The following is a 56525-nucleotide window of genomic DNA, read 5'->3' as shown; positions in this document are numbered from 1 at the left end:
CACGCCGATGTCCGCGAGCTTCCCGGCCCACAGCCGCGCGGTGGCCTCCAGGTGGGCGGCCGCATCGGTGCTCGCCTGCACCGCGGAGGCAAGCGCCTCCAACGCGGAGGCGGCCGCGCCCAGGAGCACGTGGCGTTCGGCCAGGGTCTGGCCGTCCCTGCCCAGCTTGGCCAGCCGCGCCTCGAGCTTCAAGGCCCTGGCTTCCTCGGCGTCCCGCTTCGCGGCGGCGACTTCCAGCTCCGTGGCGGTCGTTGACTGGGCCGACACCAGGGATTCGAGCTCAGTCTCAGACCGGTGCAGCGCCTGCTGCGCGGCTGCGGCCTCGGTCCCCGACGCCACGGCCCTGGCGTGGGCCTCGGTTGCCGCCGTGAGTTCGGCGGCGGCTTCTTCGGCGCCCAATTCCCCGATCGCGCCACGCGACACGTCCAGGGCCTGGTCGGCTTTCTTCAGTGCGGCCCGCTGCTTCTCCTCGGCCTTTTCGGCCGTGGCCAGCAGCCCCTGGGCCGCCTCGATGTCCTCGGGGGCGACAAATTCCCCCGCGGGAAGGGTGGCCGGTTCCGGGTGGGTCGTGGATCCGCAGACCAGGCAGGCTTCCCCGTCGACGAGTTCCTTCGCCAGTGCCGCGGCCGATTGCTCCAGTCGCAGGGTGATCAGCGCCGCGACCTCTTCGCGGGCCTCCAGCGCGTGGGTGCGTGCGGCATTCCAGGTGGTGTGCGCACGTGCCTGCGCCGATTCGGCCCGGGTGCGGGCGAGCACCGCGTCGCGGCGCCCGGTGGCGGCGTGCACCGCGGCCCCGAGCGCGGAGCTGGATTCGGCCAGGGCCGCGAGTTCCCCGTGCCGGGTGCGCAGGGCGGGGAGCTGCTCCCCGATCTGCTGGATCCGGGAGGCTCGGTCCCGTTGCCGCGCCGTGCCCGCCTGGATGCCTGCCTCGAGCTTCTCGATGTCGTTGCGGACCTGCTCCAGTTCCGCTTCCTCCGGCAGCGCGGCCTCGATGAGGGCGGCGGCGGCGCGGGAGGACTTCGCGGCTCCGGCGGCGTGCGCGCCGAGCGCGGCAAGCCCCTGCGGATCGGGATCCGCGCCGCGTGCCTGTTCCAGCAGCGCGTCGATTCCCGGGTGCTGCGCCGCCAGGGACTCGCGGGCCTCGCCGGTGTCCGCCGCGGCTGCTGCCGCCGCGAGCCTGCGGTGTGCCGCCTCGGATTTGTCCCGGGCGTCGGAAAGTTGCTGGTGGTAGGGGCGCAGCCCCACGGCACGGGCATCGGCCTCCAGCAGCGCACCGAGCTCGGCGATCTGCTCGGCGCGCGAGTCGTGGGCGGCGCGCAGGGCTCCCAGTTCGGCCAGCTGCCGGTGCCGGGTGGCCCGCTCCTCCAGGGCAGTGCGGGTCTTCTGCGCACCGGCGAGCGCCGCGTCGGCACCCTTGCGGGATTCGGCCAGACCGGCCCGCAGCCCGGACACGCGGGCGCGCAGCACCTCGCCGAGTGCGGCGTCCTCCCCGGCGTCGAGGTGCCCGCGGGCATCGGGCGGCAATCCACCCTCCGCGCCATCGGCCCCGTCCCGCTCGGCGCCGGCATCCGCGTACAGCGTGGCGGCCGCGTCGGCGGCCAGCTGCTGCAGGGTCGCGGTGCGGGCGCGCTCGGCGTCCTCGGCCTCGGCGCGGGCGGCGTTCAGCCTCTCGCCCAGGATCCGCTCGGCCATCGCGTATTCGCTGGTGTCGAAGAGCGAGCGCAGCAGGTCCTCGCGGTCCTTGTCCTTGGCCCGCAGGAAGGCGGCGAAGGCGCCCTGGGGCAGCATCGCGACCTTGGTGAACTGCTCCTTGTCCAGGCCCAGGATCTCGGCCAGGACGTGCCCGACCTCGTCGTTGCGGGTGGACTTCTCCACCCAGGCACCGTCGATGCGCTCGCGCAGCCGGGACTGGGCCTGCGCGGTGGTGAAGCCGCTCTTGCTGCGCGCCGAGGGCCGTTCCCAGGCCGGGGAACGGGTGACCTCGAAGCGCCGGCCGCCGGTGGAGAATTCGCAGATGACCTCCGGGACCGCCGCGGGCGCGGCGTGGTCGCTGCGCAGCGACTTGCTGCCCGTGCGCACCCCGGGCAGCGAGCCGTAGAGCGCGTAGCAGATCCCGTCCAGCACGCTGGTCTTTCCCGCCCCGGTCTCCCCGTTGAGCAGGAAGATCCCCGCCTCGGAGAGCGCGTCGAAGTCGATGGAGGCGCGCTGGGCAAAGGGGCCGAAGGCCTCCAGCTGAAGCGAATGGACCCTCATGCCTGCACCTTCTCGCTCTTGACCTGCTCCAGCACCGAGGCCACCAGGACTTCCTCGGCGTCGTTCAGCGGCCGCAGCCTGACGTGGTCGACGAATCCGGCGCAGACCTCCACCGGGGAGGCGGCGGCCGCGAGCCGGTCGGCATAGGAGTGGTGCGGGTCCTCTGCGCGGTCCTCGGGCTCGAAGTTCAGCACCAGGGTGTCGGGGAAGCGGGCGCGCAGCCGCTCCATAGCGCCGGCGGGCCGGTGCGTGTCGGTCAGCGTGACCTGGCACCAGGCGTCCTGCGCGGAGGCGTGGGCCGGGTCGGTGAGCAGGTCATCGATCCTGCCCTTGAGGATGCGCAGCTCCTTGGCCGCGGGCCAGTCGATGCCGCGCACCTCCCCCAGCCCGTCGGGGCCGATGTCCAGCAGCCAGGCGCCCTTGCGGTGCCCGGCCTCGGAGAAGGAGTACGGGATCGGGGAGCCGGAGTACCTGATGTGTTCGGCCAGCTTTTGCCGGCCGTGCAGGTGGCCCAGGGCGGCATAGGTGAAGTCGGAGAAGTAGCTCGTGGGCACGATGTCCAGCCCGCCGATGCTCAGCTCGCGCTCGGAGTCGGAGGCGGCGCCGCCGGCGGCGAACACGTGCGCCAGCACGATCCCGTGCACCGGGGTCCCCGCGGCATCGCGCCGGGCGGCCAGGTCCCCGCGCACCTTCTGAAGCGCGGCCTCCACCACGGGAGGGTGCCCGGGCGCGGTGACGTCCAGGGCGTCGGCGACCATGCGCGGTTCCAGGTAGGGCAGCCCGTAGACGGCCACGGAGTAGCCGTCCCGGCCAAAGACCGCGGGCCGGTCGATGTCGGCGAGGGAGGTGCGCAGGTGCAGCCCCGCATGCTCGAGCAGCGCGGAGCCGAAGCCCAGGCGCAGCGCCGAGTCGTGGTTGCCGCTGGTGATGACCATCTGCACCCCCGTGGCCCGCAGCCGGACCAGCGACTCGTCGAAGAGTTGCACCGCGTCCACCCCGGGCAGGGCACGGTCATACACGTCCCCGGAGACCAGCAGCAGCTCCACCGCCTCGGTCTCGATGGTGTCGATGAGCCGGTCGACGAATTCGCGCTGGGCCGCCAGCAGCGAGGCCCCGTGGAAGGAACGGCCCAGGTGCCAGTCGGAGGTGTGCAGGATACGCATGGGATCAACATTAGCCAGCCCGGGCCACGGGTTGGAATCAGCACGGGCGCCGGCGCGAAACAACTAGACTGGCAGGGTGAGTGAATCAACTGATCAGTACGCGCTTCCCGCCGATTTTTCCGACCGTGTCTTCGGCGTGCTGCTGGCCGCCGCCGACGGTGCCGCCCACGCGCGCGACGGCGCCGATCCCGGCGAGACCGAGACCCTTGCCCTTTACCTGCTCGACGGTTTGCTCGAGGCCCTGGAATGGGCGAACGAGGGCGTGTCCTCCGACGAGGCCGCCTGCATGTGGCTGGCCGCGCTGCGCTGGTACAAGCTGGTGAACAAGTCCTTCCCGGCCGGCGCTCCGGAGCCGCAGCCGCGCTGGATCGACGAGGCCTTCGACGGGGCCCCGGACTTCGCCCCGGGCGACAGCCAGAACCTGCTGGCACTGGACAACGCCGACATGGCCTCGGTCGGCCGCCCGCTGTTCCCGAAGGCCGACACCACCGGGGTGCTCACCCGCGCCGCGTTCATGGCGCTGCTGCCCCGGGTCGACGAGGCCACCACGGCCAAGCTCGCCACCGATGCCGCGGCGCTGACCCACGGGTCCCCCTCCGCCCACCGCGCCGCCGCCGCGGCCGCGCTGGTGGTGCGCGCGGCCCTGGAATCCGGGACCGACTCCGTGGGCAGCTGGGCAGCCTTGGTCAACGAATTCGAACCCGAGGCGCCCGAGGCCGAGGATCCGGCGGACCAGGGGCACGAAGCGCCCGAGGCCGAGGCCCCCGAACTGGACATGACGGCCGGGGCGGGGTTGTTCCGGGCCACGACCTACGTGGCGAGCGCGCTGGCGAACACCGAACCGAAGGCGGCGTACGACGCGCTCTTCGAGTCGCTCGGCGAGGATCCTGACCCGGAGACCGCCGCGTACGCCACGGCGCTGCTGGCCGCGGTGCAGGGCACTGATGCGGTGGCCCACCGACCGGCCTCGGAAATCGACCCGATCCTGGACGCCATGCACGACCGCTGGGTCAAGCTCACCGTCGGGGAGTAGTTCCGCGGCGCCCTCTCGGCAGGGCGCCGCCCGGCACGCGGCCGCACCGCTTGCGCGGGCCGGGCCTTGGCTTGGCTAGGCGGCGTCGAAGCCGTCGATGAGCTGCAGGAATTCGCCCTCGGCCAGGATCGCGACGGGCTGCCCGGCCTCCTGGAGGCGCAGCACCCGCTTGGCCTTGCCGGTGAGCCGTCCGGTGGACAGGTCCTCGGGCACGAACCCGTCCCCGACCACCAGCACCGTGGTGGCGCGGGTGACGCGGCTGGCCGTGTTTGCCCCGCGCTCGGCGGCCCTGTCCTTGGCCACCTGGCGGGAGATGCGCAGGTTGCCGGTGAACACGACCATCTCGCCGTAGAGCGGGTGCGCCGGATCGGCCTGCGGGTCGCCGGTGCGGTCCTCGCCTTCCTGCGGCCAGGCGGCCCACTCGGGCTGCGCCGGCACCGGGTTGCCGCTGGCGGCCCAGCCCCGGGCGTCGCGGGTGGCCTTGGACAGCGCGTCGCCCGGCACGTAGGCAGGGGCGAAGCCCATCTTCACCTTCAGCAGCTCGGCGGCGGCGGCCACGTCCCCGGCGTCCTGGCGGCGGGCGATGTCGATCATGATGTTGGCGCAGGCCCGGGCATCGGCCAGCGCATCGTGGTGGTTTTCCATGGGCGAGCCGGCCTCCTCGGCCACGAACGGCAGCGAGTAGGAGGAGAGCTCGTAGGTGCGCCGGGACATCTTCACGGTGCAGGCGTAGTCGAAGGCCGGGCCGGCCAGCTCGGAGACCTCCAGGGCGGAGCGGATCACGCCAAGGTCGAAGGCGGCGTTGTGCGCCACCAGGGTGTCGGTGCCGATGAAGTTGGCCATCGGGGTGAATAGCTCCCCGAAGCGCGGGGCGTTGGCCACCATGTCTGCGGTGATGCGGTGGATCATCACGTTGCGTGCATCGAAGTGGTCAAACCCCTCCGGCGGGCGCATCAGCCAGGAGGCCTCCTCAACGATCTTGCCGTTGCGGACCCGGCTGAGTCCGACGCTGCAGGCGGAGCCACGGAATCCGTTGGCGGTTTCAAAGTCAATCGATGTAAAGTCCAGGGCCACGAACCAAAGGATACCGCCGATCCCCCGCGGCCGGGGCACCGCCGGGCCCGCATGTGGCGCGAATGACACCGCCCGCCACGCACGAAACCCCCGGCTTGCCGGCCCCGCGACGCACGTGGCCGGGCCGACCCGCCAGGGGTTTCGGATGGCCGTTTTGCCGCGCCGGCCCCGCGGTGGCTACGCGGTGGCTACGCGGTGGCCCGTCGCAGGGTCAGGTACGAGCCGCCGGCCAGGAGCACGCAGAGCATCCCCAGGACGATGCTCAGGCCCAGCACCTGCATCGCGGCGAACCAGGCGCCGACCTGCGGCCAGGCGTCGTTCAGCGTCGCGAGGGCAACCATGCCCAGCACCAGGACGGCGAAGCCGATGCCGGCGACCAGCAGGCCGGATGCCTTCCAGCGCATGTACACCGTTGCCGCCCAGAAGCCGATCATGAACAGCAGCACCATGGCCACGAAGTAGAACAGGATCTGGATCGCCGCGTTGTTCTGGGAAATCCATCCCAGGGCGAAGACCTGCCCGTTGAAGCCCCATCCGCCGGTGGCCTTCTCCACCAGCCCCAGCAGGTAGTACAGGATCGAGAAGCCCAGCGCGATGGCGGCGAACAGCCCAAGGGTTCCCAGGTAGAAGCTCCTTCTCGAGACGCTCATGGCCTGCGAGAACGGGAAGGTGTAGGTCAGGGACTGGATGCCCAGGGCCAGGAAATACCACATGACGGCCTGGCCCGAGCCCGAGTACAGCTCCCCCTCCCGGGCACTGGCCGGCAGCAGCGCCCAGATGCCGAAGGTCATGAGGGTGGAGGCCACCAGGATCACCATCGGGATCCCGAGGAATGGCCACTTGTTGATCAGCTGCATGCGGGCGACCTTGACGACGCGGTTCATTTGAGGGCCTCCTGGTAGTGATCCCCGTGGGGTTCGGCTTGGGCGGACATGGTGGTGCGCACGACCAGCTGCTGCAGCGGAACGGGCGAGAGCTCGAGCCCGATCTCGGCGGCCATGGCCCGCTGGGTCGCCCCGAGCCTGGCCTGGATGGTGACCGAGGCCAGGGAGCCGAGGGAATCGCGGTGCAGCACGCGATACCCGTCGATGAAGGACGCAACCTTGTCCTGGTTTCCCGTCACCGCCACGGCCGAGCCGCGCAGCGTGTCGGCATCCTCGTCGAGCAGGATCCTGCCCTTGTCGATGACCACGACATGTTCCAGGAGGTTGGCGATCTCGTCGATCAGGTGGGAGGAGAGCACGATGGTGCGCGGGTGCAGCGCATAGTCCTCGACCAGGCGGTCGTAGAAGATCTGCCGGGCCACCGCGTCCAGCCCCAGATAGGGTTCGTCGAAGACGGTGACCTCGGCCCGCGCCGCCATGCCGATGATGACCCCGACGGCCGAGAGCTGGCCGCGGGAGAGCTTCTTGATGCGCCGCCTGGTCGGCAGGTTGAAGTCCTCGATGAGCCGCTCGGCCAGCTCCTGGTCCCAGTTGGCGAAGAACAGCGCGGCCGCCTTGAAGGCCTGGTGCGGGCTGAAGTCATCGGGGTACCTCTGGGATTCGCGGATGAAGCAGATCCGGGCCAGGGTCGAGTCGTTCTCGTACGGGTTCCTGCCGTGGATCAGCACCTGGCCGCCGGTCGGGTAGCCCTGGCCGGCGAGGATGGACATCAGGGTGGTCTTGCCGGCGCCGTTGCGGCCCAGCAGCCCGTAGATCCGGTTTTCCTCCAGGGCCAGCGAAACCCCGTCCAGCGCGTTGGCGTCGCGGTAGGTCTTTGTCAGGTTCCGGACCTCGATGGCCGGCGCGGATGTCGGTGCCATCAGCGGACGCTCCCTTCGGCCGACTCGGCGGCCAGTGACTGGCGGACCATCGATGCCAGCGTCTCGGCGTCGATGCCGAGCTTCCGGGCCTCGCGGGCCAGCGGTTGGATGTATTGGGCCGCGAAGGCGCTGCGCCTTTTTCCCAGCAACTGGTCGCGGGCCCCGGTGGCGACGAACATGCCGATGCCTCTCTTCTTGTACAGGATTCCACTTTCAACCAAGAGGTTCACGCCCTTGGCCGCGGTGGCCGGGTTGATGCGGTAGTAGACGGCGAACTCGTTGGTCGAGGGCACCTGGGCCTCTTCGGCCATGGTGCCGGCGACGATCTCGGACTCGATCAGCTCCGCGATCTGGAGGAAGATCGGCCGTGAATCATCAATGGCGCTCACGACGGCCAACCTTTCTTGACATGCACCGAACCCGGATGCTTGGTTGGTTCAGTGGTTCATTACTCATGTAACTAACCTAGGAGCGCATGAAGCGGATGTCAAGAGGCAATGCGAGGCTCCGCGGGAACATCGCCGACGCGGCGCACGGGCCCCCTTGGGGACAGCAAAAAGCCCGGCAGCACTCCCCGTGCTCCGCGCGATGCGAAAAACAGTGAAGTGCGGCCGGGCCCCGGGGCTCGGTCCGGCGGCGCGCGCTACTTGGCGGCGTCCGCATCCTGCAGGGTCGCCAGCTTCTTCGCCCTGGACTTGCGGACCTTCAGCACGACCCACAGCACCAGCAGCAATGCCACCGCAACGATGACGATCTTCTGGAAGACATCGGCATAGGCCTCGACCACGTGCCAGTTCTCCCCCAGGTAGAACCCGGAGAGGACGAAGATGGAGTTCCAGATCAGCGATCCGGCGGCGGTCAGGCCCAGGAACTTGCCCTGGTTCATCTTGGTGATGCCTGCGGGGATGGAGATCAGCGAGCGGAAGATCGGGATCATCCGGCCGAAGAACACCGCCTTGGCGCCGTTGCGCTCGAACCAGCCCTCGACCTTGTCGACGTCCTCGATGTCAACCAGCGGAAGCCAGCCGACGATGGCCCGGGTGCGTTCGCGCCCCAGTGCCCGGCCGACCCAGTACAGCGCGTAGGCGCCGAAGATCGACCCGATCGTCGTCCACAGCAGCGCCTCCACGAGGGAAAACGACCCGCGGCTTGCGGTGAATCCCGCCAGCGGCAGGATGACCTCGGAGGGCAGCGGCGGGAAGAGGTTTTCCAGCGCGATGGCCAGCGCGGCACCGGGTGCCCCGATGACCTCCATCAGGTGCACCGCCCAGTCGGCAAATCTCGTGATCAGGCTTCCGCCGGAAGTGTCGGCGGTCGCGGCCTGTAGCGCAATCAAGGTAGTCATTGTCTTTCAGTGTCTCTTAAGCCGCCGCGTATCCACAGGAACGGAGACCACTATGTGTTCAATGCCTCACGCGTTGGGCGACGCGCCGGGGCCGCCCCGGCGCCGTCCGCGCCGGCGGTCGCCTGTCGGGCCGGCCGAGTTGTTAGGCTGGCCCGATGGCACTTCAACGCACGTCCCGTCCACCGGTGATTCGACTTTTTCCGGACCACGCCGACACCGTCCTGTGGCTCGGTCATCCCGTTGACTATTCGGACACGTCGCTCAGTGCGCAGCTCGTGGCGGCATTGCGCAGCTGGGAGCTCTCGTACTACGAGTCCCTCGACGAGGAGCACGCCTTCCGCAACAAGGCACTGGCGCGGGCCCACACCGCCGAAGGCAACCGGCTGGCCGGCCTCGTGGCCGCGGAAGTCGGCAGCGGTTTTGCCGTCGAATTCCGCAGTTACGAGAGATGGTCCAGGCGGCGCTATTTCAACAGCCCGCTTGCCGCCGCGAATCCGGCGTCGGCATCTTGCTTTGCCGTGCTGTGCGAAGCCGAGCAGGCAGAGGCCGCCGAACGTGCCGCCTTGGCCGAGGACGGAGGGTTGCGCGCCGTCGCGCCGCTTTCCGGCACGGAATTCGAGCCACGCGAAGGCCGGGGCAGGCAGCAAGAGCAACACGCCGGCGATCGGTGGAACCCGGAGCAATAGCCGCGGCGTCCCGGCTGCGCGTGTCCCCCGCACAGCCGGGAACATGGGGATCAGGACACACGGACCCTGGCGCTGCCGGCGGCGGCACTGGACTCGATCGCGGCCAGGACTCGCTGGACCTCGAGCCCGTCGGCAAAGGACGGCGAGGCAGGGGTTCGGCCCTCGATGGCCAGCAGCAGGTCGCGGACCTCGTGGATGAAGGTGTCTGCCCATCCCAGTACGTGGCCGGTCGGCCACCAGCCCTCGAGGTACGGGTGTTGAGGCTCGGTGACCAGGATGGTCCTGAACCCTTGCTCCCCGGCCGGGGCACCTGCTTCGCACAACTGCAGGTGGTTCAGCGATTCCAGGTCGAAGGCCAGGGACCCGCGCGACCCGTAGGCCTCGATCCGCAAGGAGTTCTTGCGCCCGGTGGCCATGCGCGTTGCCTCCACGGTTGCCACCGCCCCGTTGTCCAGCTCCAGCGTCGACCAGATCGCGTCGTCCACCGTGACGTCCTCGTCCCCCGCCGCGCCGGGGCGCCGGGTGACGAAGGTCCGGCTGGTTGCCGACAGCGAACTGACGCGAGCCCCGGTCAGGAAATGGACCTGGTCAACGGCATGGGATCCCAGGTCCCCCAGCGCACCTGAACCCGCCTCTTCCCGGCGCAGCCGCCAGCTCATGGGCGAGGCCTCATCGACCAGCCAGTCCTGGTAGTAGCGGATGTTCAGCTGCCGCAGCTCCCCCAGCCGGCCCGAGGCCACCAGCTCCCTGGCCAGCGCGAGCGCAGGAACCCTGCGGTAGTTGAACCCGAGCATCGAGACCACGCCCGAGGCGGCCGCGGTGGCGGCCGCCCCGGCCATCGCCTGCGCCTCGGCCAGGGTGTTGGCCAAGGGCTTTTCCACGAGCACGTGCTTGCCGTGCTCCAGGGCGAAGAGCGCGATCTGGGCGTGCAGCGCCCCCGGGGTGCAGATGTCGACGATGTCCACGTCGTCGCGCAGGATGCTCGCGCGCCAGTCGGTGCTTGATTTCTCCCATCCGTAGCGCCGCGCCGACTCGTCGACCGATGCGGCATTGCGCCCGACGAGCACGCGCAGGGCCACCTTCGGGGTGTCAAACACGGCGTTGACGTTGCGCCAGGCCTGGGAATGGGCCTTGCCCATGAACGAGTGGCCGATAACTGCTACGCCAAGGGCCGAGCCGGTTCTGGACATCTGTTACTCCTTGCGGTGGTGCTGCCGGTGGGCGGATCGCTGGTGCTGCGCGGGCTTAGGACTCGAAGGCCGTCGGCAGGTAGCGCTCGACGTTCTCCTTGGTCACCACTGCCGCGTAGAGCACGATCTGGCGCGGGATCTCGATGTCCATCAGGTCGCCCAGCGCCTTGTCCTGGGCCACGAGGCGGGCCACGCGCACACCATCGGCGGCCTGGTAGGCCGGGTAGACCGTGGTTGCCTTCACGACGGAATCGCCGGACTGGATCTCGCGCATCATGTTGGCCGACCCGCCGTTGCCGACCATGAAGAACTCGCTGCGGTCGGCGGCCTTGATGGCCGCCAGCACGCCGACGCCCTGGTCGTCGTCGTGGTTCCAGATGGCGTCGAGCTGCGGGGCGGCCTGGAGCAGGTTGGATGCGGCCTTCTCTCCGGACTCCACGGTGAACTCCGCCGGGACCCGGTTGGAGACCTCAAGCCCGCACTTTTCCAGCGCGTCCTTGAATCCGCGGCTGCGGTCCTGGGTCAGCGGCAGCGAGTCGATGCCGGGGATCTCGCCGATCTTTGCGTCCTTCTTGCCGTCGAGCTCGTTGCAGATGAAGTCGCCCGCGGAGACGCCCACGCCGTAGTTGTCGCCCAGCACTGTGACACGCGAGGACTGGGCGGTGCTGAATTCGCGGTCGACGTTGATCACCGGGATGCCGGCGTCCATGGCCTTCTGCGCCACCTGGGTCAGCGCGGCGCCGTCGAAGGGCAGCAGCACGATGGCGTCGACCTTGTCGTTGATCATGGTTTCGACCTGGCTGATCTGGACGCTGACGTCGTTGGTTCCCTCGGCGACCTTCAGCTCCACGTCCGGGTATTCCTTGGCGGTCTCCACGGCGAGATCGGTCATCGCGGCCATGAAACCATGGTCGGCCGCGGGCACGGAGAAGCCGATGGTGACCTTCTTGCCCTCTGCGGCGTTGGAGCCGGCGGCGGCTGCGGCGGCTGCGGCGGCCGGGGCACCGGAGGCGGGCGCGGGTTCCGCCGGGGCGTTGGAGACGCAGGCGGTGAGCATGAACGCCGAGGTGGCCAGCAGGGCTGCGGCGCCGAGCATCTTCTTCGGGCTTGCGGTGGGCTTGAACATTACTTCTCCTTTGAAACAGTTTTTGGTGCGTGTGTGTGGTGCGGGTCAGGTGCGGGACTGCCGGGCGGCCAGCTGGCGCTGGATCAGCACGGCGATCACGATGATCGCGCCCTTGGCGACAAGCTGGACCGAGAGCGAGAGGTTGTTCAGGGTGAAGATGTTGGTCAGCGTGGAGAAGATCAGCACGCCGAGAACGGTGCCGAAGATCGAGCCGCGCCCGCCGGTGAGCAGGGTCCCGCCGATGACCACCGCGGCGATCACGTCGAGTTCCAGGCCGGTGCCGTGGGTGGCGCTGCCGGTGGTGGTGCGGGCCATGAGCATGAACGCGCCGATGCCGGCACACAGCCCCGCCAGGGCATAGATGGCCATGGTGTGGCGCTCGACCTTGATTCCGGCCAGGCGGGCCGCCTCGGGGTTGCCGCCGATCGCGAAGGTTCGCCGGCCGAAGGTGGTGCGGTTGAGCAGGACCCAGCCCCCCACGGCCACGAAGACGAAGACCAGCACGATGACCGGGACGCCGAAGAGGTTTCCTCCCACCGTCTCGAGGAATCCGTCGACGGTGATGATTTGCGTCTTCTTGTCGGAGATGATCTCCGCCAGTCCGCGGGCAGCGGCCATCATGGCCAGCGTGGTGATGAAGGAGACGACCTTGCCGTAGGCGATCAGGATCCCGTTGACCAGCCCCGCGGCCGCACCGACCCCCATCGCGGTCAGCGCCATGAAGATCCAGGAGGTGGAATCGGCGAAGGCCTGCCCGGAGAGTGTCGTCGCCCAGACCGCGGAGAGCGCCAGGATCGCGCCGACGGACAGGTCGATGCCGGCGATCGTTATCACGAACGTCGCGCCGATGCTGACCACCCCGGTGACCGCGGCCAGGCGCACGATGGTCATCACGTTGTTGGAGTCGGCAAACCTGTCCCCCGCGGTGACGGTGCCCAGCACGGCAAGCAGGACCAGGGCCAGGATCAGCCCCATGTTCCGGCGGAGCCCGGCATCCAACAGCCATTTCATGGCGCTGCGCCGGCGAGGCGGGCTTGGCGCGGTTTTGAGCTCGGTTTCGGCCGAGGTGCTCATAGTGTGGTCCCTTCCATCACGAGGTCAAGAATCTGGTGTTCGCTCAATTCACCGGCCGGCGCCCGGTGCACGATCCGGTTTTCGGACACGACCAAGACCTCGTGGCACAGCCCGAGGACCTCCTCGAGTTCGCTGGAGACCACCACGATGGCGATGCCCGCCCGGGAAAGCCCGGCGATGAGGTTGTAGATTTCGCTGCGTGCCCCGACGTCCACCCCGCGGGAGGGTTCGTCGAGCAGCAGCACGCGGCAGCCGTGCGAGAGCCAGCGTCCCAGCACGACCTTTTGCTGGTTTCCGCCCGAGAGCGTGCGCGCCTCGCGTGCCGGGTCTGCGGGGCGCAGTTCCAGCTTCCGGACCTGCTCCATGCTGGCTTGGTATTCGCGCTTGCCGCTGGTAAACCCGGCTGTGGCATAGCGCCCGATGCTGGCCAGGGTGAAGTTGGCGACCAGGGTGTCATCGAGCAGCAGCGCCTGGCTCTTGCGTTCCTCCGGGCACAGTCCCATGCCGGCGTTCACCGCCGAGACCGTCGAGCCGGGGCGCAGCTTCCTGCCGTCGATGCCGACGGCTCCGGAGACCGGCTTGGTGGTGCCGTAGATGGCGCCGAGGATCTCCGACCGGCCCGAGCCCACCAGCCCCGCCAGCCCCAACACCTCCCCGGCGCGCACGGAGAAGGAGATCGGCTCGTGCCCCGGGGCCACGACCAGGTCGGTGACTGACAGGACCTCGGCCGCATCCGGTGCAACGGCCGCAACCGGCGGGAAGACGTTGGTGATCGAACGGCCGGTCATGAGCTTGATGAGCTCCACGTTGGGCGTTTCGGAGACCGGGAGGTTGGAGGCGACCGCCCGACCGTCCTTGAGGACGGTAATGCGGTCGCCGATCACCCGGATTTCTTCGAGCCGGTGCGAAATGTAGATGACCGCGACCCCGCCGGCGGTAAGCCTGCGCACGGTGTCAAAGAGGTTGCGCACCTCCTCGGAGTCCAGGACGGCCGAGGGCTCGTCCATGATGATCAGCCGCACCTCGCGGGACAGGGCCCTGGCCATGGAGACGATCTGCTGGCCGGCCGCGGAGAGCGAGCCGACCTCCATGTCCGGCGAGATCTCCGGGTGCCCCAGGCCGGCCAGCAGTCGCGCGGCCTCGAGCTGCTCGGCCCGACGGGAACTAAAGCCGCCCCGGGATTTCTCATGGCCCAGGAAGATGTTCTCCGCCACGGTGAGCGTCTCGACGAGGTCGAGCTCCTGGTACATGGTGCCGATGCCTGCCTTGATCGCATCATCCGGGCTGGAGAAACCGACTTCCTTGCCATCGAGCAGAATCTGGCCCTCGTTGGGCCTGTGGGCACCTGCAAGCACCTTGATCAGCGTGGACTTGCCCGCACCGTTTTGGCCCAGCAGGCAGTGGACCTCGCCGGCGGAGACCTCGAAGGAGACATCCTGCAGGGCGATGATGCCGGGAAATCGCTTTTCGATTCCTCGCATTTCAAGCAGGTGCGCCCTGCTCGGGGCGGCGCCTGTGGCTTCGTCGTCACTCATGGTGATGGACGTTACACCGACTTATGATTATTGTCGAGCAAAAGTCGCGCAACGAATGTCATTATCCTGTGACGACAGCTACACCTTCTGCCTAATATGCTTCACTAGTTCCATGGCATTGACGATGATTCCCCCCAAGTCACCCACCCCGGGCACGGGTGCCGGAGAACTGTTCCAGCTCCTGCGCAACGGGCGGCCCCGCACCCGCTCGGAGCTGGCGTCCGAGACCGGGCTTTCCCGTTCCACGATCGCCGCACGGATTGACGCCCTGCTGGACAGCGGGCTTATCGGCGCCGTCGGTCCCGCCCTTTCCTCCGGCGGCCGCCCGCCCTCCACCTTTGCCTTCGCCCCGGACTCGCGCACCGTGCTTGCGGCCGATCTCGGCGCAGCCCACGGGATCCTGGCGCTGACCGACCTGGCCGGGAACGTCGTCGACCACCTGCGCGCCGACCTGGACATCACCAGCGGCCCGGTGCCGGTGCTCGACTGGGTGGTGCGCAGCTTCGGCGAATTGCTGCGGCGCAACGGGCGCGACGCCTCGACGCTTTCGGGCATCGCCATCGGCGTTCCGGGGCCCGTGGAACATTCCACCGGACGGCCCACCAAGCCCCCGATCATGCCCGGATGGAACGACTTCGACATTCCCGGCACCATCCGGCGCACCTTCGACGTGCCGGTGCTGGTGGACAACGACGTGAACATCATGGCGCTGGGCGAGCAGTCCTTCAACTGGCCCGACACCGAGAACCTGATGTTCGTGAAGGTTGCCACCGGCATCGGCGTGGGCATCATCAGCGGTGGCGAGCTGCAGCGCGGAGCCCAGGGATCGGCCGGGGACCTCGGGCACGTCCAGGTCCCGGGCGGCGCGAACACGCCGTGTCGCTGCGGAAACAGCGGCTGCCTCGAGGCGCTGGCCGGCGGCCCGGCGGTCGCCCGCAACCTGGCCGACTTCGGCATCGAGGTGGCCACCGCATCCGAGGTCGGGAAGCTCGCCGAGGCCAACAACACCGCAGCGATCCAGGTGTTGCGCCAGGCCGGGCGGGACATCGGGTCAGTGTTGGCGATGTGTGTGAACCTGCTCAACCCCTCGGTGATCGTGCTCGGTGGGCGCCTGGCCAACGCCGGCGAGCACGTGATTGCCGGCGTCCGTGAACTTGTCTACTTCCGCTCCACGCCGCTGGCCACCCAGCACCTGGTCATCGTCGGTTCGGCCGCACGGGAAATGGCCGGGGTGCGCGGCGCCAGCATGCTGGTGATCCAACACGTCCTCTCGGCCGCCGCGGTTGACGAGTTGGTCCAGCAGCGGGCCGATGCGCAGCCCGCCGCGGTTTCCCGGTAGCGGCCGCACGCACCCACGCCTTCCCGAATTCAGCACCACACCCAGGGGCCATGGTCGGCCCGGCAAAGGAGATCGCCACCATGACCGCCACCGGTTCGAACCACCCGGTCACCCTCTTCACCGGCCAATGGGCCGACCTGCCCTTCGAGCAGGTGGCAGCACACGCCGCCGCATGGGGTTATGACGGGCTGGAAATCGCCGCCTCCGGCGACCACCTCGACCTGCGCCGGGCCGACGAGGACGACGCCTATGCCCAATCGCGACTGGACATTCTGGACCGACACGGGCTGAAGGTCTACGCGATCTCCAACCACCTCACCGGCCAGGCGGTGTGCGACGACCCGATCGACTTCCGCCACGAGGCGCTGGTGCGCCCCTACACGTGGGGCGACGGGGACCCCGAGGGCGTGCGCCGGCGCGCCGCCGAGGACATGAAGCGCGCGGCTCGGGTGGCCCGCAAGCTCGGGGTCGATACCGTGGTGGGCTTCACCGGATCGAAGATCTGGCCCTACGTGGCCCAGTTCCCGCCGGTCCCCGCTTCGGTCATCGACGCCGGCTTCCAGGACTTCGCGGACCGCTGGAACCCGATCCTCGACGTTTTCGATGACCACGGTGTGCGCTTCGCCCATGAGGTCCACCCTTCGGAAATCGCCTATGACTACTGGTCATCGGTGCGCACGCTGGAGGCCATCGACCACCGGGAGGCCTTCGGGTTCAACTGGGACCCCAGCCACATGATGTGGCAGAACATCGACCCGGTGGGTTTCATCTGGGACTTCAAGGACCGGATCTACCACGTGGACTGCAAGGACACCCGGATGCGCACCCCCAACGGTCGGGCCGGGGTGCTGGGTTCGCACCTGCCGTGGGGTGATCCCCGCCGCGGCTGGGACTTCGTCTCCACCGGCCACGGGGACGTGCCGTGGGAGGACGCGTTCAGGGCGCTGAGGTCCATCGGCTACGCCGGGCCGATCTCCATCGAATGGGAGGACGCCGGCATGGACCGGCTGCACGGGGCCGCCCAGGCCGTGGACTATGTGCGCTCCTTGCTGTGGAAGCTTCCGGAGACCAACTTCGACGCGGCCTTCAGCAACCAGGACTAGCCGAGGCGCCTACCTGTCGGTCTTGGCCACGCTGAGCAGCAGGCCCGTTTCCTCCAGCGCGGTGATCTGCGAAAAGCCCGGGGGCATCACCAGCAGGTCGCCGGTCCGCGCCTCCCAGGACTCGCCGCCGTTATCCAGGCGGATCCGGCCGCTGAGCACCATGACTGTCGCCTCGCCGGGGTTGATGTGTTCCTTCAGCTCGGTGCCGGCGGCCAGGCCGATGACCGTCTGGCGCAGGGTCTGTTCGTGCCCGCCGAACACGGTGCTGGCCGCACGCCCGCTCGACGCCGCGGCGGCGGCCTGCAGCTGGGCCCGGGCGATGGCCGTCAGTGAAAACTTCTTCATGTGCTCCTCGTTCCCTGCGGCAAACCCTCTTGCCCAAGGATGTCCCGGGGACACCGCGCGGGTCAAGGAACCACCCCGTGGCGGCTTCCCGCGCGCCCCTTGCCTGCGCGAGGGCCAACCATGGCCAAATCCCCTCCCCGGCGGTAGGTTGAAGGCAGTAGCCGGGCGTCGTCGCAGGCGAAACCAGCCATCCCCGCAGACCCGGCGCACGATTCCGGGACGCCACGCCAGGCGCTCCGCTCCTGCCGGGAGGCACCATGCGGATGTTACCCGGGCACGCACCAGGAATTCGAGGTGGCGACGGACCCAAGTCCCTCGCCGACAACACCGAGCAAGCACGCAGCAACCCGGCCCCCGGCACGGTGGCCGGCGGCCTTCCGAAAGGACGACGCTTCCATGTCCAGCAATTCCTTCAATTCCCGCTCACGGCTTGAGGTCGACGGGCAGAGCTACGAGATCCACCGCATCGACGCCATCGACAATTCCGCCCGCCTGCCCTACAGCCTCAAGGTGCTGCTGGAAAACCTGCTGCGCAACGAGGACGGCCGGCTGGTCACCGCCGCACAAGTCAACGCCCTGGCCGCCTGGGACCCGGCCGCCGAGGCCTCCGGCGAAATCCAGTACACCCCGGCCCGCGTGCTGATGCAGGACTTCACCGGGGTGCCCTGCGTGGTGGACCTGGTGGCCATGCGCGACGCGATGACGGCGCTGGGCGGCGACGCGCGGAAGGTCAACCCGCTGATCCCCGCCGAGCTGGTCATCGACCACTCGGTGATCGCCGACGTCTTCGCCCGCCCCGACGCGTTCGGCATCAACGCCGACTACGAGTTCACGCGCAACCAGGAACGCTACCAGCTGCTGCGCTGGGCCCAGCACTCCTTCGACGACTTCCTGGTGGTCCCGCCGGACACCGGCATCTGCCACCAGGTCAACCTGGAATACCTCTCCCGCGTGGTGTTCACCCGCGAGGGTCCCGACGGGCGCCAGGCCTACCCGGACACCCTGGTGGGCACCGATTCGCACACCCCGATGGTCAACGGCCTGGGCGTGCTGGGCTGGGGCGTGGGCGGCATCGAGGCCGAGGCGGCGATGCTCGGCCAGCCCATGAGCCTGCTGATCCCGCAGGTCGTCGGGCTCAAGCTCACCGGCGAACTCACCGAGGGCACCACCGCCACCGACCTGGTGCTCACCGTCGCCGAACTGCTGCGCCAGGTGCGCGTGGTGGGCAAGTTCGTGGACTTCTTCGGGCCCGGCGTGGCAAATGTCCCGCTGGCCACGCGCGCCACGCTGGGGAACATGTCCCCCGAATACGGCTCCACCGGCGCGCTGTTCCCCATCGACGCCGAGACCCTTGACTACCTGCGGCTCACCGGCCGCGAGGAGCACCAGGTCAAGCTGGTCGAGGCCTACGCGAGGGCGCAGGGACTCTGGCACGACCCCGCCCACGTCCCGGACTTCAGCCAGGTCATCGAGCTGGACCTGGGCACCGTGGTCCCCTCCCTTGCAGGGCCCAAGCGGCCCCAGGACCGCATCCCGCTGGCGGCGGCCCAGGGCGCGGTGCGCCGGCTGTTGGCCGGGGACACCCAGGCGGAGGCCATCGCCGGCGGGCTGGACGACGCCGAGGCCGGCTCCTTCCCGGCCAGCGACCCGCTGGCAGTCAGCTCCCGCATCGAACGCGACGAGCCTCCCCACGGCGTCGACGACGGGGAACCTGCCATCACCTGGCCGTCAAAGCCCGCCAAGGTCAGGCTCGGGGACCACACCGAGGTGCTCGACCACGGTTCGGTCGTCATCGCCGCGATCACTTCCTGCACCAACACCTCCAACCCCACCGTGATGCTCGGCGCCGCGCTGCTGGCCAAGAAGGCGGTGGAGAAGGGGCTGCGCTCCAAGCCGTGGGTCAAGACCACCCTGGCCCCGGGCTCCCGCGTGGTCACCGACTACTACAACCGCTCCGGGCTGACCCCCTACCTCGAAGCCCTGGGCTTCGACCTGGTCGGCTACGGCTGCACCACCTGCATCGGCAATTCCGGGCCGCTGATCCCGGAAATCAGCGAGGCGGTGAACTCCCACGACCTCTCCGTCGCCTCGGTGCTCTCGGGCAACCGGAACTTCGAGGGCCGGATCCATTCCGAGGTCAAGATGAACTTCCTGGCCTCCCCGCCGCTGGTCATCGCCTACGCCCTGGCCGGCTCCATGCACGTGGACCTGCTCAACGACTCGCTGGGCAACGACACCGACGGCAACCCGGTGTACCTGCGGGACATCTGGCCCAGCGGCGAGGAGATCAAGGCGGTGGTCGACGCCAACCTCGAGGCCTCGATGTTCACCAAGGGATATGCCGATGTCTACCACGGGGACGCGAACTGGCGCTCCATGCACATCCCGGAGGGCGACCAGTTCGCCTGGGACGAGTCCTCCACCTATGTGCAGCGCCCGCCGTACTTCGAGGGCGTGGGCCGCACCCCGGAGCCCATCGCGGACGTGTCCGGCGCCCGCGTGCTGGCCTACCTGGGCGACTCGGTCACCACCGACCACATCTCCCCGGCCGGCGCGATCCGCAAGGACTCCCCCGCCGGCGCCTACCTGCAGGAGCACGGCGTGGCCCCGGCGGACTTCAACTCCTACGGCTCGCGGCGCGGCAACCACCACGTGATGATCCGCGGCACCTTCGCCAACGTTCGGCTGCGCAACAAGCTGGTGCCCGGCGTCGAGGGCGGCTTCACCCGGCACCTGCCGGGCACCGAGACCACCACCATCTTCGATGCCTCGCTGGCCTACCAAAGGGACAACACGCCGCTGGTGGTGCTGGCCGGCTCCGACTACGGGTCCGGGTCCTCCCGCGACTGGGCGGCCAAGGGCACCCTGCTGCTGGGCGTCAAGGCCGTGCTGGCCACCTCCTTCGAGCGCATCCACCGCTCCAACCTGATCGGCATGGGTGTGCTGCCGCTGCAGTTCCGCGACGGCGAAACCGCCGAATCCCTGGGACTGACCGGCGAGGAGGTCTACTCCATCAGCGGGCTGGCCGGCACCCAGTCGCTGCCCGACGAGGTCCGGGTCGCCGTGGAGACGGACGCGGATGCGTCGGGCGGTACACCGCGGGAGATCATGATGCGGGTACGCATCGACACCCCGGCCGAGGAGGCCTACTACCGCCACGGCGGCATCCTGCAATACGTGCTGCGCCAGTTGCTTGACGCCTAGGGCAGCAGGCCAAATGGGTGCCATGACAGGCGAAAATAAGTACGCTGGAATCACGGATCAAGTTGTTCGCTAATGCAAGATCGCCCGGAAAGGCGGAAACATTATGAGTATCGGTGCCGGAATATTGCTTTTTGTTGTTGGTGCGGTCCTTCGCTTCGCACTGAACGTCGAAGTGAGCTGGCTGGATCTGCCCCTGGTCGGGAACCTGCTCATGGGGGCCGGCGTCCTGATCTTCGTGCTTGGGCTCGTGTTCACGTTCCGCCGCCGCCGGACTGTCTCGACGCGCCGGACCGTCGGCGCACAGGGCGAGGTCGACGGAATCACCAAGACCACCCGCGAGGTGGACGACACCGACATCTAGCCGCTGCCACACCGCCCCCCCGACCTTGTTCCCGTCCCGCGGGACGGGCATACTCGGGGCATGATTCGAAGCGCCGCCGTCCTGTCCGACATCCACGGGGTGCTTCCGGTGCTCGAGTCGATCCTGGCCGAGCCCGAGGTGGCGGCCGCCGACCGCATCGTCGTCACCGGCGACCACGCCTCGGGTCCGCAACCCGTCGAGGTGCTGGACCTTCTGGCCGCCCTGGGCGAGAAGGCCGTGCTGGTGCGCGGCAACGCGGACCGGGAGCTGGCGGCCGTGGCCCGGGGCGCCTCGATCGAGGTTCCCGCCGAGGTCGTGCCCTGGGCCGCCGCGCAGCTCACCCCGGAACAGGTTTCCCTGCTGGAGGGTTTGCCTCATCCGGTGACCCTAGAACTCGAGGGGTTCGGCACCGTGCTGTGCTGCCACGGCACCCCGCGCGACGACGAGGAGGTCGTGCTGGTCGACTCCCGGTTGGAGCGCTGGACCGAGGTCTTCGCCTCACTGCCCGACGGGGTCCGGACCGTTCTCTGCGGCCACACGCACATGCCGTTCGTCCGGCTGGTCGATCGGCGGCTGGTCATCAATCCCGGCAGCGTGGGCATGCCCTACGGCCGCCCGGGCGGCAACTGGGCCCTGCTGCGTGACGGGGTGGTCTCCCTGCACCGCACCGTCATCGACGTCGAGGCGACCATCGAACGCATCGTGGCCGAATCGACCTACCCGAACCGCCGCGGCTGGGCCGAGTACTTCATCCGGTCCGCCGCCAGCGACGTCGAGGCGCTCACCGTGTTCGGCCCGCGGGACGGCCGCGCCACCTGACGCACTGTCCGCATCTCCCCCGGCCTCGCCATGCTCATCCGGCGTATCCCGGATGGGCGACCCGGACAACAGTTATCCACAGATTTATCCTCCCGCCCCGCGGCCCCGGACTTCGGTGCATGCTGGTGGACATGGAAACCGACCGGTTCATCAAACTCACCGCGGGCACCCGCGGCACCCCGGGACACCCCGTGTCACCGGACGATGAACTGCGCGCCCTGCTCGAAGCCCAGGCCCTGGCCCGGGACCTGGCCCGGCGCGTTTCGGCACACACCCACTCCCCGGTCCGTGCCGCCCTGTTCGCCCGGGCCGCCGAGGACGAACACCGCGCCGCCGCCCACACCCGCCTGCTGGCCGCCGACACCGCCCGGCGCACCCTGGCCCACGAACTGCCCGGGGAAACCTTCGACGCCCTCGCGGCCATCCACCGCGACCCCTCCGGCTACCTCGCCGGCACCACGGCCCTGCCGCAGGACCCCCGCACGGTTCCGACCGGGCGCCCGGTCTTCAAGGACACGAGGGCTTTTTTGTCCGGGTTCCTTCACATCTCCTTCTTCGAGGCCCGCGAACGCGTCCGCTCCATCGACCGGCTGCTGCCGGGCACCGACATCAACGGGGTTCCCACCCGTCCGAAGTTCCCGGTCCTGGCGGGGGATTTCGCCGACGGGACGGCCGACCCCGGGCAAATCGGGGCCGCGGCCCGCAAGCTCGAGGCCCTCGCCCCCGGCATCGACGGGCACCCCGACGCCGCCACCCTGGCGGAGACGCTCGAGGACCGGGTCGCCGAGTCCGTGCGCACCCAAGACCCCCGCACCACCGCCAAGCTCCTGGCCGGGATCCAGACATCCCTCGAGCGGGGACCCGAGGACCTCCCCGAGGAGGTGCTGCGCACCCGGACCGGGCTCTTCTACCGCGGCACCACCGGCGGGCTGGGCGAATTCCTGCTGCGCACCCTGCCCCGCGACACCGAGGCCCTGCTGGCCATGTGCGCCAGCACCGACAACCCCCGGACCAAGGCCGGGGACCGCGACGGGCTACTCGCCCAGTCGCTGTCCACCACCGGAACGGGAACCGATGCAGCTGCAGCAGACACTGCCCTTACCGACGGCAGCGCCTCCGGCGGCCCGTCCGACACCGCCGAACACGCCGGCCCGGGTGCCGGGTTCCCCGATTTCCTCACCGACCCCGCCACCGGCGCCCCGCTCACCGACCCGGCCACCATCCGGAATCTCTCCCTGGACCCCGACGGCCTCGGCAATCTGTTCACCCCGGCAACCGCAGCCAATGACCGCATCGAGGGAAACGGCGCCGGCTCCCGCAACGAGCTGTTCGATCCGGGAACCTTCAACTCCACGGCCTATGGCGGCGACGGGCTCACCCCGCCCCAACGGCACCTGCAGGGACTGCTCAACCTGATCAGGGCGGCCGGCCAACCGCGCACCGGGAAGAAGACCATCGGCTTGCCCTCCCCCAAGACCTTGGTCATCGCGACCCTGGACGAGCTGCGCGGACTGGCCGACACCCACGGCATCACCTCACGCGGCCAAAGGCTCACCCCGGCAGAACTTCGCCAGGGCCTGTGCAACGGCGGGGTCATACCAGCTGTCATGGGCGGCAGGTCCCAGATCTTGGACCTCGGCCAGGAAGAACGCTTTTTCCCCGAGTACATGCGCGAGATCATTCTGGGGATCTACGGCGGCTGCATCATGCCCGGCTGCACAGTGCCCCCTGAGCATTGCGAGATCGACCACGACGAACTCTGGAAAAACGGCGGAACCACCAACATCCAGGACGGCCGGCCCCTGTGTTCCGGGCACCACCATGCCCGGCACACCGGACTCATCGACGTCGTCCGGGCCGACGACGGGCTCTTCTCCGTCATCCTGCCCAAGTTCATGGACCCCGAACAAAAACCTCGACGTAACGCCCACTGGCGCACCCCTGCACCACCCCTGTTCTAGAACCCCGCGAATAGAAAACGACCCTGCAAGTGGGATCCAGATTGGATCCGCCTGCAGGGTCGTTCCCGTGACAACTTCGAAAGACCAAGACCCCAAGAAGTCAAGACGGGTTATTCGAACTCCATCTGTCCGCGGCGCGAAGGGACCGGGGCGACATGCTCGCCGGCAACCGCCACGAGCTGCACCTCGTTCAACCGCGGGGCCGGGCCGGCGGCGGCATTCAGGATCCACGGCCCGACCATGAGGTAATCCCCATTGCCCTCGGCGGCGGTGGCCACTCCGGTGACCACGAAGTCGCCGTAGGGTGCCTGCGTGAATGAGGCAACCACCAGATCACCATGCACGACCTTGTCGGCCGCATACGGGGTCGGGGCGAATTCGCCCTCGAAAACCGCTGGGAAGGCCCGTACATCCGAGTCCGGCTGGCGCTGCCGCAGCGTCTCGCCGTCCGCGGATTTTGTCACCTTCACCGCGGCCGCAGCGTTCAACCCGCCGACCATCAGGTCATCGAGCACGGTGGGGTGGGCCATGCCGGTGACTAGGAAGTTGCCGTAGCGCGCATTCTTGAACAGGACGGAAACCACCTCCGAGGCCCCAACAAGTGCGAAGGCCGCCTTCATGCCCGCAACATCGCGCTTCGAGGGACCCTTGATAAATGTGTCCACACTTGCTCCATTCGTTCTCGGTACGTTTGTCTTGCCTCCACCCTATGCGCTGGGAAGCCGTTGGCCCGCCGCGCATCCTGCCCGGCGTTCCCCGTTGCAATCGGTCCGGACACCGCAATGGGCGGCCCCTCCCCGGAACAAATCCGGGCGAGGACCGCCCATCGATGTCTCACCGATAGCGAGCCGGAGCCTACCTGGAGTCTTGGTCCGCCAGGGCCTTCACGATCTGCGGCAACAAGCCGCGGAACGCACGTCCTCGGTGGCTGATGGCGTTCTTCTCCTCGGCGGACAGCTCCGCCACGGAGATCCCGTAGCCGTCGGGCTGCAGGATCGGGTCATAGCCGAAGCCGCCGTTTCCCCTGCGTCCGCGCAGCAGCGTCCCGGCCAGGTGGCCCATCTCCACCGCGACATGGCCGCCCGGGGCGGCCAGGGCCGCGGCACACACGAAGGAAGCGCCGCGGTGCTCGTCGGCGATGTCCCCCAGCTGGGCGAGCAACAGGTCGATGTTCGCCTCGTCGTCGCCATGCTTCCCGGACCAGCGCGCGGAGAAGATTCCCGGGGCCCCGCCGAGCACATCGACGGAGAGGCCCGAGTCGTCGGCGATGGCGACAAGGCCCGTGGCCTCGCACACCGCACGTGCCTTCAGCAGCGCGTTGCCCTCGAAGGTGACCTGGTCCTCGACGACGTCCGGTGCGCCAACCGCACCGGCGTCGACGACCTGGGTGTCCACGTCGAGGCCCGGGACCTGCCCGCGCAGCAGCTCGCGCAGTTCCCGCAGCTTGCCCTGGTTGTGCGTGGCCAGCACCAGGCGCGGGGTGGCGCCCATGCTCAGAGCCCCAGGGTTTCGCGCTGGATCAGTGCCAACTCGGTGGTGCCCACCAGCGCCAGGTCGAGCAGCGAGTCGAGCTCGGCGCGCTTGAACGGGACGCCCTCGGCGGTGCCCTGCACCTCGACGAAGTCGCCGGTGCCGGTGACCACGACGTTCATGTCGGTCTCGGCGCGCACGTCTTCCTCGTAGGGCAGGTCTAGCATCGGGACCCCGTCGATGATGCCCACGGAGATCGCGGCCACCGAGTCGGTGAGGACGGTGGCGTTCTTGCGCACCAGCTTGTTCTCCTTGGCCCACTCGATGGCCTCGGCCAGCGCGACGTACGCGCCGGTGATGGCCGCGGTGCGGGTGCCGCCGTCGGCCTGGAGCACGTCGCAGTCAAGCACGATCGTGTTCTCGCCCAGCGCCTTGGTGTCGATGACCGCGCGCAGCGAGCGGCCGATCAGGCGGGAAATCTCGTGGGTGCGCCCGCCGATCTTGCCCTTGACGGACTCGCGGCCGTTGCGGGTGTTGGTGGCCCGGGGCAGCATGGCGTATTCGGCGGTGACCCAGCCGGTGCCCTGCCCCTTGAGCCAGCGCGGCACGCCCTCGGTGAAGGAAGCGGTGCACAGCACCTTGGTGTTGCCGAATTCGATCAGGGCCGAGCCCTCGGCCTGCTTGGACCAGCCACGGGTAATGGTGATCTCACGGAGTTGGTCGACGCCGCGCCCGTCGGCGCGCACTGCTGCTGTGGTTGATGCTGAAGTCATGGCTTCAAGTCTAGTCGCCGTGCCGGCTCCGGCCGTAGACGCAAAAAGTGCGGCGGTGCGGCTCCGGTGTCCCCCGGAACCGCACCGCCGCCGCCGGGCAGCCCGCGGCCGTTGGGGGCCCGCTACTTCGCCTTGGTGCCCGGCCACTCGCGGGCCGGTGCCGAGCGCACAATGGAGACCGGAGCGGTGGGCAGGGACTTGGGCGTGCCCAGCTGCGAGCCGGAGAACACGCCGTAGGTCACCCCGGAGACCGCCACGGCGATGCCGCCGGAGTAGACCTCCTTGGCCTCGTTGACCACGGTGTTGATGTCGGTCCACACCGGGATGTGGGTGAGCAGGAGGCGCTCGACCCCGGCCTCGGCGGCGGCCTCGCCGGCGCGCTTCCCGGTCAGGTGGACCCCGGTGATCCCGTCATCGCGGCCCTCCTCGAAGGCTGCCTCGCAGAGGAACATGTCGGCGCCGGCGGCGGCCTCGATGAGCTCGGGGCAGGCATCGGTGTCGCCCGAGTAGGTCAGCACGGACGTGCGCATCGATCCGTCGGCAACCGGTTCGGTGGCCTCCACGCGCAGGGCGTAGGACTCCTCAATGGGATGCAGCACCGGGTACGGGGTGATCGAGAACGGACCGATCTTCACCGGCGTCCGGGATTTCCAGTGCTGGAAGTCGTAGTCCGGGTGCATGCCCTCCTCCAGCGGCAGGCCGTAGGCGGTGGCCATCCGGTCCGCGGTGGCAGCGGGCCCGTGAACCAGCATCCGGTCGCGGTTCCAGCCATTGGGGTCCCAGCGGATGGCCACGTGCATGCCGCACAGGTCCATGCAGTGGTCCGGGTGGAGGTGGGAAATGAAGATCCCGTCCAGGTCCTTGATGTCCGCGTAGCGCTGCAGCACGCCCAGGGCGCCCGATCCCAAGTCCAGCAGGATCTTCCAGTCGCGGGTCCCGTCGAACGCGGTGACCAGGTAGCAGGAGGCGGGCGACCCCGGGCCGGGGAACGAGCCGGTGCAGCCGATGATGGTCAGCTTCATGAGGCACTCGCTTTCGAAAGAGCCACCATCTGCGGGGTAATCATCGCGATGGAGCCGGTCGGGTAATGGGCGGCCACGTGGTCGACTTGCTCGACCGCGAGCACTTCCGGGCCCAGGAAGCGCCTGGCCAGGATCTCAAAACTGTCGGAGTCGCCGGTGGACAGGAACTGGTGCGTCGGCGCCTGTTCCTCGGTGCGTGCCAGGTCGTGGCGCATCAGCGCGCGGTACACGTCCTTCGCGGTTTCCTCGGCGCTGGAGACCAGGGTCACGTCCTCGCCCATGACGTAGGAGATCACGCCGGTCAGCAGCGGATAGTGGGTGCAGCCCAGCACCAGCGTGTCCACGCCGGCGGCCTTGAGCGGTGCAAGGTAAGCCTCGGCCGTCTCCATGAGCTCGGCCCCGGTGGTGATGCCGTTCTCGACGAACTCGACGAAGCGGGGGCAGGCCACGGAGGTGATGGAGTAGTGCGGGGCGGCGGCGAAGGCGTCCTCGTAGGCGCGGGACCCGACGGTGGCCAGGGTCCCGATGACCCCGATCTTCCCGTTGCGGGTCGCCGCCACGGCGCGGCGCACCGCCGGCTGGATGACCTCGACCACGGGGATCCCGTAGCGGGCGGTGTAGCGTTCGCGGGCATCGCGCAGCACCGCGGCGGAGGCGGAATTGCAGGCGATGACCAGCAGCTTGACGCCGGCATCGACGAGTTCGTCCATCACCCCGAGCGCATTGGCACGCACCTCGGCGATGGGAAGCGGCCCATAGGGCGAATTCGCGGTGTCCCCGACGTACATCGTGGATTCACCGGGAAGCTGGTCAATGATGGCGCGGGAAACGGTCAGGCCGCCGACCCCGGAGTCGAAGATGCCCAAGGGGGCATTCGGGTGGGGCCGTTCGGATGGTCGATTCCCGCTAGTGGACACACTTGTCATGGTGTACGAAGCCTACGTGGTTTTCGCGCCCAACGGCTAGCAAGCGCGACACACTGTAGCCCAGCTCACAAGGACTTGAGCATGGCCTGCATCAGGGATTCCTGCAGCCAGGTGACAAAGTTGTAGACCAGCGCCAGGTATTCGTCGACGGTTTCTGCCTTGGACCAGTCGTCCTGTGCGTGGATCCGCTCGGCGTCTTCCTCGCTCTCCAGCCCCAGCCTTTCGGCCAGCACCAGGCGCACGTCGTTGACGGCGGCGGCAAAGCGCGGGGCGGTCTGCTCGTTGAGCAGGATGGAACCCGACTCCATCAACAGGGCCGCCTCGCGCAGGGCGCCGATCTTGCGCTCACGGATCCCGCGCTCGGAGAGCCTGCGGAATTCCAGCGACGCGGCCGCGTCGTCGGGATCGGCATCGGGCAGCAGGCGCTTGGTGGCCCTGTCGCTCGGTGCGGCGAAGTCCTCCTTGTGCCCGTTGGGATCCAGGCCGACCATGGCCCACAGCGGATCCTCGTCGGGGACCTGCTCGGGCTCCAGCAGCGTGATGACGTCCTCAAAGAGGCCGCGGAGCAGTTGGCGTTCGGCGGCTTCCAGGGACGCGGAGAAGCCGCGCATGGTGCTCTTGAATGCTCGTGCCATATCTAGGCCGCGTCCGCCTTCGACAGGGTGGCCCACAGGCCGAATCCGTGCATTGCCGTCACGTCGGCCTCGATCTTCTCGCGGTTGCCGGTGGCCACCACGCTGCGGCCCTCCTGGTGGACCTGCATCATCAATTTCTCCGCCTTGGCCTCGGAGTATCCGAAGTAGGAGCGGAAGACAAAGCTGACGTAGCTCATCAGGTTGACCGGGTCGTTCCAGACGATCAGGATGTAGGGCTGGTCGAGTTCGTGTGCTTGTGCCTGCTCCACGTGCTCAAGCACATCGGGCATCGCAGTCATGGTTGGCATACCTCCCATTCTACGACCGGGCACGCGGGATGCGAACCGGGGCCAACCGGGCCGTGGACACAACTGAACCAGACGCGGCAAACGGCGACTCACGCACCCCAACGCGGCGCTGGGCCGACGCCGGGTCTAGAGTATCTACTAGCGTTTGCACCGCCGACCAGGTCGCCGGCCGCCACCGGCGGCGAACCGGATCCGGCACCGCGGTGCCGGGCAAAGGTGCAAACCAGTCCGGCAATGACTTGCCCCCAGTCCCCCGTCGCGAGGAGCCCACCGGCCATGTGGCAGCAGCCCACCTCCCTTTTCACCGACCACTACGAACTGACGATGCTGCAGGCATCCCTGCACTCGGGCGCCGCACACCGCCCCAGCGTCTTCGAGGCATTCGCCCGCCGGCTGCCCGAGGGCCGGCGCTATGGCGTGCTGGCCGGGACCGGGCGGGTGCTCGAGGGCATCAAGGAGTTCCGCTTCGGCGACGATCAGCTGCGGTTCCTCTCCGACACCAAGGTCGTGGACGCCGCGACCATCAAGTACCTGGAGGACTTCAGGTTCAGCGGCAACATCCACGGCTACGCCGAGGGGGAAATCTACTTCCCCTACTCGCCGGTGATGATCGTCGAGTCGACGTTCGCCGAGGCCTGCGTGCTGGAGACCTTCATCCTTTCGGCACTGAACCACGATTCGGCCATCGCCTCCGCCGCCTCGCGCATGATCGCCTCGGCCGGAACCCGGCCCTGCGTGGAAATGGGATCCCGCCGCACCCACGAGGAATCGGCGGTCGCCGCCGCCCGTGCCGCGATCGTCGCCGGCTTCGACTCGACCTCGAACCTGGAGGCAGGGCACCGCTACGGGTTGAAGACCGTGGGCACCGCCGCCCACTCCTTCACGCTGCTGCACGACACCGAGCGCGCGGCCTTCGAGGCGCAGGTCGCCTCCATGGGTGCCGGCACCACGCTGCTGGTCGACACCTACGACGTGGAGCAGGGGGTCCGCACCGCCGTTGAGGTCGCCGGCCCGGCCCTGGGCTCCGTGCGCCTGGATTCCGGGGACCTGGTGGAACAGGCCCGCTGGGTCCGCGTGCTGCTCGATGACCTGGGCAACGAGAACACCCGCATCATGGTCACCTCCGACCTCGACGAATACGCCATTGCCGCACTCCAGTCCGCCCCGGTGGACGCCTACGGCGTGGGCACCTCGCTGGTGACCGGCTCGGGGCACCCGACCGCCTCCATGGTCTACAAGCTGGTGTCCCGCCAGAACGACGCCGGGGACTACGTCGACGTGGCCAAGGCCGCCAAGAACAAGGCCTCCGTGGGCGGGCGCAAGTTTGCGGTGCGCCGGCTCAATGAGCGCGGCCGCGCCACCGAGGAGCTCATCGGCGTCGGCGAGCTGCCCGCCTCCGACGCCAACGACCGCGCCTTGCTGACACAATTTGTCTCAAATGGGGAAGTCGACGAGGCCTTCACCGGGGCCGCCGGCGTGCGCCGCGCCGTGAAGCGCCACCGGGACTCCATCATGGAAATGCCCGGCAGCTCCCGCCGCCTGCAGCGCGGCGAACCGGTCATCCCCACCAGCTTCATTGACGAGAACTGAGTACTGCGAGAGGTAAGGCATCATGACCCAGGAACCAACCAGCGCGCCGGAGCAACCCGCGGCACGCGCATTGATCATCGTCGATGTCCAGAACGACTTCTGCGAGGGCGGCAGCCTCGGCGTGGAGGGCGGGGCCGCGGTGGCGGCCTCCATCGCCACGGTGCTGCGCGAGCGCGCCGACACCTACGCCGCGGTTGTGGCGACCCAGGACTGGCACATCGACCCGGGGTCCCACTTCTCCGACACCCCCGACTTCATCGAGTCCTGGCCGGTGCACTGCGTTGCAGCCACGGACGGCGCCGCACTGCACCCGGAGCTGTCCGGGGCCGCCGGCTTCATCGGCCACCACTTCCGCAAGGGCCGCTTCGCCGCCGCGTATTCGGGCTTCGAGGGACGCCTGTGCTCCGACGCCGACGAGGTCGACGATGAATCCGGGGCACTGCTGGGCGACTGGCTGCGCAGCCAGGGGATCGGCGCGGTAGACATCGTGGGCATCGCCACCGACTACTGCGTGCGTGCCACCGCCCTGGATGCCAGGGACCAGGGCCTGGCCACCACGGTCATTGCGCCGTTGACCGCCGCCGTTCACCCGGAAAACACCCCCGCGGTGCTGCAGGAACTGCGCGACGCAGAGGTCACGGTCTTGTCGCTGGGCTGAGCCCACACCCCCTTCGGACCCGGTCCGGGCATTGAGGGAGCGCGCTGCCCGGCCACGGGAAAAGCCGGCGGCCTGCGTGCATTGGAACGTCTCCAATGCGCGCGGGCCGCCGGCCTTGGCGTGCGGCTATCCTGCCGATGAACCAGCCCTGCAGCTAGTGCAGCCGCTCTTGCAGCTGTTCCGCAGTGGCCTGGGCAACGGCCGGCCCGGCATGGTGCGCCCAACGGGAGCCAGTGCGGCAACTCAGCCCCGGCCGCCCCGCTCTTCAGCGGCGGCAGCGGCAGTGCCGGCAGGGACCCCGATGCGGTCCATGAGCCCGTTGGCCACTCCCACGAAGTAGTCCGCGCCCCACTCGGTGAGATAGCCGTGCCTGATCCGGGCGGCGTCGACCTCGCCGATCAGCGCGAGGTAGTCCGCGCGGGTGCCGTAGGCCGTGGCGAAGTCCTCTGCCGAGATCAGCTCCATGGCACCGTAGACCGCGCCCGGAGCCGCCGCGCCGCGGTACTGCCCGAGTGGATGCTCCATGAGCCCGTAGCGGACACCGCCCGAGACGTTTCCGTCGGCGGTCCGGGAGAGCGCGCCATCGGACTGCTCGAACCACTGCGATGGCGCCGCGTCCTTGTGCGATTTGCTCCAGTCCACAACGGCCTCGGCGGCAGCGATGATGGCGGGTTCCAGCGGGTAGGTGTTGAGGGATTCGCGGAACGACGCGTCGTGGACCGCGGTGTTCGGGAGGCGCCCGGCCTTGAGGATTTCTTCGTCGGCCGGAATCACCGCGGAGAGCAGGTCGGTGTGCGGGGTTCCGGGAACCTGCCAATGCCGCCGATTTGCCGGAAGCTCCTTCTCGGCCAGCGTTGCGGCACCGAACAGCCCGGCATCGCCCTCGGAGGTGACAGTGACGAAGGGGACGTCCAGTGCCGGTTCAGTGCCGGGCACCACCACCAGGCCATCGGTCTCCGCCTGGCGCAGCGGCCGCTCAAGAACTGCACCGACCGTGTTGAGATAGCCGTCGAACACCGGTCCGCGGTTGGCTTCGGTCACCGCGCGGTGGAAGTTGGACGCGTAGGTGTTGAGGTAGATCCCGGACTGGGACTGGCCCATGAGCAGGACTGTCTTCGCCTTCTGTCCACCCAGGAGCGCACGGCCGTGATTGCTCTCAAGCAGCGTGCCAACCTGTGTGATGATGTCCCAGGCCAGCCCCTCCTCGGCGCCCGGAACGACCATGAACGGGTCGAACGAGCCGGGGTCCGCCGGGTCGGCGATGATCGGCTCCCGTTTGACGTCCTCAACATCCCACGTCAGGTCCGCATAGCGTTCCGGGTCGAAGTTCTTCAGCGCGTCCACCTGGATGGGCTTGGACGTCACGCCGATGATGGTGTGTCCCTCCTCCATGGCCCAGTCCCACATGCGCCGCAGGTGGTCCTCCCCCGGGAACCCGTTCGAGGCGTTGAGAATATCCACGAGCACGACCCCGGAGGAGTCCGCCCGGTTGGCGGGGCGGCGCACCAGGACGTGGTTGGTGTAGGGCACGCCCGCGTCCACGACCTGCAGCGACCCGTCCGGGTTGTCGTATACGTTCGCGGTCCCGGACAGGAAGAACTCCTCCTCGACGAAACCGCGTTCGGCGATGTCGACGGGCACCCTGGCGCGCCCCAAGGTCGAAAACGGGTAGCTTTCGGCAGTCACCGCGATCGGCCCGACGACGTCGGGAACGGAAACCATCGACGCGGCGGCCGCTTCCGGTTCCCGATCCGGTGCGGCACCCGCCGGCGCCGCCATGACGACCAGGCCAAGCACACCGGCGCACGCGGCGGCCAGCGCGGCACGATACCGGCGGCCTCTGGGTTGATTAGGCATAAGCCCCCTCCTCGGTGGAACAACGTTGTTCGGTAGGGGCGCCCGGGCGCCCCTAGGCCAGCGTGTCCTGCGACACATTCAACCGTCCACTTGTTGCCACTTGTTGCCGGGCATGCGCCGCTTCCCGGCCCCGCGCCGTCTACCCGAAGCGACGACGAGCAGCCGCGAAAAGCCCTGCCCGGTACGGCGGGAGAAGCAAAAAGCCGGCGGCCTGCGTGCATTGGAACTCCTCCAACGCGCGCGGGCCGCCGGCTTTTACGTGCAGCTATTTCTTGCCGATGAACCAGCCCTGCAGCTTGTTCAACCGCTTTTGCAGCTGTTCCGCATTGGCCTGGGCAACGGCCGGCCCGCCGCACACCTCGCGCAGCTTGGTGTGGATCACCCCGTGCGGGGTGCCGGTGCGCGCGCTCCAGGCCGAGACGTTCTTGGACAGCGTCGAGCGCATCTCCATCAGCGCCCGGTGGTCGACCACCGGGGAAGCGGCCGCCTCCTCGGCACCCTTGCGCACCTTGCGCCGCGAGACCTGTTCGGCCTGGCGCTGGCGCAGCAGCACGCCCACCTGGTCGGCGTCCAGCAGCCCGGGGATGCCCAGGAAGTCTTCCTCCTCCTCGGAGCCCACGGCGCCGCCGGTGCCGAACTCGCCGCCGTCGAAGAGCACCCGGTCGAAGGAGGCGTTGGAGTTCAGCGCCTCGAACTTCTGCTTGTTCAGCTCGTCGCTGGCCTTTTCCTCGCGGTTGGCCTCGGCGACCAGGTCGTCCTCTGGGTTGTAGTCCGGGTCCTGGAAGTGCTTCTCCGGGCGGTCGAGGGCGTGGTCGCGCTCGGTCTCCATCTCGTTGGCCAGTGCCATGAGCACCGGCACCGAGGGCAGGAAGATCGAGGCGACCTCGCCGCGCTTTCGGCTGCGCACGTAGCGGCCGATGGCCTGGGCGAAGAACAGCGGGGTGGAGGTCGAGGTGGCGTAGACGCCCACGCACAGCCGGGGCACGTCGACGCCCTCGGACACCATGCGCACCGCGACCATCCAGCGCGAATCGCCGGCGGAGAACTCGTCGATCTTCTTCGAGGCGCCCGCGTCGTCGGACAGGATCACGGTGACCTTTTCGCCGCAGATCTTCTCCAGCTGCTCGGCGTAGCCGCGCGCGTCCTCGTGGTCGGTGGCGATCACCAGGGCGCCGGCGTCCGGAACGGTCCGGCGGACCCGGGTCAGGCGCTTGTCCGCGGCCTGGAGCACCGAGGGGATCCAGTCCCCCGCCGGGTCAAGGGCCGTGCGCCAGGCGTGCGCGGTGATGTCCTTGGTGAAGCCCTCGCCGAGCTGGGCCTCCATTTCCTCGCCCGAGCTGGTCTTCCAGCGCATGGAGCCGGAGTACGCCATGAACAGCACCGGGCGCACCACGTGGTCGCGCAGCGCATTGCCGTAGCCGTAGGTGTAGTCGGCCTTGGAGCGGCGGATGCCGTCGGGCCCCTCGGCGTATTCGACGAAGGGGATCGCGGCGGTGTCGGAGCGGAACGGGGTTCCGGTCAGCGCCAGGCGCCGGGCCGCGGGTTCGAAGGCCTCGCGGATGCCGTCGCCCCAGGAAAGCGCGTCGCCGCCGTGGTGGATCTCGTCCAGGATCACCAGGGTGCGGGCGGCCTCGGTCTTGGCGCGGTGCAGCATCGGCTTGGAGGCGACCTGCGCGTAGGTGACGACGACGCCGATGTAGCCGTCGCCGTGCCGGCCGTCGGAGTTCTTGAAGTTCGGGTCAATGGCCAGGCCCACCCGCCCGGCGGCGTCGGCCCACTGCTTCTTGAGGTGGTCGGTGGGGGCGACGACGATGATGCGGTTGACCGTCTTGGCGTCGACCAGCACCTTGGCCAGGCGCAGCGCGAAGGTGGTCTTGCCGGCGCCGGGGGTGGCCACGGCCATGAAGTCGCGCGGGTTGGTGGTGAAGTACTTGTCCAGCGCCTCGGCCTGCCAGGCGCGGAGCTTGGGGCCGGTGCCCCAGGCGGCCCGTTCCGGGTAGGCGGGAGGAAGACGGTCCTCCATGGGCAGCTTGTCTGCAAGTGAGAACAAGGTATCGGTCATGCATACACCTCCACGGCAATAAAAAACTTCCCCCTTGGGCGCGGGCCGGCGCGCCCAAGGGGGTTCTGTGTGAACCTACGATGCGTGGAAGATGATTACTTCTTGTCCTTGTCCCCGCCGCCGGTGAGGCCCTCGTAGATTTCCTTGCACTCGGGGCACACGGGGAACTTCTGCGGGTCGCGGCCCGGGATCCAGACCTTGCCGCACAGCGCAATCACCGGATCGCCGGAGAGCGCCGACTCCATGATTTTTTCCTTGCGCACGTAGTGCGCGAAGCGCTCGTGGTCGCCGGCCTCGACTTCCTGGGCCTGCTCGGTGCGCTCGATGGTGGTGGCACCGCCGCCGGAGGTCGTGCGCGGGTCATCTCGGAACGGATCTAGGGGCATGCTCATGTCCACCAGTCTAACAACGGATTGGCCAACACCCGGCAGATTCGCCGGGTGCCGTCCATCGCATCGTTGCCTCAGCGGTTCACCATCACCGCCTGCATCAGCTCGGGCATGCGGGCATCGAGCCAGCGCCCGCCGATGCGGATACCGAGAACCAACAGCACCGCACCCTCCGCGATGCCCACCACCAGCGCCAGCCAGCCGAAGAGCACCTCCCCGGTGAACAGCTGGGCCACCAGCAGCCCGAGCCCCGGCACCAGAAGCACGGACATCACGGTGAACGTGGCCAACTGGACGACGGCCATGCGCGCCCCTGCGCCCGGCGGCGTCTTGAACGGGCTCTCCCCCGGCAGCGGGACCGCGTAGGTGAAGCGGGCGGAGGCGACCGAGGCCACGCCGAGCCCGGCGAGCAGCCCGCACAGCGAGATCCCGAGGATCGCCGGCAGCAGGTCCAGCCGGTCAAGGAACACCGGCGTCAGGATGGCCGCCAGCAGCGTCACCGGCAGCGCGAACACGGCGCAGGCCAGCACGCGCCCGGCGCGGTCCGCGACCCCGCGCACCCCGGTGAGCACGTGCAGCGAGAACGCCGTGGAATCGTAGGACACGTCGGCGGAAATCGCGAAGGCCATCAGGATCGCCAGCAGCGGACCAAGCACCAGCATGATCTGCGGGTTCCCCGCGTTGGTGGAGGTGAACCAGATCAGCACCGGCATCAGCGGCACGATCACGATGGAGGCGGCATAGCGCGGGTCCTTGAGCCAGTAGGTCAGGCAGCGGGCGGCCACCGCCCCGACGGGGGTGCCGGGGAAGATGCCCAGGGCGCCCATGCCCACGGCCTTGGTGCCGGCGCGCGGCGCCATCGGGTTCTCCATGGACCTGTGCAGCCCGCGTTCCCAGGCCCAGAGCACCGCCCCGAGGTACGCCAGCCCCAGGAGCAGGCGCAGGGCGCCCAGCCCCCAGGCACCGGCGGCCACGTCCCCGGGCAGCGCCGCGAAGACGCCCAGCGGGGTGAAGCCCAGCACGCCCACGAGCCGCGGCAGCCAGTCCAGCACCGATTCGATGCCCTCGGCCGCCGAGCCGATGATCGGCCCCAGCAGGATCAGCGGGATGATCGCGATGATCCCCGCGACGTCGCGGAAGCGCCGCGAAGCGGTCAACCGGGTCATCGAGGTGGTGGTCAGCCGGGCCAGCGCCAGGCACATCAGCGCACCGAGCACGCCGCCGAGCAGGGCGGCGGCCAGGGTTGCGGGGTTCTGCCGCCAGGCCAGGAACTGCCCGCCGAGCAGCACCAGCGTGAGGATCCCCGGGACCCCGATGAAGCCCGAAAGCAGCAGGCCGGCGGCCAGCTTGGGCCGCGAGAGCGTGAAGGTGGTGAAGCGCGCCGGGTCCAGGGTCAGGTCGACGCCGAAGGCCACCAGCGGGATGACGGCCCAGCCCAGCGTCACCAGCGAGACGGCGGAGACCAGGATGGTGTTGGACAGCTCCGGGTCCACCCCGGAGAGGTACGCCGTGCCGGCCACCAGCGTCACGGCCATGCCCAGCCCGTAGAGCGCCCCGATGCCGACCCCGACCAGCTGCCAGGGGCTGCGCCGGAAGGAGTTCCCCAGCAGCAGCAGCTTGAGCCTTAGGAGGTGCGCAACCACGAGAGCCCCTCGTTCGTGCCGCGGCCGCCGACCAGCTGGACGAAGCGTTCCTCCAGCGAGGAGCCGGCGCGCACAGCCTCCACGGTGCCGGCCGCGAGCAGGTTGCCCTCGGCGATGACGGCCACGTGGCTGCACATGCGCTGGACCAGGTCCATGACGTGGGAGGAGACGATGACGGTGCCGCCGTGGGCGACGTAGTCGGCGAGGATCTCGCGGATGTTCGCGGCGGAGACCGGGTCGACGGCCTCGAAGGGCTCGTCGAGCACCAGCACCCGCGGCGAGTGGATCAGCGCCGTGGCCAGGGCGATCTTCTTGGTCATGCCCGCGGAGTAGTCAACGACCAGCTTGGCCCCGGCGTCCTCCAGGTCCAGCACGCGCAGCAGGTCCTCGGTGCGCTCCTGGACCGTGGCGCGGTCCATGCCGCGCAGCAGGCCGGAGTAGGTGACCAGCTGGCGCCCGGAGAGCCGGTCGAAGAGCCGCACGCCGTCGGCCAGCACGCCCATGGCGGCCTTGGCCTTCAGCGGTTCGGCCCACACGTCGATGCCGTTCAGCAGGACCTGGCCGGCATCCGGGCGCAGCAGCCCGGTGGCCATGGACAGCGTGGTGGTCTTGCCGGCGCCGTTGGGTCCGACGAGGCCGAAGAAGGACCCCGCGGGGACGTCAAGGGATATGCCGTTGACCGCGACCTTTTCGCCGAACCGCTTGCCCAGCGATCGGATCGACAGGGCCGGGGTCCCGGGTTCCGCAGTGGAATAGCTCATGCAGTCGAAATTAGCAGTCGGCACGCGGTTTTGGCGTCATCCCAGCGGACTAATCCCGCCGCCAGTGCCATCTTTTCGGATGATGCCCGGGTCGGCGGCGGGCCCGCACGATGGGCGATCCCCCGTCTGCGGGCACGGAAAAAGGGAGTGCCGCCGGGACCGTTTCGGGTCCCGGCGGCACTCCCCCGTCGAGGTTCGTTGCGTGGCCCAAGGCCCGCAATCGTGGACGGGACGCTGAGGGCTTTCCTAGAACAGGACGCGGGCCAGCTTCTGGCGCGAGGCCACGACGCGGGCGTCACCGACGCCTACCACGGAGTACAGTTCGACCAGGCGGGCCCGGGCGGCTTCCTTCTCGTCCCCTGCGTTGCGGCCGATGAATGCGACCAGGCGGGCGAAGGCGTCCTCGACGTGGCCACCGACCAGGTCCATGTCCGCCACGTCAAGCTGCGCCTGCAGGTCATCCGGGGCTGCGGCACCTGCGGCGCGCACGGCGGCGAGGTCCTTGCCCTCGGTGCGCATCAGCAGGCGCACCTGGTTCAACCCGATGGATGCCTCGTTGTCGTTGGGCTTTTCGTTCAGCGCCTGCTTGTACGCGCTCTCGGCGGCCGGCAGGTCACCTGACTCGATGGCATCCAGGGCGGCCTGGTGCAGCGGCGGCAGCGGTGCCGGGCCGCTGGCCGGCCCCGTGGTGCCCAGCGGCGGAACGGTCCCCGCCACACCGTGCTGGACGCCCAGGGCCAGCAGCTCGTCGATCAGCGACTGGATCTGCGCGGCCTCGGCCGTGCCCTGGAACAGCGGCACCGGCTGGCCGTTGACCAGGGCGATGACGGAGGGCACCTGCGTGACCTGGAAGGCCTGGGCGATGGCGGGCTGTTGTTCCGCATCCACGGTGGCCAGGGCAAGGGTGCCGCGCTTGGCATCGACCAGGCTTGCCAGCGTGCCGTCGAGCTGCACCGAGGCCTGGGCGCGCGGGCTGCCCAGCGAAACGATCACCGGCACCTGCTGGGAAAGGGCAACGACCTCCGGGAAGCTCTCCTGGTCGACGGAGCGGACCCAGGTGGGAAGGGCCTCCCCCGATGCGCCGGCCGGCTCCGGCTGGGACTGTTTGAAGGCTGCCAGATCAATGGCGCCGCGTGAGGAGGGAGCAGTGGGTTCAGGCATGCTGGTGGTCATTCCTCTACTTTAGGCCGCAACGGGCCCGGGTGGAAAACCCGTCGCCGGGCCGCTGCCGGCGCGGCGACGCGGCGCCAACGACGGAAGGCGCGGCGCCAACGACGGAAGGCGCGGCGCTGCGGCCACGGGATCCGCCCCGTGCCCTGTGGCACCACGCCTTCCAATGCGGGAACCGTGCGGTTCCCGGCTCCCCGCACGGGGAGGGGGTCCTACTTCAGGAGCTTCGCTCCCCTGGTGATGACCTCGGCGGCAACCACGGAGATCTTGTCCTTGGAGTCGGCCGCCGGAATGTAGATGAGCGTCGGTTCCCCGTAGGTGATCTCGACACCCTTCTTGGTGTCCTTGGCGCCGACGATCTTGGCGGTGGTGGCGTCCATTCCGACGGTCCCGCCGTCTTCCTTGGGCTTGGCGGTCGTCGTCGAGGTGAAGCTGCCCGACACCAGTGCCCCGCCGTCCGGGGTGGCCAACACGACAGTGTCCTTGGCGTTCACGGTCCGCTTGAACGTGATCGTCGCGTCCTTGTTGGACTTCACCATCGCGTTCTGCTCCTTGGCATTCAGCGTCAGGAAGGCGTTCTTGGCGAACTTGTCGGCATCCTTGGCCTTCTCGTTGTCCATGAACGCGGCGAGGCGCTCGAGCGCCGTCTTCGGGGTCATGGTCAGGTCCTTGGCGTCGTCCTTGAGCATCTTCACCGACTGGTCGCCCACGGCGATGCCGGGGAACGTCGAACCGGGGAGCATCGGGGTCGCGAAGGCCACCTTGTAGTTCTCGCGCGGTCCCGACTGGGTCAGCGTGATCGCGGTGGGGATCGTGGAGGCGCCGGAGTCCTTGGCGGTGACCACCATGATCGAGCGCGGGAAGTTCGCCCCGTCGTCGGTCGGCACGGCGGCCGAGCGGATCACGCTGGTGTCGATTGCCGCGGGGGCATCGATCTTGACGTCGTCGTTGCGCAGTTCGTAGTTCTGGCCGCGCAGGGACTTCAGGGCACCGGTGGTGCGGGCATCCAGGTCCTTGATGTTCCGGGACTTGTCGGCCTTGGCCACGGAGGTAGAAACCTCGCCGAGAATGCGCTCAAGCTGGTTCTGCAGCACCACGGGGAAGACCTTCTCGGCTTCCTCGGTGGCGGAGCTTTCCGCCGGGCTCGACGAGGAACCGGCGGCCAGGGCCGGTGCGGAGGGCAGCAGCACCAGGGACAGCACGGAGGCGGTGGCCACGATCTTGGCCACGGTGTTCTCTCCGCCCTTGGGCATGGCAGTGGTGGGCAGTGCATCGGTGCGCGGGGCATCGGGCTGGTCTGCCGAGCGGCGTCCGCCGCCGGATCCTCCGCGCGGGGTGGTGCGCACTGCGGCCAGGGCGATGCCGGCGATGAGCAGCAGCGAACCGGCGATGATCAGCGGCATGGAGAACGGGGTGGCGGTGTCGCCGGGCCACGTGGCGGTGATGTCGGTGGGAGCGGCGGCCTTGCCGTCGGCGGCCAGCAGCAGCGTCCAGGATCCCTCGTCGGGATTGGTCCAGCGGTAGGTCATGGTCTTGTCGGCGTTCTCGGTCGCCTGGAAGATGTCGTCGCCGGCCGGGTTGGGCACCTGGTCCTCGCCGCTCTCGGAGGTGGACTCAAGGACCGTGTCGGCGGCGTTGATGCCGGTGACGGTCGTGTGGGCGGCCTTGCCGACCCATGCCTTGGCATCGGCGGAGCGCACCAGCGAGGCGGTGAACTTGCCTTCGGCATTGATGGTGATTTCCGTGGGGTGTCCGGCCACGGTTCCGGCCCCGGCCTCGATGAGTGTTACCGGGGCTGCTGCGGGGGCCTGGGCAAAGGAAGCGGTCAGCGTCTCGGGCGGAGCCCATATGGTTCGCTGGCCGATCCCCACCACCAGGGCTGCCAGCCCAAGAATGATAGCGATCGCTGAGAAGATCTTTCGCACAATTACACCTAACGGATGAGGGGGTCGAGATTCGGCCTCGGGTGCCACCCACATCATTTATCAGGATGACACGCTCACAAGTCTAACGAGTTCTAGCGCATCTGCGTTCCGGAATGTGGGTAGCACCACGCCGAAACACGCTGAGGTGTCGACCACTTTTGGGCGGGGCAACTCAGCCCCGCCAATGTCGTCAACTGGGGCCCCGGGGCATTAAGCTCGGGATTGTGACTACTCAAGACGGGGACGAAGCAACAACGCCGGCGGGCACCGGGGGCCACCCCGAGCTGCCCGGGGACGCTTCGGGCGTCCAGGGGTCCCCGGCGCCGGATTCCGCACCGCACCGCCCTGCTGCACCTCACCGGTGGTGGCGCCGGGCGCTGGGCACCGCCCAGCAGACGCTGGATGCCCGGATCAAGCCGCCGGCGAACTTCGGGTTCCCGCCGCTTCCGGTTCGCGATCCCGGGGACGGGCTTCCGGACGCCGACGTCTCCCCGCAGTCCAACCCGATCGCCTTCGGCTTCCTGTTCACCGTGGGCGTGGGCCTGGCCTTGCTGGGCTTCTTCCTGCTGACTAATGTGGGGTCGCTGGTCATCTGGATCGCCATCGCCCTGTTCATTGCGCTAGGCCTGGACCCGATCGTGCGCTTCCTGGTGACCCACGGGATCCCGCGCAGTATCGGCGTGCTGATCACGATGCTCGCGCTGCTCGGCGGTGCCGCCGGGTTCATGGGCGCCATCATCCCCACGCTCACCGAGCAGACGGCGCAGTTCATCGAGCGTGCGCCGCGGATCGTCGACGACTTCCTGAAGTCCGAATTCTTCGTCACCCTCGACGCGCAGTACCAGCTCTCGGACCGGATCAGCGACGAGATCGGGAAGTTCTTCTCCGACACCGGGGCCGTGGGCGGGATCTTCGGCGGCGTGCTGGGCGTCGGCAGCGTGATCGCCCAGGGCATGTTCGGCGTGTTGATCGTGCTGGTGCTGGCCATCTACTTCCTGGCCTCGCTTCCGGCGATGAAGTCGTTCTTCTACCGGCTGGCCCCGCACTCGCGCCGGGTCCGCGTGGAGGAACTGGGCAACACCATCACGCACTCGGTCGGCAACTATGTCATGGGCCAGGCGTTCGTGGCGTTGCTGAACGCGACCGTGGCGCTGGTCTTGATGAGCATCCTCGGGGTCCCGTTCGCCGCGCTGCTGACCCTGCTGGTGGCGATGCTGGCCTTCATCCCGCTGGTCGGGGCCGTGATCGCCGGCATCCTGGTGTCCCTGGTCTCGCTGACCCTGGGCTGGCAGACCACCGCGATCTACGCGATCTGCTACTTCGGGTACCTGCAGATCGAGGCCTACTTCATCTCCCCGCGGGTGATGCAGAAGGCGGTGTCGGTTCCCGGCGCGGTGGCGGTGATCTCGGTGATCGCCGGCGGCTCGCTGCTCGGCGTCGTCGGCGCACTCATGGCCATTCCCGCGGCGGCCGCCGTCATGTTGATCCTGCGCGAGGTCTTCATCACCCGGCAGGACAACCGCTAGCCGCACTCCCCGCCGGCCCCTGGCATTCGGCCCCGGGCGTGGCGCCCCGCCCGGTCAGTACCGGTAGGAGCGTGATTCCCAGCACTTGGGGTGCCAGTGGCGCCGTGCCGCGGCCGAGGCGTCGTCGCCGGACCAGTGGTCGGCCCGCCACGCCACCAGGTGCTCGGTCCCGGGCTTGATGAACTGCCCGCATCCGGGGCACTTGTAGGTCTTGGCCGCGCCGACCGCCGATATCCGGCGCACATGCCACTGGCCGTCCGGCGCGTCCTGCAGGCGCTGCACGCCGTAGCGGGCCTTTTCCAGCCACGGCTCATCCGATCCCTCGTCGGCCCGCGTCCACTTGTTGACCCTGCCGGAGCGGGGCTTGGGAGCGGAGGAGCGAGAAGGACGGTTCGAGCGGGCCATGGTCCAATTCTGCCCCAGATGCGCCGTCCGCCCGGTACGGGACGCACCGGCGGCACTGCCTGTCCGGCCACGGCCCGGGCGCGAAACCCGGTAGAGTGCCTGTTGTGCGTTTAGTCATTGCCAAGTGTTCAGTTGATTACGAGGGCCGTTTGCGTGCCCACCTCCCCCTGGCGACCCGCCTGCTGATGGTCAAGGCCGACGGCTCGGTGCTGGTCCATTCCGACGGCGGCAGCTACAAGCCGCTGAACTGGATGAGCCCCCCGGCGGTCATGCGGGTGGTGGCCCCCGACGAGGAGCAGGCGGCCGAGGGCGACGTGGAGCTCTGGCACGTCGCTCACCAGAAGTCCGACGACCGCCTGGTGGTGCACATCAAGGAATTCATCCACGACTCCCAGCACAACCTGGGCATCGACCCGGGCCTGATCAAGGACGGTGTCGAGGGCGACCTGCAGCGCCTGCTGGCCGACCAGATCGAGACCGTTGGTGCCGGCTACACCCTGATCCGCCGCGAGTACATGACGGCCATCGGCCCGGTGGACATCCTGGCGCGCGACGCCGATGGCGCGACCGTGGCCATCGAGCTCAAGCGCAATGGTGACATCGACGGCGTCGAGCAGCTCACCCGATACCTCGAACTGCTGAACCGCGACCCGCTGTTGCGTCCGGTGCGCGGGATTTTCGCCGCCCAAAAGATCAAGCCGCAGGCCCGCACACTGGCCACCGACCGCGGCATCGATTGCCTGGTGCTCGACTACGACGCGATGCGCGGCGTCGATGACGTGGCGGCACGGCTCTTCTAGGCCCCGACCGCGCCTCGCTCCCCCTGGGCCGCCCCGCAATCCCGCGCAACATCCACCCCGGGCGCAGGTGACCGTTGGCGCCGCAAGGCCTTCCGCGAAACTTTTGCGGCGCGGATGCATGAATCGCCGCCGTGCCCGGACCTAGACTGGGTCCATGACTGCCACCGATTCACCCGAACGTTACGCGCTGACCGGACGACTCGTTACTCCCGGAAGGGACATCGCCGAGGGCATCGTCGCCGTGGAGGGCAACCGCATCGCCTTCGCCGGCGATGCGCACGAGTTTTCGTTCTTCGACGAATCGGAGGCCTTCGAGCTGATCGAAAGCCCGGAAGGCACCGTCATCATCCCGGGCCTGATCGACCTGCACTGCCACGGCGCAGGGGGCGGGGACTTCCCCTCCGGGGATCCCGAGTCGATCACCACCGCCATCGAACACCTGCACCGCTCCGGCACCACCACCTTCCTGGCCTCGCTGGTCACCGCCCCGCGCGCAGACATGCTGGCCGCCGCGGGCGTGCTGGCCGAATTCGCCCAGCGTGGGGACATCGCCGGGATCCACGCCGAGGGCCCGTTCCTCTCCGTGACGCGCTGCGGGGCCCAGGACCCGGCGTACCTCTCGGACCCGGATCCGGAATTCGTCGATGAGCTGATCGATGCGGCGGCCGGCCAGCTGCGCACCATGACGTACGCCCCGGAACGCGCCGGATCCGATGCCCTTCTCGAGCAGCTCGTTTCCCAGGGCGTGGTCCCTTCGCTGGGGCACACCGACGCGGACGCCGCCATGACCTCGGCCTCGCTGGGGGTTGCCCGGGAGGAACTGGCAAGCGCCGGCGTCGACGGCTTCACCGAGCGCCCCACCGTGACCCACCTGTTCAACGGCATGCCGCCGATGCACCACCGGGCACCCGGGGCCGTCGCGGCCTGTCTGGAGCTGGCAGCGCAGGGCAAGATCATCGTCGAGCTGGTTGCGGACGGCGTCCACCTCGACCCGGTCCTGGTCCGGACCATGTTCAACCTGCTGGGTGCCGAATCCATCGCCCTTGTCACCGACTCGATGGCTGCCACCGGACTCGCCGACGGCAGCTACACGCTGGGCCCGGCGGAGGTCACCGTGGCCAACGGGGAAGCCCGCCTGGCCTCGGACGGCTCCCTCGCCGGCGGCACGGCGAGCATGCTCGAGGTGGTTCGCGCGGCGGTGGCCGCCGGGGTGGAGCTGCGCGACGCCGTCATCTCCGCCACGACGGTGCCGGCGAGCGTGCTGGGGCTGATCGACGAGGCGGGCAGGCTCCACCAGGGCTTCGTGGCGGACATGCTGGTGCTGGACGCGGACCTGGGCCTGCGGCAGGTCGTGCGCAACGGCCGGAATCTATTGTGAAGTTTCCCCTGAGCAACCGGGCTCGGGGTATTGACCCAAGTCACGCGATTGTGTGATGCTTGACTCAGTCTTTGTGTTGGTTAGTCATACCCGCCAAAGCAGTGCTGCGGGTGTGAAGTGACTGCGGTGGGGTCAAACCGTCGCCAGTGTTCTTCTCACTTGAGTACCACCTAATGGTCGTCGCACAGTGCAGCGGCCTGATTTTCGCACTAAATGAGGAGAAATACATGGCTCAGGGAACCGTGAAGTGGTTTAACGCCGAAAAGGGATTCGGCTTCATCACTCCCGATGGCGCCGAGGCCGACGTGTTCGTGCACTACTCGGAAATCCAGACCAACGGCTTCCGCACGCTGGAAGAAAACCAGCGCGTGGAATTCGAAGTTGGCCAGGGTGCCAAGGGTCCGCAGGCCACCGGCGTTGTCGGTCTCTAAGGACTTCACAGACTCTTTGAACTTTTCACCTGTGGGGAAACCGACCGCAACGCGGCGCGGATCCGGGCAGGCGTCAACCTAAGAAGATGCAAAAGGTGTGGGGCGGGATGATTTATTCATCCCGCCCCACACCTTTATCTTGCTTGATCAGTCTTGCTTGATCAGTCTTGCCGCCAGGTGCCGACGCCCGCAACGGGGCCGGCTTCCAACCATGCCGAGAGGCCGTTGTAGGTCTGGTAATCCATGGCGACCAATACTTCTCGGCCTTCATAGCTCATCATCACGATGACGCTTCCGGGCTGTACCAGGTGCTTTTCCTCTTCCGCGGGACGCCGCCAGCCCTTGAGCCGGATGGAGGTCCGCAGGAATCGATGCACCGGGATCGGGGAGACCGAAAAGAGCTTGAGGAACTCAAGCTCTCCAGGGCCATAACGCGCAATCGCCATCATCCACTTCCCGGAGGACGCGGAGATGGAAGCGTCGAAAGTGCCAAGAGTGCGCCGCAACTGAATGCGGCGCACTCCCATGGCACCCAAGAACATCACCACAAGCAGCAGGGCTGCCAACACGATGAGTACAGGAATGCCGAGTTCGTTCAAGGCAGGACTATCGAGTTCCCGCCGGGACGGAGTCGGCCATGACGGCGTTGTCCGCTACGATCACCACGCGGTCAGCGTCAACGGAGAAGAACCCGCCATCAACCTGGACCGAGAACCGTGACCCGGAGACCGGAACGATTTCCAGATCCCCGGCAGCCAGGACGGCCAGCATCGGCACGTGGCCGGGAAGGATCCCGATCTCGCCATTGCTGGTGCGTCCCTTGACCAGTTTCGCCGCACCCGACCACACGAAGTGGTCGGCTGCAACGATTTCGACTTGGAGTTCGGCCATGATTAGCGAGTCGACTTCTGGATGTCGGCCCACTGGCGCTCAACGTCGTCCATGCCGCCGATGTTGAAGAATGCCTGCTCGGCAATGTGGTCAACGTCGCCGTTGCAGATCGCGTTGAAGCCCTCGATGGTGTCCTTGATGGCAACCGTCGAACCCTCGACACCGGTGAACTGCTTGGCAGTGTAGGTGTTCTGGGAGAGGAACTGCTGGATGCGACGAGCACGCGATACAACGATCTTGTCCTCTTCACCGAGTTCGTCGATGCCGAGGATCGCGATGATGTCCTGCAGTTCCTTGTTCTTCTGGAGGATCTGCTTGACGCGAACCGCGGTGTTGTAGTGGTCGTGACCAACGTACTGCGGGTCAAGGATTCGCGACGTGGAGGTCAGCGGATCGATGGCCGGGTACAGACCACGGGAGGCGATTTCACGGGAAAGTTCCGTGGTCGCATCCAAGTGGGCGAAGGTCGCGGCCGGGGCCGGGTCCGTGTAGTCATCGGCAGGCACGTAAACGGCCTGCATCGAGGTGATCGAGTGGCCCTTGGTCGAGGTGATGCGCTCCTGGAGGAGACCCATCTCGTCGGCAAGGTTCGGCTGGTAACCCACGGCCGAAGGCATGCGGCCCAGCAGGGTCGACACCTCGGAACCGGCCTGGGTGAAGCGGAAGATGTTGTCGATGAAGAGCAACACGTCCTGCTTCTGCACATCGCGGAAGTACTCCGCCATGGTCAGTGCCGACAGTGCCACGCGAAGACGCGTTCCTGGCGGCTCATCCATCTGGCCGAACACCAGGGCGGTGTCCTTCAGGACGTTGGCTTCTTCCATTTCGACCCAGAGGTCGTTGCCCTCACGGGTGCGCTCGCCAACACCGGCGAATACCGAGGTACCACCGAAGTTACGTGCAACACGGGTGATCATTTCCTGGATCAGCACGGTCTTGCCCACGCCGGCGCCGCCGAAGAGGCCGATCTTTCCACCCTTGATGTACGGGGTGAGAAGGTCGATCGACTTGATGCCGGTTTCCAGCATTTCGGTCGAGCCTTCGAGGCTCGCGAAGGACGGGGCCTTGCGGTGGATCGGCCAGCGCTCGGTGATCTCGAGCTCCGAGGCAGCAACGTCGAGGGGCTCGCCCAGCACGTTGAAGATGTGGCCCTTGACAACGTCGCCAACGGGTACGGAAATCGGGGCACCGGAATCGACTACCTGGGTACCGCGGACAAGTCCGTCGGTGGCCTGAAGGGCGATTGCACGAACCATGGAGTCACCGAGGTGCTGGCTGGTTTCGAAGGTGATGGTGGTGGTCTTGCCGTTGAGAGTAATCTCAGCGGAAAGAGCATTGTAAATAGCAGGCAGGGAGTCGGCGGGGAATTCAACGTCGACAACCGGGCCGATAACGCGTGCGATACGACCGATTGCACCGGTCGAGGCAGCGGTACCCTGCTCGTTGAGTTGGGCAGTCATCTCTCTCTCACTTCACTTGTGTAGATGGCGTGGATGTAAGTGTGGGTAGGAAGTTCCCGTTAACCGTTCAGCGCGTCAGCGCCGGCAACGATTTCAGAGAGTTCCTGGGTAACCTCGGCCTGGCGGGCGTTGTTACGAAGACGCGTGTACTTCTTGATGAGTTCCTTGGCGTTGTCGCCTGCGGACTTCATTGCACGCTGGCGGGCTGCGAGCTCGGAAGCCGCCGCCTGCAACATCGCGTTGAAGATGCGTGATTCGATGTACCGCGGAAGCAGTGCGTCAAGCACCTGCTCCGGCTCCGGCTCGTATTCGTAGAGCGGCAGCAGCTCATCGGCAGGAGTCTCAGACTCCTCCTCGACAACCTCAAGCGGCAGCAAACGAATGACCGTCGGTTCCTGAACGACCATCGACTTGAACTGGGTGAAGACTACGTGGATCTCGTCCACGCCTCCCACTTCAAATTCGTCGGCGAAGTCCTTGAGCAGGGCTTCGCGCAGTTCGCGTGCGGTCGTAAACTCCGGGGCGTCGGTACCACCGGTCCACACCTTCGCGTATTCGCGTCCACGGAAATCGAAGTACGCCTGAGCCTTGCGGCCGACCAGGTAGGTCTTGACGTCCTTGCCTTCTTCATGGAGCAGTTCTACGAGGTGCTCTGCCTGCTTCAAGACGCTGGCGGAGTAGGACCCGGCGAGTCCGCGGTCAGAGGTCATGACCAAGACCGCCGCGCGACGGATTGACTCCGGCTCGGTGGTCAGTGGGTGATCAACCTCTGACTGTGACGCGACGGCAGTAACAGCACGGGTAATCGCATTGGCGTACGGCAGCGATGCCGAGACACGCGCGCGTGCCTTGCCAATACGGGAAGAGGCGATCAGTTCCATCGCCTTGAAGATCTTGCCCATCGACGTCGTCGATGCAATCTTCTGGCGGTAGACCCGAATCTGGGCTCCCATGTTTGTCCTTTCCTTATCCCTTTGCAGGGGTTGCCGCACCGCACCTTCGGGTGCGGCAACCCCTAATCAAAGGTGATGTCAGCGCTTTTGCTTGACGATCTTTTCCTGGTCGACGGATCCCTCGGCCAAGGCGTCGAATTCTTCCTTGCCGGCGGCGACAAGCTTGTCGTCGCCTTCACCGAAGAAGCCGGCCTTGAAGTCGGCGATGTTCGACTTGAGCGATTCAACGGTCTCGTCCTCGAGCTTGCCGGTCTCGGCAATCACGGTGAGCACGTTGGTGCGGTGACGCAGGTGAGCCAGGAACTCGGTTTCGAAGCGACGAACGTCCTCAACCGGGACATCATCCAGGTAGCCCTTGGTACCGGCCCACACGGAGACAACCTGATCCTCAACCGGGAACGGTGCGTACTGTCCCTGCTTGAGAAGTTCCATCAAGCGTGCGCCACGGGTGAGCTGCTGCTTGGAAGCGGCGTCCAGGTCCGAGGCGAACATGGCGAATGCCTGCATGTCGCGGAACTGGGCCAGTTCGAGCTTCAGGGTACCGGCGACCTTCTTCATGGCCTTGATCTGCGCCGAGCCACCAACGCGGGACACCGAGATGCCCACGTCGACTGCCGGACGCTGGTTGGCGTTGAAGAGGTCCGACTGCAGGAAGATCTGGCCGTCGGTGATGGAAATGACGTTGGTCGGAATGAAGGCCGAGACGTCGTTTGCCTTGGTTTCGATGATCGGCAGACCGGTCATCGAGCCTGCTCCGAGCTCGTCGGAGAGCTTTGCACAACGCTCAAGCAAGCGGGAGTGCAGGTAGAACACGTCGCCCGGGTAGGCTTCGCGTCCCGGCGGGCGACGCAGCAACAGCGAAACGGCGCGGTAGGCTTCGGCCTGCTTGGACAGATCATCAAAGACGATCAGAACGTGCTTGCCGTCGTACATCCACTGCTGGCCGATGGCGGAGCCGGCGTACGGTGCCAGGTACTTGAAGCCGGCCGGGTCCGAAGCCGGGGATGCAACGATGGTGGTGTATTCCAGCGCACCGTTGGTCTCAAGGGTCTGGCGCACGGCGGCAATGGTCGAAGCCTTCTGACCAATTGCCACGTAGATGCAGCGGACCTGCTTGTTGGTGTCGCCCGAAGCCCAGTTGGCCTTCTGGTTGATGATGGCATCCACGGCCAGGGCGGTCTTGCCGGTCTGGCGGTCGCCAATGATCAGCTGACGCTGGCCACGGCCGATCGGGATCATGGCGTCGATGGCCTTCATGCCGGTCTGCAGCGGTTCGTGAACCGACTTGCGCTGCGTCACGCCCGGAGCCTGAAGCTCCAGTGCGCGGCGACCCGAGGACGCGATCGGTCCCAGGTCATCGATCGGCTCGCCCAGCGGGTCAACCACTCGGCCGAGGAAGGCATCGCCAACCGGAACCGAAAGGATCTCGCCGGTGCGCTCGACGCGCTGGCCTTCGGCGATGCCGGTGAAGTCGCCCAAGACGACGACACCGATCTCGCGGGTGTCAAGGTTCTGGGCCAGGCCCAGGGTGCCGTCTTCGAATCGAAGCAGCTCATTTGCCATGACGGAGGGAAGACCCTCCACCTTGGCGATACCGTCACTTGCCGTGGTTACGCGGCCGACCTCGGTGCGCTCTGCTTTGCCCGGTTCGTAGGACGCTGCGAACTCATTCAAGGCATTGCGGACGTCGTCGGCGTTGATGGTCAATTCGGCCATCTGCAGTCCCTGCTCTCCTAAGTTGTGATTACCGCGATCTATCGTTGCGGTAACCGAAATTTGATTCAGTCTATGGTGACTGGCCTGCAAGGCAGGCCCCCCGGGTTGAAGTGGGGGGGCTGCCTAGCTTGCCAACTGGCGGCGAAGGTCCGCGACGCGGGTGGCGATGGTTGCGTCAACAACCTCGTCACCCACCTTGACGCGGATGCCGCCAACTAGTGCCGGGTCGATCTCGACATTGATCTTCAAGTCCCGGCCGTAAAGGTTGTTCAGGCCTGCCTGCAGGCGCGCTGTCTGCTCCGGGGTGAGTTCACGGGTGACACTCACCTGGGCAATCCAGCGGTCCTGGCGTTTAGCCACCAATTCCACGAAGCGCTCCAGAAGTGCGACGGGCTTGAGCCCGCGCGGCGAAGCGACGGCCTGGCGGATCAGCAGTGCCGCTGCATCCGAGGCATTCGGCACCAGCTTGAGCGCCAGGGCGCCCTTCGCTTCGTCCGTAGCCTTGGAATCATCAAGGGCACGCTGCAGATCATGACTGGACCCAACCACACGGATGAACGCGAAGAGGTCTTCTTCGAGCCTCTCCAGTCCTGCGGAACCGCCCTGACGCTCGGCTACCGCGATGGCGACAGTTGCCGCCACGGTCTCCAGTGCATCGCCAATGTCTCGTGCCGAGCTCCAACGCGAGGATGCCAGAGACGCGACGGTGGATTCGGCTTCCGCCGAGACCTTCCCGTGCAACAGCTGGGCAACAAGCCCCGCCTTGTCAGAGGACCCGCGGGCCGGATCAGTCAGTGCGCGACGCAGGCCTGCGTTGCCATCCAGAACGTCAACCGTCCCAAATAGCTCGGCGGACAATTCCAAGGACGCGTGTGCAAGCTTGGTTTCCAACGACGCCAGCGCCGCGGACAGTGACTCGCTCGATACACCTGCCATTAGTTCGATGCACCTGCGTTCTGCTGGGTTTCAAGGTCTGCCAGGAACTTGTCGACCACGCGAGCTGCGCGCTCGTCGTTCTCAAGAGCGTCGTCGACGATCTTGCTGGCCAGCGAAGTTGCCAGGGTTCCGACCTCGGCACGCAGCGAGGTAACTGCTGCGGTGCGCTCGGCTTCGATCTGGCGGTGGGCCTGCTCGGTGATGCGAGCGGACTCTTCTGCTGCCTTGGTCTTCAGTTCCGCAAGAATCAGGGCACCTTCTTCGCGCGCATCCTCGCGGATGCGGTTGGCTTCGGTGCGTGCTTCAAGCAGCTGTGCCTTGTACTGCTCAAGGGTGGCGTTGGCTTCGGCCTGTGCGGCCTCTGCCTTCTCAAGTCCACCCTCGATGGCCGTGACACGGTCCTGGTAGGACTTCTCGAATGCCGGGGCAATGTACTTGACCACCAAAAACAGCAGGACAGCGAAGCCTGCAGCAGTGACAAGAATTTCCCACGGGTTCGGAAGCAGCGGGTTGGCACTCTCGCCTGCAGCGAGGATCAATTCGTTGCTGATCATTCTCACTCTTCCTTATCTCTTAAGTTCCGGTTGCAATGGCGCCTGCGTAAGTGGCAGGGCCACTACGAGGGGAACTAGGCGCCGACGACGAAGGCGAAGACGAGGCCCAAGATTGCCAGTGCTTCTGCAAGGGCGAAGCCCAGCATGGCGATGGGCTGCAGGATGCGCTGAGCTTCCGGCTGACGGGCTACGCCGTTGATGTAGGCAGCGAAGATCATGCCCACGCCGATGGCCGAACCGATTGCAGCCAGGCCGTAGCCGATCATGTTGAGGGAGCCGTGGAGTTCCATTTCGTTCCTTTCAAGATACCGACACTTTGTCGGCAGGTTGTGAGGTCATTCCCCCATTCAAGGGGGAAAACTTTAGTTGGTTGGTGCGAGCCCGGAATGCTTAGTGGGCGTCTGCATCCAGGGCACCCTGGATGTAGATGGCGGTCAGCAGGGTGAAGACAAATGCCTGCAGGACCATGATCAAGAGTTCGAGGAAGTACATCGCCACCGAGCCGACGATGACCAGGACGCCGACGGCGTTCAGGGCCAGCGACTCCTGAACCATGATCAGGTGGCGGGCGCCGGTGGCGGCAAGCATCACGATCATGTGGCCGGCAAGCATGGTGGCCATCAAACGCAAGGAGTGGGTCAGCGGGCGAACGATGAAGTTGGAAATGATTTCCAGCGGCACCATCAGCGGCATGATCCAACCCGGGACCCCCGAGGGAACAACGGCCAGCTTGAAGTAGCGGATGCCGTGGTTCTTCACGCCGACGGCGATCCAGGTGCCGTAGATGATGATGGCCATGGCGTAAGCCGCGCCGGCGTGGGAGAACGAGGGAAGCTGAAGGAACGGGATGGCCCCGAAGAGGTTGTTCAGCAGGATGAAGAAGAAGGTCGCAAAGAGCAGCGGCACCCACTGGGCGAAGTTCTTCTCGCCGATGATGTCGCGGCCCACGCTGTTACGGACGAAGCCGTAGGCGCTTTCGGCCAGGAACTGTGCCTTGCCTGGAACCAGCTTCGGATTCTTGATGGCCGACTTGAAGAACCACACGATCAAGATGATCGAGAGGATGATCATGACCATCTGCTTGCCGAAACCGGTCCCGTACTCGGCTAACCATGGCAGCACCTCGGGAAGGTGGGTGTCGGAAATCGACGGCGGGACATAGGGTTCTGTGGCCGTCGGAAGCGCAAACGCGGTCAACGCGCTGTCCTCTCTGCAGTTTCGGTCGTGGGGCAATATCGGCGATTCGGCGCAAGGCACCGCTCACCGTGTGAAGTTCTAATGGTCGATCTCATCGCTGCCTGGAAACCCGCGGCGTCGATGCCGCAAATGATGGCGAGCCAGAAACAATCCAGCGGTGGCGCCTAGCAGCGCACCGAGGAAAACAATCCAGCGGGTGTCCAGCAAAAGATCCAGTCCCCAGCCTATCAAACCCCACGCGATCAGCCCGCCAACAATGTAGTTGACGTACTCGCGGACGGGAGCCTGTATTGGCGCTTGACCGGGGTTGGAGTCAGGGTTTTCCATGATCCCCTCCGGTGGGTGGGGACGTCGATGGATCGTCGTGGTCGAAAATGGGGAGCCTTGCCCGGGAAAAGGCGCGAATCTCCCCAAACTGCCACAGCACCAGGGAACCAATGGCCCCCCACATGAAATAGGGTGCGAGCACCCATTCGGGCAGCCCGGAAAAAAGCACCAGAAAACCCATGCCCAGGATCTTGACGAAGTACATGAAGAGGAACGCCGGCAGCGCCCAGGTTGCGCGATGTCGTCCGGCCCATTCGGCAACGAGCAGGCTGATGCCGAAGAACACGACGATCAGTCCGCACCCGAAGGCCAGTGAACCGGCCGCTTGCGCGCCCAGGATCGGCCAAGCGGCAATTGACGCCACGGCGCCGACACCAACGGTGTAGGCAACGCAGGTCTTCAGGATGCCCAGCCAAGGGGAACGCGGAGCCGACGATGCAACCAACGCACCGCTGGGCTTGGAACCGCGTCCCGGCTTGATCATGTATGTCCAGTTCCCTTGCTGCAGCAGCACCCACCGATGATGGGTCCTGCATGACATGGAGGCTTGATGAGGGGTATGTTCCTCGGTGAAGAGGCACCTTGAATTCTACATGAGATAGAACCGGGGCTCGACCCGGCGGCCGGCCCTGCGCCGGCGGGGATGCCGGGCCTACTTGGTGCCGAGCATCCCGATCTTGCCGCGGGCCCGTTTCAGCATGGGCAACCAGGTGACGAAGGTCACGAAAACGAAGGCCGCAATATAGAGGGGAATTGCGATGCGCCGGTCACTGAGCGAAATCACCACGACCCCCGAGGAGACCAGTGCGGCCCACAGGTAGAGGATGAGGACCACTGCCCGGGGGCTGTGGCCCAGGTCCACCAGCCGGTGGTGGATGTGCCCGCGGTCGGCACTAAACGGGGACCGGCGCTTGGCCGTGCGCCTAATGACGGAGAGCAGCAGGTCCAGGTACGGCAACACGATCACCGCGATCGGCAGGATCACCGGCATGAACGCCGGGACGTTGCGGAAGCGGTAGGCGTCCTCCCCCAGGACGTCCCCGGTGACCGCGAGGGTTGCCACAGCAAAGAGCAGCCCTATCGCAAGCACCCCCGTCTCCCCCATGAAGATGGACGCGGGCTGGAAGTTGTGCGGCAGGAAGCCCAACGTGGCCCCGAGCAACACGGCGCAGAGCAGGGCCGAGAAGTTTGCGTAGTCCTCAGCGCTGACGCGCGTGGCCAGCAGGTAGCTGTAGACGAAGAAGGTTGCCGCGCCGATCGCCGAGATCCCTGCGGCCAGGCCGTCCAGGCCGTCGACGAAGTTGATCGCGTTCATCGTGCCCACGATGATCAGCACCGTGACGGCGACCTGCAGGGACGGGGAATCAATGTGCAGCGAGCCGACGGGAAGGGCCTTGAGCAGGATCCCGTGCTGGACGATCACCAGGCCCACCGCGATCTGGCCGATGAGCTTGGCCCACCAGCGCAGGTCTATCAGGTCATCCAGGACGCCCATCACCAGGATGATGCCCAGGGCGATCAACACTCCGCGAATGGGTTCGGGAGACCTGAAGATCCCGGTGAAGAACGGCATCTGCTCCGCCACCGAAATTCCCAGGTACAGCGCCCCCACGATGGCAACCCCGCCCAACTTGGGGGTGGGTTTCTGGTGGAAGTCGCGGTCGCGCACCGGGAGCTGGGGCATGAAGCGCACACCCAGGACACGGAGCACCGGAGTGAGCAGATACGCGGTCAGGAACGTGATACCGATCAGCAGCAGGTAGCTTCTCATGGCGTCCGGGCGGACTCCCCGCCTTGCGTGGCACCGCGATTTCCTGCTTCACCGGGGACGGCAGGGGCGATGGCGTCGCCGGAATCCCCGGCATCGGCATCCTCGGTGGCGGATTCCTCGGCGTCCGCGCCCGATTCGGGCAGAGCCTCTTCTTCGGCCGGTATCTCCGGTTGCGGCAAGGTGTCATCGGCCAGGGCCGGGTCCGGCTGCCCGTCGGCGTCCAGGAGGCCGGGAACGACCGCGCGCAGTGCCTCGAGCGAGAGGGCACCCTCGCGCACCACGCGCGGCGGGGTGAGGGTGCAGTCGATGATGGTCGAGCTCAGTGCGTCCCCGGAGATCGGGCGGGGCCCGGCCTCCAGATACACCTCGACCGATTCGCCGAGCTGTTCGAAGGCCTCCTCGGCGGTGGCGGCCGCCGGGTTGCCGGTGCGGTTCGCCGAGGAGACGGCCAGCGGGCCGGTGCTGCGCAACAGCTGGCGGGCCACCTCGTCGTCCGGCACCCGCAACGCCACGGTGCCGCGGGTCTCCCCCAGGTCCCAGGTCAGGGACGGCTGGGCATGCAGGATCAGGGTCAACGCGCCGGGCCAGAACTCGGCGGCAAGTTCCCGGGCGAAGCCCGGGACGTCCACGGCCAGGCCGTCCATCGTCGCGGCCTGCGGGATCAGCACCGGCGGCGGCATGTTCCGTCCCCGGCCCTTGGCGGCCAGCAAGGTCGCCACCGCCTGGGCGGAAAATGCGTCGGCGGCAATGCCGTAGACGGTGTCGGTAGGCATCACGATGCATCGGTTTGCGGCCAATGCGGCGCGTGCGGCCTCGAGTCCGGTCTCTAGGTCCTGGCTGTTGCGGGCATCAAAACGTGAAGTCACGTGTTTCATTCTTCCATGTTTCGTGGACCTTCAGCGGCGGATGCCACTGGTGGCCCGGTCCCTGCCGGTCAGATCCAGGTGGGTCGTCACCTGTTCCCAGTCGCCGGAGGCGGCAAACAGCGCGGACATGGCCGCGGCCTGCACCTCGGCGTGTTCCATGACGAAGAAGCCCCCGGGGTGCAGCAACCGCGCGGCGGTGGCCGCGGCGGCGCGGGGCAGCACCATGCCGTCCGCCCCTCCCCCGTACAGCGCCATGTGCGGGTCGTGGTCCCGGGCCTCGGGTTCGCGCGGCACCGCGTTGGCGGGAATGTAGGGCGGGTTGGAGACGACCACGTCGCAGGCGCCGTCGAGCTCGGCAAATGCGTGGGCCAGGTCCCCCTGGACGAGGTTGACGCCAAGCGGCGCCAGGTTGCGCGCCGCGTAGGGGAACGCGTCGTCGGAAAGTTCCACCGCATGCACCCGGGCGCCGGGCACCTCGTGCGCCAGCGAACCGGCGATCGCGCCGGATCCGGTGCCCAGGTCCACCATAAGCGGGTGTTCCAGGCCCCGGGCCGCGTCGATGGCCAGTTGCACCACCGACTCGGTTTCGGGCCGCGGCACGAACACGCCCGGGCCCACCGACAGGTCAAGGTACCTGAAGTGGGCGACGCCGGTGAGGTGCTGCAGCGGCACGCGGGTGGCGCGCCTGTCCACTAGCCGCGCATAGTTTT

Annotated in this window: 55 protein-coding genes (2 of these 55 only partly in view); 14 read left to right on the top strand and 41 right to left on the bottom strand. The window is 67.6% G+C overall.

Going from position 1 to position 56525, the window contains the following annotated elements; genetic code table 11:
- Positions 1-2253 carry the 5' portion of an AAA family ATPase gene (locus KRR55_RS11305; RefSeq protein WP_217389182.1) on the bottom strand. Its footprint begins 885 nt before the window's first position, so 2253 of the gene's 3138 nt are visible here — the first part of the coding sequence; its start codon is at positions 2251-2253; the stop codon falls past the left edge of the window.
- Positions 2250-3416: an exonuclease SbcCD subunit D gene (locus KRR55_RS11300; protein WP_217389181.1), complete on the bottom strand. Its 1167-nt coding sequence runs from the start codon at positions 3414-3416 to the stop codon at positions 2250-2252. The genes KRR55_RS11305 and KRR55_RS11300 overlap by 4 nt, the downstream gene beginning before the upstream one ends.
- Positions 3417-3492: 76 nt before the next feature.
- On the opposite strand from KRR55_RS11300, the gene KRR55_RS11295 reads away from it, so the two are divergent.
- Positions 3493-4449, top strand: coding sequence for an ADP-ribosylglycohydrolase family protein (locus tag KRR55_RS11295; RefSeq protein ID WP_217389180.1), 957 nt, complete (start codon positions 3493-3495; stop codon positions 4447-4449).
- 75 nt (positions 4450-4524) lie between these two features.
- On the opposite strand, the gene KRR55_RS11290 is transcribed toward KRR55_RS11295, so the two are convergent.
- From KRR55_RS11290 to KRR55_RS11270, 5 genes are all read right to left on the bottom strand, one after another.
- Entirely contained in the window at positions 4525-5523 is a 999-nt protein-coding gene (locus tag KRR55_RS11290) for a 3'-5' exonuclease (RefSeq protein WP_217389179.1), read from the bottom strand.
- A 188-nt stretch (positions 5524-5711) separates the two neighbouring features.
- Positions 5712-6407 carry a hypothetical protein gene (locus tag KRR55_RS11285; RefSeq protein WP_217389178.1) on the bottom strand — a complete coding sequence of 232 codons (696 nt, stop codon included), beginning with the start codon at positions 6405-6407 and terminating at the stop codon, positions 5712-5714.
- Positions 6404-7327 carry an ABC transporter ATP-binding protein gene (locus KRR55_RS11280; RefSeq protein ID WP_217389177.1) on the bottom strand — a complete coding sequence of 308 codons (924 nt, stop codon included), beginning with the start codon at positions 7325-7327 and terminating at the stop codon, positions 6404-6406. The genes KRR55_RS11285 and KRR55_RS11280 overlap by 4 nt, the downstream gene beginning before the upstream one ends.
- Complete coding sequence (locus KRR55_RS11275) at positions 7327-7716, bottom strand: GntR family transcriptional regulator (RefSeq protein WP_217389176.1); 390 nt, start codon at positions 7714-7716, stop codon at positions 7327-7329. Before KRR55_RS11275 ends, KRR55_RS11280 begins: the two co-directional genes overlap by 1 nt.
- A gap of 254 nt (positions 7717-7970) precedes the next feature.
- Positions 7971-8672 (bottom strand): DedA family protein, encoded by a 702-nt coding sequence (locus KRR55_RS11270; RefSeq protein WP_217389175.1) that lies wholly within the window; start codon positions 8670-8672, stop codon positions 7971-7973.
- Between the two features lie 155 nt (positions 8673-8827).
- On the opposite strand from KRR55_RS11270, the gene KRR55_RS11265 reads away from it, so the two are divergent.
- Complete coding sequence (locus KRR55_RS11265) at positions 8828-9358, top strand: hypothetical protein (RefSeq protein WP_217389174.1); 531 nt, start codon at positions 8828-8830, stop codon at positions 9356-9358.
- Positions 9359-9408: 50 nt separating this feature from the next.
- Here the strand turns inward: KRR55_RS11265 and KRR55_RS11260 are convergent, their stop codons facing one another.
- Genes KRR55_RS11260 through KRR55_RS11245 form a run of 4 tightly spaced genes read right to left on the bottom strand, consistent with a single transcriptional unit; the run spans position 9409 to position 14283 of the window.
- Positions 9409-10548, bottom strand: a complete 1140-nt coding sequence (locus tag KRR55_RS11260) for a Gfo/Idh/MocA family protein (protein WP_217389173.1) — start codon at positions 10546-10548, stop codon at positions 9409-9411.
- Between the two features lie 55 nt (positions 10549-10603).
- On the bottom strand, positions 10604-11674 hold the full coding sequence (locus KRR55_RS11255) for a substrate-binding domain-containing protein (protein ID WP_217389172.1): 1071 nt from the start codon (positions 11672-11674) through the stop codon (positions 10604-10606).
- A gap of 45 nt (positions 11675-11719) precedes the next feature.
- Positions 11720-12748: an ABC transporter permease gene (locus KRR55_RS11250; RefSeq protein WP_217389171.1), complete on the bottom strand. Its 1029-nt coding sequence runs from the start codon at positions 12746-12748 to the stop codon at positions 11720-11722.
- Positions 12745-14283, bottom strand: coding sequence for a sugar ABC transporter ATP-binding protein (locus KRR55_RS11245; protein ID WP_254456098.1), 1539 nt, complete (start codon positions 14281-14283; stop codon positions 12745-12747). The genes KRR55_RS11250 and KRR55_RS11245 overlap by 4 nt, the downstream gene beginning before the upstream one ends.
- Positions 14284-14395: 112 nt before the next feature.
- On the opposite strand from KRR55_RS11245, the gene KRR55_RS11240 reads away from it, so the two are divergent.
- Both KRR55_RS11240 and KRR55_RS11235 read left to right on the top strand, forming a co-directional pair.
- The gene (locus KRR55_RS11240) at positions 14396-15622 is read left to right on the top strand and encodes an ROK family transcriptional regulator (RefSeq protein ID WP_217389170.1); all 1227 of its coding nucleotides are present in this window, start codon (positions 14396-14398) and stop codon (positions 15620-15622) included.
- A gap of 80 nt (positions 15623-15702) precedes the next feature.
- Positions 15703-16725 carry a sugar phosphate isomerase/epimerase family protein gene (locus KRR55_RS11235; RefSeq protein ID WP_217389169.1) on the top strand — a complete coding sequence of 341 codons (1023 nt, stop codon included), beginning with the start codon at positions 15703-15705 and terminating at the stop codon, positions 16723-16725.
- Positions 16726-16734: 9 nt separating this feature from the next.
- Here the strand turns inward: KRR55_RS11235 and KRR55_RS11230 are convergent, their stop codons facing one another.
- Positions 16735-17070, bottom strand: coding sequence for a cupin domain-containing protein (locus KRR55_RS11230; RefSeq protein WP_217389168.1), 336 nt, complete (start codon positions 17068-17070; stop codon positions 16735-16737).
- 396 nt (positions 17071-17466) lie between these two features.
- On the opposite strand from KRR55_RS11230, the gene acnA reads away from it, so the two are divergent.
- From acnA to KRR55_RS11210, 4 genes are all read left to right on the top strand, one after another.
- Positions 17467-20274 carry an aconitate hydratase gene (acnA, locus tag KRR55_RS11225; protein WP_217389167.1) on the top strand — a complete coding sequence of 936 codons (2808 nt, stop codon included), beginning with the start codon at positions 17467-17469 and terminating at the stop codon, positions 20272-20274.
- 103 nt (positions 20275-20377) lie between these two features.
- The gene (locus KRR55_RS11220) at positions 20378-20635 is read left to right on the top strand and encodes a DUF6458 family protein (RefSeq protein WP_217389166.1); all 258 of its coding nucleotides are present in this window, start codon (positions 20378-20380) and stop codon (positions 20633-20635) included.
- A gap of 60 nt (positions 20636-20695) precedes the next feature.
- Entirely contained in the window at positions 20696-21454 is a 759-nt protein-coding gene (locus KRR55_RS11215) for a metallophosphoesterase family protein (protein WP_217389165.1), read from the top strand.
- Positions 21455-21585: 131 nt separating this feature from the next.
- Entirely contained in the window at positions 21586-23415 is a 1830-nt protein-coding gene (locus KRR55_RS11210; protein ID WP_254456097.1) for an HNH endonuclease signature motif containing protein, read from the top strand.
- Between the two features lie 110 nt (positions 23416-23525).
- On the opposite strand, the gene KRR55_RS11205 is transcribed toward KRR55_RS11210, so the two are convergent.
- The 7 genes from KRR55_RS11205 to clpS all read right to left on the bottom strand — a co-directional run bounded on the left by KRR55_RS11205 (position 23526) and on the right by clpS (position 28549).
- Positions 23526-24080, bottom strand: coding sequence for a hypothetical protein (locus KRR55_RS11205; protein ID WP_217389163.1), 555 nt, complete (start codon positions 24078-24080; stop codon positions 23526-23528).
- 190 nt (positions 24081-24270) lie between these two features.
- Positions 24271-24906 carry an RdgB/HAM1 family non-canonical purine NTP pyrophosphatase gene (gene rdgB / locus KRR55_RS11200; RefSeq protein WP_217389162.1) on the bottom strand — a complete coding sequence of 212 codons (636 nt, stop codon included), beginning with the start codon at positions 24904-24906 and terminating at the stop codon, positions 24271-24273.
- Positions 24907-24908: 2 nt separating this feature from the next.
- The gene (gene rph, locus KRR55_RS11195; RefSeq protein ID WP_254456096.1) at positions 24909-25658 is read right to left on the bottom strand and encodes a ribonuclease PH; all 750 of its coding nucleotides are present in this window, start codon (positions 25656-25658) and stop codon (positions 24909-24911) included.
- A 122-nt stretch (positions 25659-25780) separates the two neighbouring features.
- The gene (locus tag KRR55_RS11190) at positions 25781-26680 is read right to left on the bottom strand and encodes an MBL fold metallo-hydrolase (protein ID WP_217389161.1); all 900 of its coding nucleotides are present in this window, start codon (positions 26678-26680) and stop codon (positions 25781-25783) included.
- Positions 26677-27606 carry a glutamate racemase gene (gene murI / locus KRR55_RS11185; RefSeq protein ID WP_217389160.1) on the bottom strand — a complete coding sequence of 310 codons (930 nt, stop codon included), beginning with the start codon at positions 27604-27606 and terminating at the stop codon, positions 26677-26679. Before murI ends, KRR55_RS11190 begins: the two co-directional genes overlap by 4 nt.
- 65 nt (positions 27607-27671) lie before the next feature.
- On the bottom strand, positions 27672-28241 hold the full coding sequence (locus KRR55_RS11180; RefSeq protein WP_217389159.1) for a DUF2017 domain-containing protein: 570 nt from the start codon (positions 28239-28241) through the stop codon (positions 27672-27674).
- A gap of 2 nt (positions 28242-28243) precedes the next feature.
- On the bottom strand, positions 28244-28549 hold the full coding sequence (gene clpS, locus KRR55_RS11175) for an ATP-dependent Clp protease adapter ClpS (RefSeq protein WP_418888835.1): 306 nt from the start codon (positions 28547-28549) through the stop codon (positions 28244-28246).
- 276 nt (positions 28550-28825) lie between these two features.
- Between clpS and KRR55_RS11170 the strand changes: the two genes are divergently transcribed.
- Positions 28826-30139, top strand: coding sequence for a nicotinate phosphoribosyltransferase (locus KRR55_RS11170; RefSeq protein WP_217389158.1), 1314 nt, complete (start codon positions 28826-28828; stop codon positions 30137-30139).
- Between the two features lie 22 nt (positions 30140-30161).
- Positions 30162-30797, top strand: a complete 636-nt coding sequence (locus KRR55_RS11165) for an isochorismatase family protein (RefSeq protein WP_217389157.1) — start codon at positions 30162-30164, stop codon at positions 30795-30797.
- 243 nt (positions 30798-31040) lie between these two features.
- Here the strand turns inward: KRR55_RS11165 and KRR55_RS11160 are convergent, their stop codons facing one another.
- The 7 genes from KRR55_RS11160 to KRR55_RS11130 form a co-directional block, all read right to left on the bottom strand.
- Entirely contained in the window at positions 31041-32654 is a 1614-nt protein-coding gene (locus KRR55_RS11160) for an alpha/beta hydrolase domain-containing protein (protein WP_217389156.1), read from the bottom strand.
- A 265-nt stretch (positions 32655-32919) separates the two neighbouring features.
- Positions 32920-34716: a DEAD/DEAH box helicase gene (locus KRR55_RS11155; RefSeq protein WP_217389155.1), complete on the bottom strand. Its 1797-nt coding sequence runs from the start codon at positions 34714-34716 to the stop codon at positions 32920-32922.
- A 95-nt stretch (positions 34717-34811) separates the two neighbouring features.
- Positions 34812-35108, bottom strand: coding sequence for a DUF3039 domain-containing protein (locus tag KRR55_RS11150; RefSeq protein ID WP_217389154.1), 297 nt, complete (start codon positions 35106-35108; stop codon positions 34812-34814).
- A 71-nt stretch (positions 35109-35179) separates the two neighbouring features.
- Positions 35180-36748: a transporter gene (locus KRR55_RS11145; protein ID WP_217389153.1), complete on the bottom strand. Its 1569-nt coding sequence runs from the start codon at positions 36746-36748 to the stop codon at positions 35180-35182.
- Positions 36730-37509: an ABC transporter ATP-binding protein gene (locus KRR55_RS11140; protein ID WP_217389152.1), complete on the bottom strand. Its 780-nt coding sequence runs from the start codon at positions 37507-37509 to the stop codon at positions 36730-36732. Before KRR55_RS11140 ends, KRR55_RS11145 begins: the two co-directional genes overlap by 19 nt.
- A gap of 246 nt (positions 37510-37755) precedes the next feature.
- A complete protein-coding gene (locus KRR55_RS11135; RefSeq protein ID WP_217389151.1) occupies positions 37756-38670 on the bottom strand; it encodes a tetratricopeptide repeat protein in 915 nt (304 codons plus the stop codon).
- A 221-nt stretch (positions 38671-38891) separates the two neighbouring features.
- Positions 38892-40604 carry a hypothetical protein gene (locus KRR55_RS11130; protein ID WP_217389150.1) on the bottom strand — a complete coding sequence of 571 codons (1713 nt, stop codon included), beginning with the start codon at positions 40602-40604 and terminating at the stop codon, positions 38892-38894.
- Positions 40605-40828: 224 nt separating this feature from the next.
- Between KRR55_RS11130 and KRR55_RS11125 the strand changes: the two genes are divergently transcribed.
- Positions 40829-42130: an AI-2E family transporter gene (locus KRR55_RS11125; protein WP_336245100.1), complete on the top strand. Its 1302-nt coding sequence runs from the start codon at positions 40829-40831 to the stop codon at positions 42128-42130.
- Positions 42131-42184: 54 nt separating this feature from the next.
- Here KRR55_RS11125 and KRR55_RS11120 read toward each other — a convergent pair whose 3' ends face one another.
- Positions 42185-42535 (bottom strand): hypothetical protein, encoded by a 351-nt coding sequence (locus KRR55_RS11120; RefSeq protein ID WP_217389149.1) that lies wholly within the window; start codon positions 42533-42535, stop codon positions 42185-42187.
- A gap of 104 nt (positions 42536-42639) precedes the next feature.
- On the opposite strand from KRR55_RS11120, the gene nucS reads away from it, so the two are divergent.
- The 3 genes from nucS to KRR55_RS11105 all read left to right on the top strand — a co-directional run bounded on the left by nucS (position 42640) and on the right by KRR55_RS11105 (position 45144).
- Positions 42640-43335, top strand: a complete 696-nt coding sequence (gene nucS, locus KRR55_RS11115) for an endonuclease NucS (protein WP_217389148.1) — start codon at positions 42640-42642, stop codon at positions 43333-43335.
- Positions 43336-43489: 154 nt separating this feature from the next.
- A complete protein-coding gene (gene nagA, locus KRR55_RS11110) occupies positions 43490-44713 on the top strand; it encodes an N-acetylglucosamine-6-phosphate deacetylase (protein ID WP_217389147.1) in 1224 nt (407 codons plus the stop codon).
- Positions 44714-44940: 227 nt separating this feature from the next.
- Positions 44941-45144 carry a cold-shock protein gene (locus KRR55_RS11105; RefSeq protein WP_068735141.1) on the top strand — a complete coding sequence of 68 codons (204 nt, stop codon included), beginning with the start codon at positions 44941-44943 and terminating at the stop codon, positions 45142-45144.
- Positions 45145-45305: 161 nt separating this feature from the next.
- On the opposite strand, the gene KRR55_RS11100 is transcribed toward KRR55_RS11105, so the two are convergent.
- The 14 genes from KRR55_RS11100 to prmC all read right to left on the bottom strand — a co-directional run.
- Positions 45306-45743 carry a DUF2550 domain-containing protein gene (locus tag KRR55_RS11100; protein WP_254456095.1) on the bottom strand — a complete coding sequence of 146 codons (438 nt, stop codon included), beginning with the start codon at positions 45741-45743 and terminating at the stop codon, positions 45306-45308.
- A gap of 7 nt (positions 45744-45750) precedes the next feature.
- The gene (locus KRR55_RS11095; RefSeq protein WP_071213163.1) at positions 45751-46035 is read right to left on the bottom strand and encodes a F0F1 ATP synthase subunit epsilon; all 285 of its coding nucleotides are present in this window, start codon (positions 46033-46035) and stop codon (positions 45751-45753) included.
- Between the two features lie 2 nt (positions 46036-46037).
- Positions 46038-47495, bottom strand: coding sequence for a F0F1 ATP synthase subunit beta (gene atpD, locus KRR55_RS11090; protein ID WP_217389146.1), 1458 nt, complete (start codon positions 47493-47495; stop codon positions 46038-46040).
- 59 nt (positions 47496-47554) lie between these two features.
- Positions 47555-48448: a F0F1 ATP synthase subunit gamma gene (locus KRR55_RS11085; protein ID WP_217389145.1), complete on the bottom strand. Its 894-nt coding sequence runs from the start codon at positions 48446-48448 to the stop codon at positions 47555-47557.
- A 78-nt stretch (positions 48449-48526) separates the two neighbouring features.
- Positions 48527-50164: a F0F1 ATP synthase subunit alpha gene (atpA, locus tag KRR55_RS11080; protein WP_217389144.1), complete on the bottom strand. Its 1638-nt coding sequence runs from the start codon at positions 50162-50164 to the stop codon at positions 48527-48529.
- Positions 50165-50287: 123 nt separating this feature from the next.
- Positions 50288-51100, bottom strand: coding sequence for a F0F1 ATP synthase subunit delta (locus KRR55_RS11075; protein WP_217389143.1), 813 nt, complete (start codon positions 51098-51100; stop codon positions 50288-50290).
- Positions 51100-51654 (bottom strand): F0F1 ATP synthase subunit B, encoded by a 555-nt coding sequence (locus KRR55_RS11070; protein WP_217389142.1) that lies wholly within the window; start codon positions 51652-51654, stop codon positions 51100-51102. Before KRR55_RS11070 ends, KRR55_RS11075 begins: the two co-directional genes overlap by 1 nt.
- Positions 51655-51728: 74 nt before the next feature.
- Complete coding sequence (locus KRR55_RS11065) at positions 51729-51944, bottom strand: F0F1 ATP synthase subunit C (protein WP_071213157.1); 216 nt, start codon at positions 51942-51944, stop codon at positions 51729-51731.
- Between the two features lie 100 nt (positions 51945-52044).
- Complete coding sequence (gene atpB, locus KRR55_RS11060) at positions 52045-52851, bottom strand: F0F1 ATP synthase subunit A (RefSeq protein ID WP_217389141.1); 807 nt, start codon at positions 52849-52851, stop codon at positions 52045-52047.
- A gap of 78 nt (positions 52852-52929) precedes the next feature.
- A complete protein-coding gene (locus tag KRR55_RS11055; RefSeq protein ID WP_217389140.1) occupies positions 52930-53178 on the bottom strand; it encodes a hypothetical protein in 249 nt (82 codons plus the stop codon).
- Positions 53165-53662 carry a hypothetical protein gene (locus KRR55_RS11050; RefSeq protein ID WP_217389139.1) on the bottom strand — a complete coding sequence of 166 codons (498 nt, stop codon included), beginning with the start codon at positions 53660-53662 and terminating at the stop codon, positions 53165-53167. The genes KRR55_RS11055 and KRR55_RS11050 overlap by 14 nt, the downstream gene beginning before the upstream one ends.
- Before the next feature lie 168 nt (positions 53663-53830).
- The gene (locus tag KRR55_RS11045; protein WP_217389138.1) at positions 53831-54949 is read right to left on the bottom strand and encodes an MraY family glycosyltransferase; all 1119 of its coding nucleotides are present in this window, start codon (positions 54947-54949) and stop codon (positions 53831-53833) included.
- Positions 54946-55815, bottom strand: coding sequence for an L-threonylcarbamoyladenylate synthase (locus tag KRR55_RS11040; RefSeq protein ID WP_472857767.1), 870 nt, complete (start codon positions 55813-55815; stop codon positions 54946-54948). Before KRR55_RS11040 ends, KRR55_RS11045 begins: the two co-directional genes overlap by 4 nt.
- Before the next feature lie 30 nt (positions 55816-55845).
- On the bottom strand, positions 55846-56525 hold the 3' portion of the coding sequence (gene prmC / locus KRR55_RS11035; protein ID WP_217389136.1) for a peptide chain release factor N(5)-glutamine methyltransferase. The gene runs 190 nt beyond the window's last position; 680 of the gene's 870 nt are visible here — the last part of the coding sequence; the start codon falls outside the window, past its right edge — the gene reads right to left on this strand; it ends in the stop codon at positions 55846-55848.

The organism is Paeniglutamicibacter quisquiliarum (assembly GCF_019084045.1).
Taxonomy (GTDB): domain Bacteria; phylum Actinomycetota; class Actinomycetes; order Actinomycetales; family Micrococcaceae; genus Paeniglutamicibacter; species Paeniglutamicibacter quisquiliarum.
This window is presented reverse-complemented; position numbering and strand designations above follow the sequence as displayed.

Coding starts and splice junctions, on each gene's coding strand:
- KRR55_RS11300 (WP_217389181.1), bottom strand. CDS start 3,416: ATGCGTATCCTGCACACCTCCGACTGGCACCTGGGCCGTTCCTTCCAC.
- KRR55_RS11285 (WP_217389178.1), bottom strand. CDS start 6,407: ATGAACCGCGTCGTCAAGGTCGCCCGCATGCAGCTGATCAACAAGTGG.
- KRR55_RS11280 (WP_217389177.1), bottom strand. CDS start 7,327: ATGGCACCGACATCCGCGCCGGCCATCGAGGTCCGGAACCTGACAAAG.
- KRR55_RS11270 (WP_217389175.1), bottom strand. CDS start 8,672: ATGACTACCTTGATTGCGCTACAGGCCGCGACCGCCGACACTTCCGGC.
- KRR55_RS11265 (WP_217389174.1), top strand. CDS start 8,828: ATGGCACTTCAACGCACGTCCCGTCCACCGGTGATTCGACTTTTTCCG.
- KRR55_RS11260 (WP_217389173.1), bottom strand. CDS start 10,548: ATGTCCAGAACCGGCTCGGCCCTTGGCGTAGCAGTTATCGGCCACTCG.
- KRR55_RS11255 (WP_217389172.1), bottom strand. CDS start 11,674: ATGTTCAAGCCCACCGCAAGCCCGAAGAAGATGCTCGGCGCCGCAGCC.
- KRR55_RS11250 (WP_217389171.1), bottom strand. CDS start 12,748: ATGAGCACCTCGGCCGAAACCGAGCTCAAAACCGCGCCAAGCCCGCCT.
- KRR55_RS11245 (WP_254456098.1), bottom strand. CDS start 14,283: ATGAGTGACGACGAAGCCACAGGCGCCGCCCCGAGCAGGGCGCACCTG.
- KRR55_RS11240 (WP_217389170.1), top strand. CDS start 14,396: ATGGCATTGACGATGATTCCCCCCAAGTCACCCACCCCGGGCACGGGT.
- KRR55_RS11235 (WP_217389169.1), top strand. CDS start 15,703: ATGACCGCCACCGGTTCGAACCACCCGGTCACCCTCTTCACCGGCCAA.
- KRR55_RS11230 (WP_217389168.1), bottom strand. CDS start 17,070: ATGAAGAAGTTTTCACTGACGGCCATCGCCCGGGCCCAGCTGCAGGCC.
- acnA (WP_217389167.1), top strand. CDS start 17,467: ATGTCCAGCAATTCCTTCAATTCCCGCTCACGGCTTGAGGTCGACGGG.
- KRR55_RS11220 (WP_217389166.1), top strand. CDS start 20,378: ATGAGTATCGGTGCCGGAATATTGCTTTTTGTTGTTGGTGCGGTCCTT.
- KRR55_RS11215 (WP_217389165.1), top strand. CDS start 20,696: ATGATTCGAAGCGCCGCCGTCCTGTCCGACATCCACGGGGTGCTTCCG.
- KRR55_RS11210 (WP_254456097.1), top strand. CDS start 21,586: ATGGAAACCGACCGGTTCATCAAACTCACCGCGGGCACCCGCGGCACC.
- rdgB (WP_217389162.1), bottom strand. CDS start 24,906: ATGGGCGCCACCCCGCGCCTGGTGCTGGCCACGCACAACCAGGGCAAG.
- rph (WP_254456096.1), bottom strand. CDS start 25,658: ATGACTTCAGCATCAACCACAGCAGCAGTGCGCGCCGACGGGCGCGGC.
- KRR55_RS11190 (WP_217389161.1), bottom strand. CDS start 26,680: ATGAAGCTGACCATCATCGGCTGCACCGGCTCGTTCCCCGGCCCGGGG.
- murI (WP_217389160.1), bottom strand. CDS start 27,606: ATGACAAGTGTGTCCACTAGCGGGAATCGACCATCCGAACGGCCCCAC.
- KRR55_RS11180 (WP_217389159.1), bottom strand. CDS start 28,241: ATGGCACGAGCATTCAAGAGCACCATGCGCGGCTTCTCCGCGTCCCTG.
- clpS (WP_418888835.1), bottom strand. CDS start 28,549: ATGCCAACCATGACTGCGATGCCCGATGTGCTTGAGCACGTGGAGCAG.
- KRR55_RS11170 (WP_217389158.1), top strand. CDS start 28,826: ATGTGGCAGCAGCCCACCTCCCTTTTCACCGACCACTACGAACTGACG.
- KRR55_RS11165 (WP_217389157.1), top strand. CDS start 30,162: ATGACCCAGGAACCAACCAGCGCGCCGGAGCAACCCGCGGCACGCGCA.
- KRR55_RS11160 (WP_217389156.1), bottom strand. CDS start 32,654: ATGCCTAATCAACCCAGAGGCCGCCGGTATCGTGCCGCGCTGGCCGCC.
- KRR55_RS11155 (WP_217389155.1), bottom strand. CDS start 34,716: ATGACCGATACCTTGTTCTCACTTGCAGACAAGCTGCCCATGGAGGAC.
- KRR55_RS11150 (WP_217389154.1), bottom strand. CDS start 35,108: ATGAGCATGCCCCTAGATCCGTTCCGAGATGACCCGCGCACGACCTCC.
- KRR55_RS11140 (WP_217389152.1), bottom strand. CDS start 37,509: ATGAGCTATTCCACTGCGGAACCCGGGACCCCGGCCCTGTCGATCCGA.
- KRR55_RS11135 (WP_217389151.1), bottom strand. CDS start 38,670: ATGCCTGAACCCACTGCTCCCTCCTCACGCGGCGCCATTGATCTGGCA.
- KRR55_RS11120 (WP_217389149.1), bottom strand. CDS start 42,535: ATGGCCCGCTCGAACCGTCCTTCTCGCTCCTCCGCTCCCAAGCCCCGC.
- nagA (WP_217389147.1), top strand. CDS start 43,490: ATGACTGCCACCGATTCACCCGAACGTTACGCGCTGACCGGACGACTC.
- KRR55_RS11105 (WP_068735141.1), top strand. CDS start 44,941: ATGGCTCAGGGAACCGTGAAGTGGTTTAACGCCGAAAAGGGATTCGGC.
- KRR55_RS11095 (WP_071213163.1), bottom strand. CDS start 46,035: ATGGCCGAACTCCAAGTCGAAATCGTTGCAGCCGACCACTTCGTGTGG.
- atpD (WP_217389146.1), bottom strand. CDS start 47,495: ATGACTGCCCAACTCAACGAGCAGGGTACCGCTGCCTCGACCGGTGCA.
- KRR55_RS11085 (WP_217389145.1), bottom strand. CDS start 48,448: ATGGGAGCCCAGATTCGGGTCTACCGCCAGAAGATTGCATCGACGACG.
- atpA (WP_217389144.1), bottom strand. CDS start 50,164: ATGGCCGAATTGACCATCAACGCCGACGACGTCCGCAATGCCTTGAAT.
- KRR55_RS11075 (WP_217389143.1), bottom strand. CDS start 51,100: ATGGCAGGTGTATCGAGCGAGTCACTGTCCGCGGCGCTGGCGTCGTTG.
- KRR55_RS11070 (WP_217389142.1), bottom strand. CDS start 51,654: ATGATCAGCAACGAATTGATCCTCGCTGCAGGCGAGAGTGCCAACCCG.
- KRR55_RS11065 (WP_071213157.1), bottom strand. CDS start 51,944: ATGGAACTCCACGGCTCCCTCAACATGATCGGCTACGGCCTGGCTGCA.
- KRR55_RS11055 (WP_217389140.1), bottom strand. CDS start 53,178: ATGGAAAACCCTGACTCCAACCCCGGTCAAGCGCCAATACAGGCTCCC.
- KRR55_RS11050 (WP_217389139.1), bottom strand. CDS start 53,662: ATGATCAAGCCGGGACGCGGTTCCAAGCCCAGCGGTGCGTTGGTTGCA.
- KRR55_RS11045 (WP_217389138.1), bottom strand. CDS start 54,949: ATGAGAAGCTACCTGCTGCTGATCGGTATCACGTTCCTGACCGCGTAT.